General features: G+C 67.8%; 52 protein-coding genes, 1 tRNA gene and 2 pseudogenes. 38 read left to right on the top strand and 17 right to left on the bottom strand.

The features are described from left to right. Window positions 1–130: 130 nt before the first annotated feature. Window positions 131–367, bottom strand: a pseudogene (locus OC159_RS14880) (major capsid protein); the annotation flags it as partial. Between OC159_RS14880 and OC159_RS14875 the strand changes: the two are divergent. The 6 genes and pseudogenes from OC159_RS14875 (at window position 302) to OC159_RS14850 (ending at window position 3,121) form a co-directional block, all read left to right on the top strand. Then, window positions 302–700, top strand: a complete 399-nt coding sequence (locus OC159_RS14875) for an alpha/beta hydrolase (protein ID WP_265501965.1) — start codon at window positions 302–304, stop codon at window positions 698–700. The pseudogene OC159_RS14880 and the gene OC159_RS14875 overlap by 66 nt on opposite strands. Next, a complete protein-coding gene (locus OC159_RS14870) occupies window positions 697–978 on the top strand; it encodes an alpha/beta fold hydrolase (protein ID WP_265501959.1) in 282 nt (93 codons plus the stop codon). Before OC159_RS14875 ends, OC159_RS14870 begins: the two co-directional genes overlap by 4 nt. Before the next feature lie 3 nt (window positions 979–981). Further along, entirely contained in the window at window positions 982–1,227 is a 246-nt protein-coding gene (locus tag OC159_RS14865) for a hypothetical protein (RefSeq protein WP_265501958.1), read from the top strand. Window positions 1,228–1,362: 135 nt separating this feature from the next. Beyond that, a pseudogene (locus OC159_RS14860) lies at window positions 1,363–1,725 on the top strand (transposase); the annotation flags it as partial. A 79-nt stretch (window positions 1,726–1,804) separates the two neighbouring features. Beyond that, on the top strand, window positions 1,805–1,930 hold the full coding sequence (locus OC159_RS14855; protein WP_265501957.1) for a hypothetical protein: 126 nt from the start codon (window positions 1,805–1,807) through the stop codon (window positions 1,928–1,930). 483 nt (window positions 1,931–2,413) lie between these two features. Further along, window positions 2,414–3,121 carry a tyrosine-type recombinase/integrase gene (locus OC159_RS14850; protein ID WP_265501956.1) on the top strand — a complete coding sequence of 236 codons (708 nt, stop codon included), beginning with the start codon at window positions 2,414–2,416 and terminating at the stop codon, window positions 3,119–3,121. A gap of 82 nt (window positions 3,122–3,203) precedes the next feature. Here the strand turns inward: OC159_RS14850 and OC159_RS14845 are convergent. Beyond that, window positions 3,204–3,279, bottom strand: a tRNA-Lys gene (locus OC159_RS14845). Between the two features lie 95 nt (window positions 3,280–3,374). Here OC159_RS14845 and dapF point away from each other — a divergent pair. The 6 genes from dapF to dxs all read left to right on the top strand — a co-directional run bounded on the left by dapF (window position 3,375) and on the right by dxs (window position 9,526). Then, the gene (gene dapF, locus OC159_RS14840) at window positions 3,375–4,202 is read left to right on the top strand and encodes a diaminopimelate epimerase (RefSeq protein ID WP_265501955.1); all 828 of its coding nucleotides are present in this window, start codon (window positions 3,375–3,377) and stop codon (window positions 4,200–4,202) included. Then, window positions 4,199–5,452, top strand: coding sequence for a tRNA (N(6)-L-threonylcarbamoyladenosine(37)-C(2))-methylthiotransferase MtaB (mtaB, locus tag OC159_RS14835; RefSeq protein ID WP_265501954.1), 1,254 nt, complete (start codon window positions 4,199–4,201; stop codon window positions 5,450–5,452). The genes dapF and mtaB overlap by 4 nt, the downstream gene beginning before the upstream one ends. Before the next feature lie 124 nt (window positions 5,453–5,576). After that, window positions 5,577–6,485, top strand: coding sequence for a histone deacetylase family protein (locus OC159_RS14830; RefSeq protein WP_265501964.1), 909 nt, complete (start codon window positions 5,577–5,579; stop codon window positions 6,483–6,485). Next, window positions 6,482–6,718 carry an exodeoxyribonuclease VII small subunit gene (locus tag OC159_RS14825; protein WP_265501953.1) on the top strand — a complete coding sequence of 79 codons (237 nt, stop codon included), beginning with the start codon at window positions 6,482–6,484 and terminating at the stop codon, window positions 6,716–6,718. Before OC159_RS14830 ends, OC159_RS14825 begins: the two co-directional genes overlap by 4 nt. Next, a complete protein-coding gene (locus OC159_RS14820; protein WP_265501952.1) occupies window positions 6,718–7,581 on the top strand; it encodes a polyprenyl synthetase family protein in 864 nt (287 codons plus the stop codon). The genes OC159_RS14825 and OC159_RS14820 overlap by 1 nt, the downstream gene beginning before the upstream one ends. Window positions 7,582–7,606: 25 nt before the next feature. Then, the gene (gene dxs / locus OC159_RS14815) at window positions 7,607–9,526 is read left to right on the top strand and encodes a 1-deoxy-D-xylulose-5-phosphate synthase (RefSeq protein WP_265501951.1); all 1,920 of its coding nucleotides are present in this window, start codon (window positions 7,607–7,609) and stop codon (window positions 9,524–9,526) included. 62 nt (window positions 9,527–9,588) lie between these two features. Here the strand turns inward: dxs and fliP are convergent, their stop codons facing one another. The 4 genes from fliP to fliF are packed head-to-tail and all read right to left on the bottom strand — an operon-like array spanning window position 9,589 to window position 12,681. Continuing rightward, window positions 9,589–10,290, bottom strand: a complete 702-nt coding sequence (gene fliP / locus OC159_RS14810; protein WP_265501950.1) for a flagellar type III secretion system pore protein FliP — start codon at window positions 10,288–10,290, stop codon at window positions 9,589–9,591. After that, window positions 10,287–10,544 carry a FliM/FliN family flagellar motor C-terminal domain-containing protein gene (locus tag OC159_RS14805; RefSeq protein ID WP_265501949.1) on the bottom strand — a complete coding sequence of 86 codons (258 nt, stop codon included), beginning with the start codon at window positions 10,542–10,544 and terminating at the stop codon, window positions 10,287–10,289. Before OC159_RS14805 ends, fliP begins: the two co-directional genes overlap by 4 nt. Next, window positions 10,532–11,107: a hypothetical protein gene (locus OC159_RS14800; RefSeq protein ID WP_265501948.1), complete on the bottom strand. Its 576-nt coding sequence runs from the start codon at window positions 11,105–11,107 to the stop codon at window positions 10,532–10,534. The genes OC159_RS14805 and OC159_RS14800 overlap by 13 nt, the downstream gene beginning before the upstream one ends. Next, window positions 11,104–12,681 carry a flagellar basal-body MS-ring/collar protein FliF gene (fliF, locus tag OC159_RS14795; protein ID WP_265501947.1) on the bottom strand — a complete coding sequence of 526 codons (1,578 nt, stop codon included), beginning with the start codon at window positions 12,679–12,681 and terminating at the stop codon, window positions 11,104–11,106. The genes OC159_RS14800 and fliF overlap by 4 nt, the downstream gene beginning before the upstream one ends. A gap of 118 nt (window positions 12,682–12,799) precedes the next feature. On the opposite strand from fliF, the gene OC159_RS14790 reads away from it, so the two are divergent. From OC159_RS14790 to OC159_RS14730, 13 genes are all read left to right on the top strand, one after another. Continuing rightward, on the top strand, window positions 12,800–13,276 hold the full coding sequence (locus tag OC159_RS14790; RefSeq protein WP_265501946.1) for a flagellar basal body-associated FliL family protein: 477 nt from the start codon (window positions 12,800–12,802) through the stop codon (window positions 13,274–13,276). Window positions 13,277–13,290: 14 nt separating this feature from the next. After that, window positions 13,291–13,620: a hypothetical protein gene (locus OC159_RS14785; protein ID WP_265501945.1), complete on the top strand. Its 330-nt coding sequence runs from the start codon at window positions 13,291–13,293 to the stop codon at window positions 13,618–13,620. Then, complete coding sequence (locus OC159_RS14780) at window positions 13,613–14,158, top strand: MotE family protein (protein WP_265501944.1); 546 nt, start codon at window positions 13,613–13,615, stop codon at window positions 14,156–14,158. Before OC159_RS14785 ends, OC159_RS14780 begins: the two co-directional genes overlap by 8 nt. Before the next feature lie 10 nt (window positions 14,159–14,168). Then, a complete protein-coding gene (gene motA, locus OC159_RS14775; protein WP_265501943.1) occupies window positions 14,169–15,035 on the top strand; it encodes a flagellar motor stator protein MotA in 867 nt (288 codons plus the stop codon). After that, the gene (locus OC159_RS14770; RefSeq protein ID WP_265501942.1) at window positions 15,035–15,310 is read left to right on the top strand and encodes a hypothetical protein; all 276 of its coding nucleotides are present in this window, start codon (window positions 15,035–15,037) and stop codon (window positions 15,308–15,310) included. The genes motA and OC159_RS14770 overlap by 1 nt, the downstream gene beginning before the upstream one ends. Next, window positions 15,307–17,400 (top strand): flagellar biosynthesis protein FlhA, encoded by a 2,094-nt coding sequence (locus OC159_RS14765; protein ID WP_265501941.1) that lies wholly within the window; start codon window positions 15,307–15,309, stop codon window positions 17,398–17,400. Before OC159_RS14770 ends, OC159_RS14765 begins: the two co-directional genes overlap by 4 nt. Beyond that, window positions 17,397–18,155, top strand: a complete 759-nt coding sequence (locus OC159_RS14760; protein ID WP_265501940.1) for a flagellar biosynthetic protein FliR — start codon at window positions 17,397–17,399, stop codon at window positions 18,153–18,155. Before OC159_RS14765 ends, OC159_RS14760 begins: the two co-directional genes overlap by 4 nt. A 9-nt stretch (window positions 18,156–18,164) precedes the next feature. Next, on the top strand, window positions 18,165–19,226 hold the full coding sequence (gene flhB / locus OC159_RS14755; protein ID WP_265501939.1) for a flagellar type III secretion system protein FlhB: 1,062 nt from the start codon (window positions 18,165–18,167) through the stop codon (window positions 19,224–19,226). Next, entirely contained in the window at window positions 19,220–19,591 is a 372-nt protein-coding gene (locus OC159_RS14750) for a hypothetical protein (protein WP_265501938.1), read from the top strand. Before flhB ends, OC159_RS14750 begins: the two co-directional genes overlap by 7 nt. 95 nt (window positions 19,592–19,686) lie before the next feature. Next, window positions 19,687–20,715, top strand: coding sequence for a biotin synthase BioB (gene bioB, locus OC159_RS14745; protein ID WP_265501963.1), 1,029 nt, complete (start codon window positions 19,687–19,689; stop codon window positions 20,713–20,715). An 8-nt stretch (window positions 20,716–20,723) separates the two neighbouring features. Continuing rightward, window positions 20,724–21,857, top strand: a complete 1,134-nt coding sequence (locus OC159_RS14740; protein WP_407674138.1) for an 8-amino-7-oxononanoate synthase — start codon at window positions 20,724–20,726, stop codon at window positions 21,855–21,857. Further along, entirely contained in the window at window positions 21,854–22,498 is a 645-nt protein-coding gene (bioD, locus tag OC159_RS14735; RefSeq protein WP_322626732.1) for a dethiobiotin synthase, read from the top strand. Before OC159_RS14740 ends, bioD begins: the two co-directional genes overlap by 4 nt. Then, window positions 22,495–23,739 (top strand): adenosylmethionine--8-amino-7-oxononanoate transaminase, encoded by a 1,245-nt coding sequence (locus OC159_RS14730; protein WP_265501935.1) that lies wholly within the window; start codon window positions 22,495–22,497, stop codon window positions 23,737–23,739. Before bioD ends, OC159_RS14730 begins: the two co-directional genes overlap by 4 nt. Here OC159_RS14730 and OC159_RS14725 read toward each other — a convergent pair. After that, window positions 23,725–24,735 carry an endonuclease/exonuclease/phosphatase family protein gene (locus OC159_RS14725; protein WP_265501934.1) on the bottom strand — a complete coding sequence of 337 codons (1,011 nt, stop codon included), beginning with the start codon at window positions 24,733–24,735 and terminating at the stop codon, window positions 23,725–23,727. The genes OC159_RS14730 and OC159_RS14725 overlap by 15 nt on opposite strands. Further along, window positions 24,726–25,331 (bottom strand): 3-isopropylmalate dehydratase small subunit, encoded by a 606-nt coding sequence (leuD, locus tag OC159_RS14720; protein WP_265501933.1) that lies wholly within the window; start codon window positions 25,329–25,331, stop codon window positions 24,726–24,728. Before leuD ends, OC159_RS14725 begins: the two co-directional genes overlap by 10 nt. Window positions 25,332–25,391: 60 nt before the next feature. On the opposite strand from leuD, the gene OC159_RS14715 reads away from it, so the two are divergent. Next, complete coding sequence (locus tag OC159_RS14715; protein WP_265501932.1) at window positions 25,392–25,970, top strand: hypothetical protein; 579 nt, start codon at window positions 25,392–25,394, stop codon at window positions 25,968–25,970. A gap of 32 nt (window positions 25,971–26,002) precedes the next feature. Here the strand turns inward: OC159_RS14715 and leuC are convergent, their stop codons facing one another. Further along, window positions 26,003–27,436, bottom strand: a complete 1,434-nt coding sequence (gene leuC / locus OC159_RS14710; protein WP_265501931.1) for a 3-isopropylmalate dehydratase large subunit — start codon at window positions 27,434–27,436, stop codon at window positions 26,003–26,005. A 250-nt stretch (window positions 27,437–27,686) separates the two neighbouring features. On the opposite strand from leuC, the gene rsfS reads away from it, so the two are divergent. The 6 genes from rsfS to OC159_RS14680 all read left to right on the top strand — a co-directional run bounded on the left by rsfS (window position 27,687) and on the right by OC159_RS14680 (window position 33,410). Next, window positions 27,687–28,172: a ribosome silencing factor gene (gene rsfS, locus OC159_RS14705; protein WP_265501929.1), complete on the top strand. Its 486-nt coding sequence runs from the start codon at window positions 27,687–27,689 to the stop codon at window positions 28,170–28,172. A gap of 3 nt (window positions 28,173–28,175) precedes the next feature. After that, window positions 28,176–28,643, top strand: a complete 468-nt coding sequence (rlmH, locus tag OC159_RS14700) for a 23S rRNA (pseudouridine(1915)-N(3))-methyltransferase RlmH (protein WP_265501928.1) — start codon at window positions 28,176–28,178, stop codon at window positions 28,641–28,643. 155 nt (window positions 28,644–28,798) lie between these two features. After that, entirely contained in the window at window positions 28,799–30,313 is a 1,515-nt protein-coding gene (gene gpmI / locus OC159_RS14695) for a 2,3-bisphosphoglycerate-independent phosphoglycerate mutase (protein ID WP_265501927.1), read from the top strand. Beyond that, window positions 30,313–31,488 carry a murein hydrolase activator EnvC family protein gene (locus OC159_RS14690; protein ID WP_407674139.1) on the top strand — a complete coding sequence of 392 codons (1,176 nt, stop codon included), beginning with the start codon at window positions 30,313–30,315 and terminating at the stop codon, window positions 31,486–31,488. Before gpmI ends, OC159_RS14690 begins: the two co-directional genes overlap by 1 nt. Before the next feature lie 16 nt (window positions 31,489–31,504). Further along, on the top strand, window positions 31,505–32,920 hold the full coding sequence (locus tag OC159_RS14685; protein WP_265501925.1) for a S41 family peptidase: 1,416 nt from the start codon (window positions 31,505–31,507) through the stop codon (window positions 32,918–32,920). A gap of 4 nt (window positions 32,921–32,924) precedes the next feature. Then, a complete protein-coding gene (locus OC159_RS14680) occupies window positions 32,925–33,410 on the top strand; it encodes an RNA pyrophosphohydrolase (protein ID WP_265501924.1) in 486 nt (161 codons plus the stop codon). A 782-nt stretch (window positions 33,411–34,192) separates the two neighbouring features. Here OC159_RS14680 and bluB read toward each other — a convergent pair. The 4 genes from bluB to OC159_RS14660 form a co-directional block, all read right to left on the bottom strand. Then, complete coding sequence (bluB, locus tag OC159_RS14675; protein ID WP_407674137.1) at window positions 34,193–34,882, bottom strand: 5,6-dimethylbenzimidazole synthase; 690 nt, start codon at window positions 34,880–34,882, stop codon at window positions 34,193–34,195. After that, window positions 34,879–36,135 (bottom strand): lytic murein transglycosylase, encoded by a 1,257-nt coding sequence (locus OC159_RS14670; protein WP_265501923.1) that lies wholly within the window; start codon window positions 36,133–36,135, stop codon window positions 34,879–34,881. The genes bluB and OC159_RS14670 overlap by 4 nt, the downstream gene beginning before the upstream one ends. A gap of 86 nt (window positions 36,136–36,221) precedes the next feature. Next, window positions 36,222–36,554, bottom strand: coding sequence for a hypothetical protein (locus OC159_RS14665; RefSeq protein WP_265501922.1), 333 nt, complete (start codon window positions 36,552–36,554; stop codon window positions 36,222–36,224). A 36-nt stretch (window positions 36,555–36,590) separates the two neighbouring features. Next, window positions 36,591–37,397 carry an alpha/beta hydrolase gene (locus tag OC159_RS14660; protein WP_407674136.1) on the bottom strand — a complete coding sequence of 269 codons (807 nt, stop codon included), beginning with the start codon at window positions 37,395–37,397 and terminating at the stop codon, window positions 36,591–36,593. A 73-nt stretch (window positions 37,398–37,470) separates the two neighbouring features. On the opposite strand from OC159_RS14660, the gene kynU reads away from it, so the two are divergent. The 4 genes from kynU to OC159_RS14640 all read left to right on the top strand — a co-directional run bounded on the left by kynU (window position 37,471) and on the right by OC159_RS14640 (window position 43,929). Then, a complete protein-coding gene (gene kynU / locus OC159_RS14655; protein ID WP_265501921.1) occupies window positions 37,471–38,658 on the top strand; it encodes a kynureninase in 1,188 nt (395 codons plus the stop codon). 68 nt (window positions 38,659–38,726) lie between these two features. Beyond that, entirely contained in the window at window positions 38,727–39,794 is a 1,068-nt protein-coding gene (locus OC159_RS14650; protein ID WP_265501920.1) for an efflux RND transporter periplasmic adaptor subunit, read from the top strand. Then, on the top strand, window positions 39,791–40,891 hold the full coding sequence (locus OC159_RS14645; RefSeq protein ID WP_265501919.1) for an efflux RND transporter periplasmic adaptor subunit: 1,101 nt from the start codon (window positions 39,791–39,793) through the stop codon (window positions 40,889–40,891). The genes OC159_RS14650 and OC159_RS14645 overlap by 4 nt, the downstream gene beginning before the upstream one ends. Beyond that, on the top strand, window positions 40,888–43,929 hold the full coding sequence (locus OC159_RS14640) for an efflux RND transporter permease subunit (protein WP_265501918.1): 3,042 nt from the start codon (window positions 40,888–40,890) through the stop codon (window positions 43,927–43,929). Before OC159_RS14645 ends, OC159_RS14640 begins: the two co-directional genes overlap by 4 nt. A gap of 100 nt (window positions 43,930–44,029) precedes the next feature. Here the strand turns inward: OC159_RS14640 and msrA are convergent, their stop codons facing one another. From msrA to OC159_RS14625, 3 genes are all read right to left on the bottom strand, one after another. Next, window positions 44,030–44,536 (bottom strand): peptide-methionine (S)-S-oxide reductase MsrA, encoded by a 507-nt coding sequence (gene msrA, locus OC159_RS14635; protein ID WP_265501917.1) that lies wholly within the window; start codon window positions 44,534–44,536, stop codon window positions 44,030–44,032. Further along, complete coding sequence (gene msrB / locus OC159_RS14630; RefSeq protein WP_265501916.1) at window positions 44,529–44,978, bottom strand: peptide-methionine (R)-S-oxide reductase MsrB; 450 nt, start codon at window positions 44,976–44,978, stop codon at window positions 44,529–44,531. The genes msrA and msrB overlap by 8 nt, the downstream gene beginning before the upstream one ends. 67 nt (window positions 44,979–45,045) lie before the next feature. Then, window positions 45,046–46,014 (bottom strand): NAD(P)H-dependent flavin oxidoreductase, encoded by a 969-nt coding sequence (locus OC159_RS14625; RefSeq protein WP_265501915.1) that lies wholly within the window; start codon window positions 46,012–46,014, stop codon window positions 45,046–45,048. Between the two features lie 414 nt (window positions 46,015–46,428). Between OC159_RS14625 and OC159_RS14620 the strand changes: the two genes are divergently transcribed. Further along, on the top strand, window positions 46,429–47,292 hold the full coding sequence (locus tag OC159_RS14620) for an omptin family outer membrane protease (RefSeq protein WP_265501914.1): 864 nt from the start codon (window positions 46,429–46,431) through the stop codon (window positions 47,290–47,292). A 23-nt stretch (window positions 47,293–47,315) separates the two neighbouring features. After that, a complete protein-coding gene (locus OC159_RS14615) occupies window positions 47,316–47,546 on the top strand; it encodes a hypothetical protein (RefSeq protein ID WP_265501913.1) in 231 nt (76 codons plus the stop codon). A 462-nt stretch (window positions 47,547–48,008) separates the two neighbouring features. On the opposite strand, the gene OC159_RS14610 is transcribed toward OC159_RS14615, so the two are convergent. Further along, window positions 48,009–48,269 carry a thiamine pyrophosphate-dependent enzyme gene (locus OC159_RS14610; RefSeq protein WP_265501960.1) on the bottom strand — a complete coding sequence of 87 codons (261 nt, stop codon included), beginning with the start codon at window positions 48,267–48,269 and terminating at the stop codon, window positions 48,009–48,011. Between the last annotated feature and the right edge of the window lie 124 nt (window positions 48,270–48,393).

Raw genomic sequence — 48,393 nt, 5'->3', positions numbered from 1 at the left:
ATTCGCGCCGCCGTGCTTAACGGCTACACGGCGCTCGGCATACCTGTCACAGAGCTCGTGGGATAAGTCCGCCCGGGGAAAGGGGAAGTCCGGCCTTCAAGCTCTTTGCGCAACAAAGCTTCGCCTTCGTGGAAAGAGTCAAGGTGCCCGCATATTCCTCGAAGACGATCCCGGCGAAGGGGAAGTTGCGGCGCATGTCCTGGCGGAGCGGCTGGGCGCCGGTGGCGGCATAGAACTTGTACGCCTCCTCGGTTTTCGGATGGGCGATCAGCTTGTCGAAGAATTCCCGGCTGACGAGGGCGTGCACATCGCTCATGCTCTCGCCGAGCAGATTGTCCTCGACCGCCCGCAATACCTCGCGAAGGCGCATATCGTCGGCCTGTCGATGGGCGGCTTTGCCACTTTGCACTTCGGCCTGACCTATCCCGACCGCGCCCTGTCGCTTCTGGTCGCGGGCGCAGGCTATGGCGCCGAGAAGGCTTTCGAGGAGTATTTCCGCGATGTATCCCTTGAGGTGGCGCAGCAGTTCGAGGCGCAGGGCGCGGAGCAATTCTCCCAAGTCTACGGGATGGCCGCTTCGCGCATCTCCTACCTGACGAAGGACCCGCGCGGCTGGGTCGAATTCCGGCAGCAGCTGGGCGAGCATGACTCGTTGGGCTCCGCCATGACGATGCGCGGAGTGCAGGCGCGGCGCCCTTGATCTATGATCTGGAAGACCGGCTGGCAAAGCTGGAATTGCCGCTCCTGGTCATGGCTGGCGATGAGGACGACCATTGCCTGCAGCCGGGCATCTTCCTTAAGAAGACCGTGCCCGCCTCGGGTCTGGCGATCTTGCCGAAGAGCGGACACACGCTGAACCTCGAGGAGCCGGCGCTGTTCAACCAGTTCATGGCCGATTTTCTGGCCCAGGTGGAAGCCGGCGCGTGGACTGCACGCGATCCGCGCTCGAACCCGGCGCAAATCATGCGGACCAGCTAAGCGATGGCGGGAGCATGGGCGCAAACCATCGATGCAGATCGGCTGTGGTCCAGCCTGATGGATCTGGCGCGCTTCGGCGGCTTTGGTTCGGGCGGGGTCAATCGTCCCGCCCTCTCCGACGCCGAGATCGAGGCGCGGGGCTGGCTTGTCGGCCAAGCGCACCGCGCCGGGCTGAGGCCCTATACCGACGAGATAGCCAATCTCTTCCTGAGGCTGGAGGGCGCCAATCCCGACCTCCCCCCCTCCTGATTGGCTCGCATATCGATAGCCAGCCGACGGGGGGACGCTTCGACGGAACCTATGGGGTGATGGCCGGATTCGAGTTGCTGCGCGCCCTCTCTTTCGCCGGCATCACGCCGGCAAGAAGCATCGAGGTCGTCGCTTGTCGCCGCCGAGGCCGCGCTGGACGTCTTCGTGGAGAAATACGGGGCGAAATACCAGAGGGCCGCGACCTGTCTGACCAAGGACCGCGAGGCGCTACTGGCCTTCTACGATTTTCCGGCGGACCACTGGGACCATCTGCGCACATCGAACCCGATCGAGAGCGTGTTCGCCACGGTCAGACATCGCACCGTCCGCACCAAGGGCGCGCTGTCCCAGAAAACGGCCCGACTGATGGTCTGCAAGCTCGTGCAAGCTGCCGCAAAGGGATGGCGACGCCTGAAGGGCGCGAACCAGTTGCCAATGGTCATCGAGGGCGTCAAATTCACCGACGGCGTCATCGACGCCAAAAACCGCGCCGCCTGATCACAGCGCGTCACCCATTTCCGGGCATAGCTCCGAGGACGAGATCAACCGGCTGCTCGATCTGCTGACGCTGTTGAACATGTCGGCAGGCGCACTGCACAAGGATCAAAGCCGGGCCCTGTCGGCAGGTCTGGACGTCGCGACCACTGTGGTGATCGACATGCAGGTGCGGCTGGCCGACATGCGATCGGCGGAGGCAGTCTGATCATGGCCCGGCCTTCCGCCCCTTCAATGCCGACAGAGCGCCAGATCCAGGACGCATTCAAGGCTGTCTCTGTGGTGCACCCGGCGCGCGCATTGCGCGCGTCGGTCCCGAGGGCGTCACCTTCGAATATCCGGAGGGGCGCAAGCAATCGGGCAACTGGGATCACAAGCCGTTCTCTGCGGAGGGCGCATGAGGACCGTTCCCTATCTGCGGTCGAAGCTGCGCCGGGGCACGTGGTTTCACACCTACCGCCGCGGCGACAAGGAGATCTCACTCGGTGTTCACGGCTTGCACCCGACCGACCCTCGCGTGTTCGCGGCATATTGCGCGGAACATGCGCGGTGAGAGCAAAGCCCGCCCGATACGGCCACGCCAAAAGGCGGCACCTTTGCCTGGGCGTTGGGTATCTACAGGGCCAGCCCGACTTGGGCGAAGCTTGCCCCGTCAACCCGCAGGAGCCGCGAATCGATCTTCCGGCGATATGTGAAAGCACAGGGCAGCCGCCCCTTGTCGAGTATTGCGCCCGAGGACATTGAGGCGGCATTGTACGCCAAAGGCGGCAACGCAGCGGTGAACGAGCTAAAGGCGCTTAAGCCGATTTTCGTTCATGCTCACAAGCTACGCATCATCCCGGCCGACCCGACGCGCGGCTTGAAGATGGACCGGCCGGAAACGGACGGCTTCGCGACGGCCGAGGCCGAGGAGATCGCAGCGTTCCAGAAGCTGTGGTCTGCCGATACGGTCGAGCGCCTGGTGTTCGATCTGGCGCTCTACACCGGCGCCGCACGGGCCGATCTGGCCAAGCTGGGGCGGCGGAACATTACAGACGGCGTTCTGCAGTATCGTCGGCAGAAGACGAAGACGCTGGCCCAGGTGCCGCTGACGCCCGAGCTGCGCGCGGTCATTGCCCGCGCTCCGCACATCGCGCCGGCCTTCATCCTGAACCGCAAGGGCAAGCCCTACACGGCCGAGAGCCTGGGCAACCTCTTCCGGGATGCGGCAACGAAAGCAGGGATGGTCGCGCGCTTGCACGGTCTGCGCAAAGCCTTCTGCGTCTATTGGGCGGAGAAGGGCGCAACGACGCACCAGATTGCGGCAATGGCCGGGCACATGACGCTAGGAGAGGTCGAGCGCTACACGCGCGCGGCCGATCGATTGAAGATGGTCAAAGTTCTGGTCGAGGGATCATGAAACGGGACACGCAAGCCCAAGAACGGGACACACTCGGCCAAGCCGATGTAACTAAACGTGAAATCCACGCGAAAGTTGAAAGTGGTGAGCCCAACAGGATTCGAACCTGTGACCCACTGATTAAAAGTCAGTTGCTCTACCAACTGAGCTATGGGCCCATCACGAGGCGGTTCCTAGGGGGGGTGGCCGGTGAGGTCAAGGCAAAAAATGATCTCTCTGGCGGAATCGTTTCCCGGGCCCTATATCGCGCCCCATGACACAAGCTTTCCCCGCAGGCCTGCCGTTCCTGAAGATGCACGGTCTTGGCAATGATTTCGTGATCCTGGACCTGCGCGGCGGCGTTGCCCGTCCGGCACGGGACCTTGTCGCGCGCATTGCCGACCGGCACCGGGGAATCGGCTTCGACCAGTTGGCGGCCATCGAGGATGCCGATGACGCGGATGCGCGGCTGGTCTTCTGGAATGCCGATGGCTCGATCAGCGCGGCCTGCGGGAACGCGACGCGCTGCATTGCGCGGCTGCTGATGGATCAGACGAGCAGGGACCGGCTGCGTCTGCGGACGGATCACGGGCTGCTGCTGGCCGAGGATGCGGGCGACGGGCTGACCCGCGTGAACATGGGTCCGCCGGTTCTGGACTGGCAGGCCATCCCGCTGGCGCAGGAGGTCGATATCGACCACCTGCCCATCGAAGGTGACCCTGTCGCCACGGGCATGGGTAATCCTCATGCGACGTTCTTTGTCCCGGACGCGGCGGCGGTCGAGCTGGACCGCTTCGGGCCGGCCATGGAGCATCATTCCCTCTATCCCCAGCGCACGAACGTCGAGGTGGCGCAGGTCCTCTCGCGCGATGAGATCCTGCTGCGGATCTGGGAACGGGGAACGGGGGCGACGCTGGCCTCGGGGTCCTGTTCCTGCGCGGCGGTGGTGGCGGCGGCGCGGCGCGGCCTGACGGATCGGCGCGTCACCGTGAACGTGCCGGGCGGGCGGCTGCTGATCGACTGGCGCGAGGATGGCGTCTGGATGGAGGCGCCTACCGCACTGGTCTTCCGCGGCAGCCTGGACCCCGGGTGGCTGGCATGAGCGCGCCGGTCTTCTCGACCCTCGGCTGCCGCCTGAACGCCTACGAATCCGAGGCGATGCGCGAGATGGCCGAGGCGGCCGGCCTGTCGGGCGCGGTCGTCGTGAATACCTGCGCCGTCACGGCCGAGGCGGTCCGCAAGGCGCGCCAGGAAATCCGCCGGCTGGCGCGCGAAAATCCCGGCGCACCGGTGATCGTCACAGGCTGCGCGGCCCAGACCGAACCCGAGACCTTCGCCTCGATGCCCGAGGTCACCAAGGTCATCGGCAACCACGAGAAGATGCAGCCCGAGACCTGGGCCTCCCTGCGCGCACCGGACCTGATCGGAGAGACCGAGAAGGTCGTCGTCGACGACATCATGTCGGTCAGGGAAACCGCCGGCCACCTGATCGACGGATTCGGGCGCCACCGGGCCTATGTGCAGGTCCAGAACGGCTGCGACCACCGCTGCACCTTCTGCATCATTCCCTTTGGCCGCGGCAATTCGCGGTCGGTCCCCGCGGGCGTCGTGGTCGAGCAGATCAAGCGGCTGATCGGGCGCGGCTTCAACGAAGTCGTGCTGACCGGCGTCGATCTGACCAGCTGGGGCGCCGACCTGCCGGGCGCGCCACGGCTTGGCGACCTGATCATGCGAATCATGCGCCTTGTGCCGGACCTGCCGCGGCTGCGGATCAGCTCCATCGACTCGATCGAGGCTGACGAGAACCTGATGCTGGCCATCGCGACCGAGCCTCGCCTGATGCCGCATCTGCACCTGTCGCTGCAGGCGGGCGACGACATGATCCTCAAGCGGATGAAGCGCCGCCACGGGCGCGACGATGCGATCCGCTTCTGCGAGGAGGCGCGGCGGCTGCGTCCCGACATGATCTTCGGCGCCGACATCATCGCGGGTTTCCCGACCGAAACCGACGCGATGTTCGAGAACAGCGTGAGGCTGATCGGTGATTGCGGGCTGACCTTCCTGCACGTCTTTCCGTATTCGGCCCGCAAGGGCACCCCGGCGGCACGGATGCCGGCGGTCAAGGGTCCGGTGATCCGCGACCGGGCCGCGCGGCTGCGGGCGGCGGGGGACGACGCGCTGCGGGCGCATCTCGACGCCCAGGTCGGGCAGTCGCATCGCGTACTGACCGAGGGGCCGCGCCTGGGGCGGACCGAGCAGTTCACCGAGGTCGCCTTCGCCGAGGATCAGCCGGAAGGCACGTTGATCGACCTGCGCATCGGCGGGCATGACGGGCGCCGGCTGCTGGCCTGAGCCGGGACGAGGCAGGGGGCGCTGCCCCGGTCCTTCGGACTCCCCCGGGGTATTTGGGCAACAGAGATGTCGCGGGTTGTCCCTGTTCGCAGGGCGGCCTAGCCTTCCCCTGAGGTGAGGAGGACTGGCTGTGATCTTGTGGACGCATGACAGCGCGACCGGGCATGTGACGCCCGAGGGGCATCCCGAACAGGTGGCGCGTTATGGCGCTGTCATGGCAGCGCTGGAGGGGTTGGCGCTGGATCGGCGCGAGGCGCCTTTGGCCGATGACGGCGACGTGCTGCGCTGCCACCCGGCGCGGTACTTGGAGGGGCTACGGATCGGCGGCTCTCGGATGCTCGATGCGGATACGTACCAGTCGCCGGCCAGCCTGGAGGCCGCGATGCGGGCCGTGGGCGGTGCCTGCGCGGCGGTGGATGCCGTGCTGGCGGGCGCAGACGAACGCGCCTTTGTCGCAATGCGCCCGCCGGGCCATCACGCCGAGCGCGAGACCGCGATGGGGTTCTGCCTGCTGGGCACCGCCGCCATTGCGGCCATGCGGGCGCTGGATCACCACGGGCTGGAACGGGTGGCGGTGCTGGATTTCGACGTCCATCACGGCAACGGCACGCAGGACCTGCTGTGGAACGAGGAACGGGCGTTCTTCGCGTCCAGCCACCAGATGCCGCTCTATCCCGGAACGGGGGCTGCCTCTGAAACGGGGGCGCATGGGCAGGTCCTGAACGTGCCGCTGCCGCCGGGATCGGACGGGATGCTGGCGCGGCGCGCGTGGGATCACATCCTGCCGCAGGTGCGGGCGCATCGGCCGCAGCTGGTGATCGTCTCGGCCGGGTTCGACGCGCATGCGGCCGATCCGCTGGCGCAGCTGGAATGGGACGAGGACGACTTTGCCGCCATCACCCGCGCGATCTGCGACATGGCGGCCGATTGCGGGGCCCCGGTGGTATCCTGCCTGGAAGGTGGTTATGATCTGGCGGCTCTGGGACGCTCGGTGCGGGCCCATGTCGAAGTGCTGATGGAGGCCGCTGAATGAGCGATATCAACACCCTCTCGTTCGAGGAGGCCATGCGCGAGCTGGAGGCCACGGTGGGCAAGCTGGAAACCGGCGAGGCCACGCTGGAGGAGTCGATCAAGCTCTATGAACGCGGCGCGGCGCTGCGGGCGCATTGCGAGGCGCGCCTGCGCGAGGCCGAGGAGCGGGTCGAGAAGATCACCCTCGCCGCCAGCGGGCAGCCGACGGGAACCGAGCCGGCCGAGGGCCTGTGATGCAGGACCGCCTGGCCCGCGTCAGGGTCGACGTGCAGGCCGAACTGGACCGCGCCGTCGATGCCCTGCCGGGCGGAGATCTGTCGGATGCCATGCGCTATGCGCTGCAGGGCGGCAAGCGGTTGCGGGCGTTTTTGGTGATGGAGTCGGCGCGGCTGCACGGTGTCGCCGATGCGGCCGCGCTTCCGGTCGCCGCCGCGATCGAGGCGCTGCACGCCTACAGCCTGGTTCACGACGACCTGCCGGCGATGGACGACGACGACCTGCGCCGCGGCCAGCCCACGGTGCATGTGCGCTGGTCGGAAGCCACCGCGATCCTTGCGGGTGATGCGTTGCAGACGCTGGCCTTCCAGCTGCTGGCGGATGACCGGATCGGATCGCCCGATGCCCGGCTGCGGCTGGTCGACGCCCTGGCGCGCGCGGCCGGGGCCGAGGGGATGGTCTGGGGCCAGGCGCTGGACATCGCGGCCGAAACGGCCGGAACGCCCCTGGACCTGGACGCGATCAAGATGCTGCAGGGCGGAAAGACCGGCGCCCTGATCCGTTTCGCCGCGACCGCAGGGCCGCTGATCGCCGGCGTCGATCCCGCCGCGCTCGACCGCTATGCCGATGCGCTGGGGCTGGCCTTCCAGATCGCCGACGACATCCTTGACCTGACCGGGGACGAGGCCGTGACCGGCAAGCGCGTCGGCAAGGACGCCGACGCCCGCAAGGCGACCTTCGTGTCGTTGCTGGGCCTGCCCGGCGCGCAGGCCGAGGCGCGGCGACTTGTCGCCGTCAGCGAGCGGGCGCTGGCGGGCTATGGTGACGCCGCCCGGAACTTGCACGAGCTTGCGCGCTTCGTTATCGAGCGCGACACCTGAACGCCCGCCCCAAGGAGGGCCAGCCATGACCGACCGACCCAAGACTCCGCTGCTGGACCGCGTGTCCCTGCCATCCGACCTCAAGGCGCTGAGCGACTTCGACCTTGGCCGCCTGGCCGACGAATTGCGGGCCGAGACGATCAGCGCCGTCAGCGTGACGGGCGGTCACCTGGGCGCGGGGCTGGGCGTCGTGGAACTGACCGTGGCGCTGCATGCGGTCTTCGACACTCCGCGCGACAAGCTGATCTGGGACGTGGGCCACCAGTGCTATCCGCACAAGATCCTGACCGGGCGGCGCGACCGCATCCGCACGCTGCGGATGGGCGGCGGCCTGGCCGGCTTCACCAAGCGCACCGAGAGTCCCTTCGACCCGTTCGGGGCGGGACATTCCTCGACCTCGATCTCGGCGGCGCTCGGCTTTGCGACGGCGCGCGACCTGGGCGGCGATCCGGGCGACGCCATCGCCGTCATCGGCGACGGCGCCATGAGCGCGGGCATGGCCTACGAGGCGCTGAACAACGCGGGCCATGAAGGCCGCCGCCTGTTCGTGATCCTGAACGACAACGAGATGTCGATCGCCCCGCCCGTGGGCGCGATGTCGTCATATCTGACGCGCCTTTACGCCGGCGGACCGTTCCAGGAGCTGAAGGCGGTGGCAAAGGGAGCCGTCGGCATGCTGCCCGACGCGTTGCAGGAAGGCGCGCGCCGCGCCAAGGAAATGCTCAAGGGCATGACCATCGGCGGCACCTTGTTCGAGGAACTGGGCTTTTCCTATATCGGCCCGGTCGATGGTCACGACATGGAACAGTTGCTGCCGCTCTTGCGCACCGTCCGGGCGCGGGCGGACGGGCCGGTGCTGATCCACGTGGTCACCAAGAAGGGCAAGGGCTATGCCCCCGCCGAAACCGCCGCCGACAAGGGCCATGCCACCGGCAAGTTCGATGTCATCACCGGCGTTCAGGCCAAGGCCAAGTCGAACGCGCCCAGCTATACCAGCGTCTTCGCTAAGGCGCTGATCGATGAGGCATCGCGCGACGACCGCGTCCTGGGGATCACTGCGGCGATGCCGGATGGGACAGGGCTGAAGCAGTTCGCGCAGCGCTTCCCGCGCCGCTGCTTCGACGTCGGCATTGCGGAACAGCATGCCGTGACCTTTTCGGCCGGGCTGGCTGCAGGGGGGATGAAGCCCTTCTGCGCGATCTATTCGACTTTCCTGCAGCGCGGCTACGACCAGGTGGTGCATGACGTGGCGGTCCAAGGCCTTCCGGTGCGCTTCGCCATCGACCGCGCGGGGCTTGTGGGGCAGGACGGCCCGACCCATTCGGGCGCCTATGACATCGCGTTCCTGGCCAATCTGCCGGGCTTCGTCGTCATGGCGGCGGCGGACGAGGCCGAACTGGTCCACATGGTCGCCACGGCGGCAGCCCATGACAGCAGTCCCATCGCCTTCCGCTTTCCGCGCGGCGAAGGCACGGGCGTCGAGATGCCCGAACGCGGACAGGTCCTGCCCATCGGGAAGGGCCGCATGATTGCGGAGGGGACGGGCATCGCCATCCTATCGTTCGGGACGCGCCTCTCCGAGGTGATGACCGCCCGTGAGGCGCTGATGGCGCGGGGGATCACGCCCACCGTGGCCGACGCGCGGTTCGCCAAGCCGCTGGACCGCGACCTGATCCTGAAGCTTGCCCGCGACCACGACGCGCTGATCACCGTCGAGGAAGGCGCCATCGGCGGCTTTGGCAGCCACGTGGCGCAGCTTCTGGCCGAGGAAGGGGTCTTCGACCACGGGCTGCGCTTCCGGTCGATGGTGCTGCCCGACGCGTTCGTGGACCATGACGCGCCGCGGGCGATGTACGACACGTCCGCGCTGAACGCCCAGCATATCGAGGACAAGGTCCTGTCGGTGCTGGGCGTCGACCGGCTGGAAAACCGCCGCGCCACCTGAGGCGCCCTGGTCAACGACCGTCCGGTCCCCGGTACTGCACGCGGCCACGGCACTGTGCAGCCTCACCCATAGCTTCGCACCAGGGCGTTCGCGATCATGCCCCATCCGTCCACGACGACGAAGAACGCCAGCTTGAAGGGAAGCGAGACGACGACGGGCGGCAGCATCATCATGCCCATCGACATCAGCACCGCCGATACCACCAGGTCGATGATCAGGAACGGCAGGGCGACCAGGAACCCGATCTCGAATGCGCGCTGGATCTCGGACAGCATGAAGGACGGGATCAGCACCGACAGCCGGTCGGCGGCGCCAGCGCCCGGCGCGACCTCCGCCAGGGCGGCCAGCGTGTCGGGGTCGGTGCGCGCGGCCATGAAGCCCTGGAACGGCACGATGCCGCGTTCGAACGCTGCGGCGATGCCGATCTGGCCCTGCTGAAGGGGGACGGCGGCGACCTGCCAGGCCTCGCGCAGGACCGGGTCCATGATGAACCAGGTCAGGAAGATCGACAGGCTGACGATCAGCATGTTCGGCGGCGACTGTTGCAGTCCAATGGCCTGCCGCAGGATCGACAGCACCGTCACGATGAACGGGAAGGCGGTCACCATGATCGCGATGCCGGGCGCCAGCGACAGCGCCGTCAGGCCCACGACCAGCAGGACGGCGTTCTCGCCCAGACCGTCGCCCAAGACCTCGGTCAAGCCCTGTGCCTGGGCCGCGGCCGGAAGCAGCGCCCCGGCCAGGAGGATCGCGATGCGAATCACGATGCCGCCGTCGTGCCTACGATGCGCACGCAGAGGCGATCCTCGGTCGTGCCGTCGCCGGTCAGTTCGCCGCGGGCGATGACCTTGTCGCCGATGCAGATCTCGACTCCGTCCTCGATCGCCTGGTCGAGGACCAGGACATCGTCGGGGCGCAGTGCCGACAGCTGCGCGACCGTCTGGCGCGTTCGGCCAAGGCGGATGGTCACCTCGACCTGGATGTTGTCGGTGTCGATCAGGTGCTTCAGTGCGTCCATTGGTTCTGGTCCTCGTTGATTTCTTCAAGAAGGGCGCGGATGTCGCCCGCGATGGCGTCCGGAGCGATCTCGATCCTGCCGCCCTGCAGCGTCACGAGGATCCTGTCGGTGGGTGCCGCCCCGATCTCGATCCCATCAAGGCCGGCTTGGGCGACGCAGAGTTCCACCAGCGCGCGAAGCCGATCCGAACACGCGATGCGCGCGGTCAAGGGCTGGCTACGCTGCGCAAGGCGCGCCAGTTCCGCCCGCAGCGCCTCTTCCAGCCGACGAGAGGATGCGGGCGGCGCGATCAGGTCGACGATCTGCGTCAGGATCGGGCAGAGCGCGTCCACCGCATCCTGACGCAGTTGTTGGCGGCGGGCCTCGTCGGCGGCAAGGCTTTCGGCAAGCTGCGCCAGCCCCGCGCCAAGCGACCGCAGTTCGGCATCCTCGGCCTGGGCACGGGCATCCGCGACGCCGTCGGCATAGGCCTGGTCCAGCTCCTCTTGCGTGAAAGTGACCACGGCGCCGCGATCCGTCAGGGCGGTCGAGAAGGATTCCAGCTTGAACATGGCCAGGCTCAATTCGCGCTCTCCTTGTTGTCGATCCAGCCCGAGAGGATCTTGACGCTTTCCTCACGACGTTCCTTCATCATCTCCTTCAGGCGGGCGACCGGATCGGCCGACGGCAGCGCCAGCGTTTCCAGGCCGGGGAATTCGATCGGCACGATGCGCGGGTTGTCCGGCGACGGCTCGTCGTCGATGGTGCCCGAAAGGCCGCTCATCATCGGCGGCATGGGCGGAAGGCTGGTGTCCAGCACCGGTGCCTGCGGCGCGGTGCGGGCCTTCAGGATCGGGCGCAGCACCGCGAATATGGCCGCCAGCGCGAAAAGCCCGATCAACGCGATCCGCAGCAGGTCGTTCAGCGCCAGCCGGTCCAGCAGCCCGGGCTGGGCCAGCGTGCCGTCCTCGCCCAATGCGGCGAAGGGCATCGACTTCACGGTGATCAGGTCGCCGCGGGCCTCGTCGTAGCCAACCGCCGATGCGACAAGCTCCCGCAGTGTTTCCAGCTCGGCGTCGGGGCGTGGCATCATGGTCGTCTGCCCCTCGGCATCGACCTGCGGCGTGCCGTTGACCAGAACGGCGACGGTCAGGCGGCGGGTTTCGCCGGGTTGACGCTGCACTTCACGGGTCACGCGGCTGACCTCGTAATTCGCCTGGCTGCGGTTTTCCGACCGGGCGCTCTGGCTGGCGTCGCCGGGCTGATCTTCGGCATCGGGAAGGTTCGATGCCGCGGTCACCGCGCCCGATCCGGTCGAGTTGCTCTCGTCCGTGGTTTCCTCGGTCACGGTCGAGATCAGCGCCCTCTGTTCGGGGTCGTATCGCTGTTCGGTCAGCAGCTCGGTCTCGGTCACCACATCCAGGTTCAGCTCGACGATGGCGTTGCCGATGCCGACATGGGGTTCCAGAATGCGCTCCACGTTGCGCTTCATCTCGGAGGCGCGGTCGGCGCCCGTGTGATCCTCGGACGCGGCGATGATGCCCCGCTGCGTGTCGATCACCGTCACCCGGTCGGGCTGCATCCCCGGCACACCGGAGGAGATCAGGTATTTCAGCGAAGACGCCTGCTCGCGCGAGATCGGTTGCCCGTTCGTGGTCAGCGTCACCGAGGCGCTGCCGTTCTGGTCGCGCCGATAGCCGCGCCCGTTCTCGACGGCCAGGTGCACGCGGGCCGTCTGGACGTTGGGCAGCGCTAGGATGGTGCGCGCCAGCTCGCCTTCTTTTGCGCGCCAATAAGCGGCGTCGAACATCTGCGATGTGGTGCCAAAGCCCGACATGCCGTCCAGCAGCTCGTATCCGGTGCTGCTGGCGGCGGGCAGGCCCTGCGCGGCAAGGTCCATGCGCAGCCGGTCGCGCTGGTCGGCATCGACATAGATCGAATCGCCACGCACCTCGTAGGGGATGCCGGCGCGTTCGATGCCGGCGATCACCTCGCCCGCCTGTGCCGAATCAAGACCGCCATAGATCAGGGCCATGCTGGGGCGGCTGGCCATCCATCCGAACCCGGCGATCACGAGGAACGTGCCCAGGAAGGCGGCCCCCAGGATCATGCGCTGTTGAGAGCTTCGCTCGTTCCAGTAGTCCTGCAGTTTTTGCAAAACGCTCCCCTTTCGATTCGGCGCGTCGTGGTCGTCTGAGCCTGAAATGACATGTCCGATGTTAAGAATTGGTTAGTCGCATCCTGATATTTCCGTCTCGTCAGGACGGAGAATCACGATGACCGACGCTGCTGCAGCGCCAGCCGAAAGGGCGCCTGGAAAGAAGGGCTTGCTGATCCCGCTGGCGGCCACGCTGGTGCTGGGCGGGGTGGGCTTCGCCTCGACCTATCTGGGGATCTGGTCGCCCGCCGGGATGCTGGCCGGCACGCCCGAGCCAGAGGTCTCGACCGAACACCTGTCGGTCGAGTTCATCGACGTGCCCACGATCGAGATCGTCATCCCCGGCGGCCGTGCGCGAAGCCTGGTCCTGTCGGCGACGATCGAGACCGACAGCACTCACAAGGCCGAGGTTTCGCACCTGATGCCGCGCGTCTCGGACGCGTTCACGACCTTCCTGTCAGGTGTCGACCCGGCGGCCTACGACAAGCGCGGCGTTCTCGAGGTGATCCGCGCCGAGCTGGTCACCCGGACCCGCTATGTCTTGGGCGAGGAACCGGTCAAGGACCTTCTGATCACGGAGTTTCGATTCAAATGACGGTGGAAAATCTGATGCAGGCCCTTCTGCTGGCCGCCTGCCTGGGGCTTGGTGGTTTCTGCCTGGCGCTGACGCGCCGGCTGCGCAAGCTGAACGACCTCGAAACCGGGCTGGGCGGAGCGATCGCCATCATGGCCGCCGAAGTCGACCGGCTGGAGCGGGCGATCCGCCAAGCCCGCGACGAGGCAACCGCCGCCAGCCAGGGCCTCGCGGAAGAGATCGAGACTGCGCGTCGCGAACGGGCAATCTGGGATCTGCGCCAGCGCATCGGGGCCGCCGCGGCCGAGGCGCCGCGGACCGAGGGACGGCGGCTGCGCAAGCGGGCGGGGGTCGCAGATGGGTAAGCCGCTGCTTCCTATCCTGACGCTGATGTTCGTCGTTCCCGCCGCCGCCATGCTGTGGAAGGGACAAGAGATCGCGGGTTCGTTCGCCGCAGTCGCCGCAGCGCCCGACGAGCTTCTGGACGGCTGCCGCGACGTCCCCGAGGCCGTCGCCCTGGCGGAAGAACTTCGCGACCGGGCCCTGCGGATCGAGCGCTACATGCAGGACATCGACACCCGCAAGCAGGAGCTTGCCACGGCCGAGGCGACGCTGCGCGAACGCCTGCAGGAACTGCGTGCGCAGAAGGACAGCCTCGGCGCGACAACGGCCGGCGATACCCAGGCCGTTCGTACCGACATCGACCGGCTCATCGCGGTCTATGACCAGATGAAGCCCGCCGAGGCGGCCGCTGTTCTGACTAACCTCCCCGCCGATTTCGCCGCCGAGATCCTGATGAGGGTTCAGCCCGAAACGGGCGCCCGGATCATCGCAGCGGTCGAACCCCGCCAAGCCGCGCTGCTGACCGCCCAGATGGGCGCCCGCAGCGTCCGTACCCCATAAGGACGACAGCATGTTCGGTTTCGTAGGCATTATCCTGACGGTGGTCATGGTGTTCGGCGGCTATATCCTGGCCGGCGGGAAGATGGGCGTGATCATGCACTCGCTGCCCTTCGAGATGATGATGATCATGGGGGCGGCGGTCGGGGCATATATCCTGGGCAACGACAGCCACGTGCTCAAGCATACGCTCAGCGGGCTGGTCAGGGCGTTCAAGGGACCGAAATGGACGGCGCAGGACCACCAGGACGTGCTGTGCCTGATGTTCCAGCTGCTCAAGATCGCGCGCGAGAACCCGGTAGCGCTGGAACAGCACATCGAGACGCCGGGCGAATCGCCCATTTTCGGCGCCTATCCCCGGCTGGCGGCGGACCACAACATCGTCTCGCTGATCGCCGACACGCTGCGGTCGGCCAGCCTCAACTACGACGATCCCTACCAGGTCGAGGACATGCTGTCGCGCCGGATCGCGGTCCTGCGAGAGGAGGAGATGCACGTCCCTCACGCCCTGCAGACCATGGCCGACGCTCTGCCGGCCCTGGGCATCGTCGCGGCCGTCCTGGGCGTGATCAAGACGATGGCCTCGATCGATCAGCCGCCGGCGGTTCTGGGCAAGATGATCGGCGGCGCGCTGGTCGGGACGTTTCTGGGCGTGTTCCTGTCCTATGGCTTCGTTGCGCCCTTGGCGAACCGGCTGGGTGGGGTCGTGAAGCAGGACCTGGGCTTCTATGATGTCGTCAAGTCGGTTCTGGTCGCGGGGCTGCACCAGCATGCGACGACGCTTTGCGTCGAGGTCGGGCGGCAGGCCGTGCCCGAGCATGTCCGTCCCAGCTTCGATGCGCTGGAAGGTGCCCTCCGCGAGCTGAAGAAGGCGGCGTGATGACGGGCATCGGCCTTCTGTTCCTGGTCGGCGCGCTGAATGCCGGCACAGTCGCGCAGACCGACTTCGACCGGTTCGCTGAAACGGCGTCGGGCTGGCTGCTGGCCGGGCAGGGGTTGCCGCGCGACTATCGCGTCACGCTGATGCAGATGGAGGCCGCCGACCGCATCCGCGCCATCGCCTACCTGCGCCGTCTTGGCCTGATGACCGGGCGTCCTTGGCCCATCGACGACATCCTGCGCCCCGCGACCGATGAAACGGAACCACCGGAATGACCCCCATCGCCGCCGTGAACGGAAAGAAAGGCAAGTTCCTGGACGCGCCGCTGCTGGTGACGGGCGGGCTCGTTCTGGTGGTGATCTCGCTGGTCATCCCGCTGCCTGCCAGCATCCTGGACCTTGGCATCGCGATCTCGATCGCCACGGCGACGTTGATCCTGGTGATGGCCTCGCTGGTTGAAAAGCCCACCGATTTCCAGGCTTTCCCGGTGCTACTGCTTGTCAGCCTGGTGATCCGCCTGTCGCTGAACGTGTCGTCGACCCGGCTCATCCTGACCGAAGGACAGAACGGGAAAGAGGCCGCGGGCCACGTCATCAACGGCTTTGCCGATTTCGTCGCCGGGGGGTCGATCCTGGTGGGCATCACGGTCTTCGCGGTGATCTCGGTCGTGAACTTCATGGTGATCACCAAGGGCTCGGGCCGCATGGCCGAGGTTGCGGCGCGGTTCGCGCTGGATTCGCTGCCCGGCAAGCAACTGGCCATCGACGGCGACCTGAACGCCGGTGCCATCGACCACCAGGAAGCCAAGCGGCGACGCATTGCCGAACAGCGCGAGATCAGCTTTTTCGGCTCGCTCGACGGCGCGTCGAAGTTCGTCAAGGGCGATGCCTTGGCGGGCATCGTTATCACGATGATCAACCTCTGCATCGGCCTGGCGGTCGGAATCGTGGTTCACGGCATGCCCCTTGCCGAGGCCGCTTCGACCTATTCGCACCTGACCATCGGCGACGGCCTCGTCAGCCAGATCCCCGCGCTGATCACCTCGATGGCAGCGGCCCTGCTGCTGTCGCGCGGCGGTGCCACGGACACGACGGCCGACCTGCTCTCGCGGGAATTCACCCGCAGGTGGCAGCCCGCCGTCATGGTGGCGGTGGCGATGATCGTCATCTCGTTCGTGCCGGGGATGCCGCGCCTGCTGTTCCTGTCGATTGCGGCAGCGATGGGCGCGCTGGCATGGCGCATCGCCAACAGGCCAGAGATCGATGACAGCGCAGACCGGCCTGCCGCCGAAGCCGCCGTGCAGCCCGCCGCCAGGATCGGCGACGTGCTGGACACCGACGACATCGCGGTGGAGATCGGGTCGGACCTGATCGTAACGGCGCTGGACCAGGCGCGGGGGTTGGGCAGCCGCATCTCGAACCTGCGGATCCACATCGCGCGAAGCTTCGGGATGATCCTGCCCGATGTGCGGATCACCGATACCGACGACCTGCCGCCGGGCGATTACCAGATCCGCATCCAGGGTGTCGTGCGAGGCCGTGGCACCCTGAGGCCGTCCGAGGTTCTGGCGCTCGGCCCTGATACGGTGCTGTCCGACCTGCGCGGCACCCCGGTCCGCGAACCGGTCTATTCCAGCCCCGCCCGCTGGATCCAACCTGCCGATCAGGAGGATGCGGCGACTCTTGGCGCGACCATCGTCACGCCGATGGAGGTGCTCTCCACCCACCTCATGGAGGTGGTGAAGGCCAACCTGCCGGTCTTGCTGACGCTTGGGGCGATGCAGCGTCAGATCGAGGAGCTGAAGACCCTGTCGGACGCCGGCCGGGCCGAGCGGAATCGCAAGTATTTCGACAGCATGATCCCCGAAAAGGTGACGCCCGAGACCCTTCTGGCGATCCTGCGCGCGCTTCTGGAGGAACGCATCTCCATCCGGAACCTGCCGCTGATCGTGGATGCGATCTGCGAATTCCGCGCGGTGGAGCAGCCCGAGACGATCTACGAACTGGTCAGGAAGCGCCTGCGCGGCCAGATTACCCAGCAATATGCCGACGAGGCCGGCCGCATTGCGGCGCTGCAACTGCACCCTGCCTGGGAGGCAGAGTTCGTGCGCGCCGATGCCGAAACAGGCCGCGCCGGCGGTGGCGCGATGACGCCGGCCATGTCCAAGCGCCTGCTGGACGCCGTCAGGAAGGCGCTGTCCCTGGCCGAGCCGGTGGCGCGCACCGTCGTCGTGGCGCCGGATCATCGCCGCCGCATGATCCGCGCGGTCCTGGGCGCGAACGGCGTCGCGATCCCCGTGCTGGGTTTGGAAGAGGTCGATCCCTCGGCCGAACTGCGGCTTCTGGGAACGATCGAGGCGGCATGATGTGGAACCAGCTCCAGTCGATCTTTCCGGGGCTCGACTGGTCGCTGGTGCTTGTCTACGCCCGCATCCAGGCGTGCATTCTGATCCTGCCGGGGCTTGGAGAGCGGGTCTTGAACGCTCGGGTCAAGGTCGCCATCGCCGTCGCGATTGCACCCCTGCTTGCCGGGGCGGTGCAACGGCAGGCCATGCCGGCGCAGCCCGTGGGAATGCTGGCCCAGATCGGAACCGAGGTGCTGCTGGGGTTCGCCACCGGGACGCTTCTGCGGCTTCTGGCCGTCGCGATCGACATCGCCACGACGGCGATCGCCGCGACCGCATCGCTGTCGCAGATTATGGGCATCCAGAACGAGATGGCGCCGCATCCCATCGGCAACCTGCTGCACCTGGGCGGCATCGCCATCCTGATGGCGCTCGGACTGCCGATCATGCTGGTCCAGCTGATGGCCGACAGCCTGAACCTCTGGCCCCCCGGTGCCCTTCCGTCGGCCGAGGGGCTGGCGATGGCCGTCTTGCGTGTCGTCACGGACAGCTTCTGGCTGGCGATGATGCTGGCCGCGCCCTTCACGCTCGGCGGCTTCCTGTTCCAGGCCCTGTCAGGCGTCGTCAACCGGGTGATGTCGGCGCTGCCCGTCGTCTTCATCGGCGCCCCCGCGTCCATCCTTCTGGCACTGGCGGCGCTTGCCATCCTGGCGCCGCTGCTGGTCGGGATCTGGGCCGACGCGGTGCTTGGCTTCATGCTGCCGCAGATCCCCTGAGGTGCCAGGATGAGCGAGGACAGCGACGACAAGCAGTTCGAGGCATCTGAACAGAAGCTTCAGCGCGCACGGGAAAAGGGGGACATCCCCCGCTCGACCGAGCTGAACGCGGCGACGATGTATCTGGGCGCTTTCCTCGCATTCTCGGTTGCGGCCGGCGTGGCGGTGCGTCAGTGGATGTCCATGGCGTCGCGCGCGCTTGGGGCCGAGGGTTGGGAGCCGGGGGCCACGGCGGTCGTGGCGCAGGCGCTGTGGGTGCATGCGGCGGTGGCGACAGTGGGACTGGCGATGCTGCTGGTCGCGGTCATCCTTCTGGGCCTGCTGGCGACGCGCAGCCTGATCTTTTCGCCGCAGAAGCTTGCGCCCGACATCAACCGCATCAACCCGATGAAGAACGCCGCACAGAAATTCGGGACGAACGGGATGGTGACCTTCGCCATCTCGCTGGGGAAGACGGCCCTGGTCTGCACGGGCGGCTGGCTCATGTTCCGCGCGCTGCTGGATCGGATCGCCGCGTCGTCCATGGCCGAGGGGCAATGGGTCGCGGCGCTTGGCACGATCATGGGGCAGGTGCTGCTGTTGGGACTGGTGGTATCGATCGTATTCACGATCCCCGACATCCTGTGGAAGTGGTTCGACCACCGGCGCAAGAACCGGATGAGCCGGAAGGAAATGCAGGACGAATACAAGGACTCGGAGGGCGATCCGCATCTGAAGGCGGCCCGCCGCCAGCGTGCCATCGACATCGCCATGAAGCAGATGCTGACCGACGTGGCAGGCGCCGACGTGGTGATCGTCAATCCGACGCACTATGCAGTCGCGCTGCAGTGGAAGCGCGGCTCGGGCCGCGCGCCGGTCTGCGTGGCCAAGGGCACGGACGAGATCGCGGCCCGGATCCGCTCCAAGGCCACCGAAGCGGGCGTTCCAATCTGGTCCGACCCGCCCTGCGCCCGCGCCATCCACGCGCAGGTCAAGATCGGCGACGAGATCCGCAGGGACCACTTCGCCGCCGTCGCCGCCGCGATACGTTTTGCCGAAAAGATGCGCCAGAAGGCGAGGGCAGGATGGTAGACAAGCTTGGGCAACTGTCACAGCTGGAGAGGATCGCACGGCTTCGCGCGGAGCGGCAGCTGAAGCACTTTGCCGCGTTCAACGCGCATATGACTGCGGCGCGGCAACGGGTCGACGCGTTGCAGGTATCCCTGGCGCAAAGCTATGACAGCACGGCGCCGCTGACCCTGCCCGAGGCGCGGATCGCCAATGCCCAAGCTGGCCGGGCCGCACGCGAACTTCGCCACGCCGACCAGGAGATGAAGCGGCTGGAGCCGCGCTTCGAGGCGGCCCGCCAGGTCGCCGCGCGGGAATTCGGCCGGGCCGAGGTCCTGCTGGGCCTCGGGGCGGCCGAGCAGCAGCGCCGCCTGAAAGAGAGGTACTGACACGCGCGGCGACATTGGACAGGCCCCGGCGGGAATGCTACGGACACTCAGCCAGCCGAGGAGGAGCCATGCTGCACGACAATCCGGGCGCCGACATGCCGCACAGCCGCAAGATCTGGACCGCGCCCGAGGCGCGGGCGCTGTTCGACCAGCCGCTGATGGACCTGCTGTTTCAGGCCCAGACCGTCCATCGGAAGCATTTCGACCCCAACCGCGTGCAGCTGAGCCGCCTTCTGTCGATCAAGACCGGCGGCTGCCCCGAAGATTGCAGCTATTGCAGCCAGTCGGCGCGCCACGATTCGGGCCTGTCCGCATCGAAGCTGATGGAAGTCCAGCGCGTGCTGGCCGAGGCCCGCCGCGCCCGCGATGCCGGTGCGACGCGCTATTGCATGGGGGCCGCCTGGCGCAGCCCCAAGCCCCGCGACATGCCGCAGATTGTCGCGATGATCGAGGGCGTGAAGGCCCTGGGGATGGAGACCTGCATGACCCTGGGCATGCTGGACGCCGACCAGTCGCGCCAGCTGGCCGAGGCGGGGTTGGATTATTACAACCACAACATCGACACGTCCGAAGCCTATTATGCCAACGTGATCACGACGCGCAGCTTCGATGAACGGCTGCAGACGCTGGAGAACGTGCGTCAAAGCGGCATCAAGGTCTGTTCGGGGGGGATCCTCGGGCTGGGCGAGGGGGCGCAGGATCGGGTCGACATGCTGGTGACGCTGGCGAACCTGCCGTCGCCGCCCGACAGCGTGCCGATCAACATGCTGATCCCGGTCGCGGGGACGCCGCTCGAGGATGCGGCCCCCGTCGATCCCATCGACTTCGTGCGCACCATCGCGACGGCGCGGATCATGATGCCGCGCAGCCATGTCCGCCTGTCGGCCGGCCGCACCGCCATGTCGGACGAGATGCAGGCGATGTGCTTCTTTGCCGGCGCGAACTCGATCTTCGTCGGCGACACCCTGCTGACCAAGGACAACCCCGAGGAAGAGAGCGACATGCGCCTCTTCGCCAAGCTGGGGCTGCAGCCGATGGTCGCGCACGAGCATCACCCCGAAGCCGACGAGATCCGCCGCGCGGCCCTGCTGGCGGCCGATCCGGCCATTCCTGTCCTTCGCTGAAGCACTGCATGGACCGATTGGCGGTTTACCGGCGCAATCTCGACGGGCTGGCGGCCGAGGCGCGGCTGCGCGGGCTGGCGCCCCGGCGCGGGATCGACTTCGCCTCGAACGACTATCTTGGGCTGGCGCAGTCTGATCGGCTGCGGCAGGCAGTGATGACGGCGCTGCAGGACGGGCTTCCGGTCGGCGCGGCGGGCTCGCGCCTGCTGCGCGGCAACACCGGCGTTCAGGCGGGGTTCGAGGAGGCCGCCGCGCGGTTCTTCGGGGCCGAGGCCGCGCTTGGGTTCGGCGGCGGCTATGTCGCCAACTTCGCCGTGATCACGACGCTGCCGCAGCGCGATGACCTGCTGCTGATGGACGAGCTGTCCCATGCCAGCACGCATGAAGGCGCCCGGGCCGGGCGCGCCGCTGTGACGACCTTCCGGCACGGCGACGTCGGGCATGCCCAAGAAGTGATCACCAGTTGGCGGCGCGGCGGCGGCAGCGGCGCCGTCTGGATCGCGGTCGAAAGCCTCTACAGCATGGACGGCGACATCGCGCCGCTGGACGACCTGATGGCGCTGGCCGACCGCGAAGGCTTTCTGCTGATCGACGAGGCGCATGCCACGGGCGTCTTCGGCCCCGATGGCCGGGGGCTGGGGCATCACCTGGAAGGCCGCGACAACGTCCTGACGCTGCACACCTTGGGCAAGGCGCTTGGCGGCTCGGGCGCGCTGATCTGCGGGGCGCGCTGCCTGATCGACTTTCTGGTCAACCGCTGCCGCCCCTTCATTTTCGCCACCGCGCCGTCGCCGCTGATGGCCGCGGCCGGGCAAGAGGCGCTGGCGATCCTGCGGGACGAGCCTTGGCGGCGCAAGCAACTGGCGGACCACGTCGCCACCTTCGGCGCTGAAATGGCCCGCCGCCTGCCGCAGGTGCCCGTGAGCGGCAGCCAGATCGTCCCGCTGATCGTCGGGCCGAACGCCGCGACCATGGATCTGGCAGCGGCCGTGCAGGCGCGGGGCTTCGATGTGCGCGGCATCCGCCCGCCGACCGTGCCGGAAGGGACGTCGCGGCTGCGGGTGTCGCTGACGCTGAATTCCAGCCGCGCCGACGTGGTCCGGTTGGCCGAGGCGCTGGAGGAACTATGGCCAGATATGTGATCACGGGCACCGGCACCGACGTCGGCAAGACGGTCTTTGCGGCCGGTCTGTGCGGGCTGATCGGTGCCGACTATTGGAAGCCGATCCAGTCGGGATTAGCGGGCAACGTCCCGAATGTCTCGGCCGCCACATCCTTTCACCCCCAACCTGGCACCGACCGGGCCGAGGTCCTGCGCCTGTCCGGCGCCCGCATCCACCCCGAGGCGCACCTGCTGCAACAGCCCCTGTCACCGCATCGCGCGGCCGAGTTGGACGGAGTCATGCTGGATCCGGACGCCCTGACGCCACCGGATGCGGCGCGGCTGGTGATCGAAGGGGCGGGAGGTGCCTTGGTGCCGATCACGCGGCAGGTGCTCTTTGCCGACCTCTTCGCGCGCTGGCAACTGCCGGTGATACTAGTGGCGCAGACGGGGCTGGGCACCATAAGCCATAGCCTGACGGCGCTCGAAAGCCTGCGGGCGCGCGGCGTGCCGGTGCATGGCGTTGCCTTCACCGGGCAGCCGAACGACGACAACATGACGACCATCGGCCAGATCGGGCGCGCTCGCGTGCTGGGGCGGCTGCCCCTGCTGCCGCACCTGGACCGCGACAGCCTGGCGCAGGCGATGGCCGAGAATTTCCGCGTCGAGGATTTCGCATGACCCGTAGAAGTTCCGTGTGGCACCCGTTCTTCCAGCACGCGACCGAGCCCGCCCCCCCTTGCGCCATCAGCAGCGAGGGCGCCTATATCCACACCGGCCGCGGCCCGCTCCTGGACGCGATCAGCAGCTGGTGGGTGGTCACCCACGGCCATAATCAGCCCGAGATCGTGCAGGCGATCCGCGACACGGCCGGGCAGCTGGACCAGGTGATCTTCGCCAATGTCACCCATGCCCCGGCCGAGGACCTGGCCGAGGCGCTGGTCGCCATGACGCCTAAGGGGCTCGACCACGTATTTTACAGCGACAGCGGGTCGACGGCGGTCGAGGTCGCGCTGAAGATGGCGCTGGGTTACTGGCGACACGAGGGCGATGGCCGCCATCGGATTGCGGTGATCGAGGACAGCTATCACGGCGACACCATCGGCACGATGAGCGTGGGCGAGCGCGGCGTCTTCAACGCTGCCTATGACCCGCTGATGTTCGCGGTCGACCGGCTGCCCTTCCCGCAGGGGGACGGCGCGGCGACCTTGGCCGCCTTTGACGCGCTGGCGGCCAGCGGACAGATGGCCGCGCTGATCCTGGAGCCCCTCGTCCTGGGGGCAGGCGGCATGCGGATGTACGGATCCTCGGTGCTGGCCGGGCTGCGGGGGATCTGCGACCGCCACGACGTGCTGATGATCGCTGACGAGGTCATGACCGGCTGGGGACGCACCGGGCGGCTTTGGGCCTGCGACCACGCCGGGGTGGCACCGGATATCCTCTGCACCTCCAAGGGACTGACGGGGGGCGTGATCCCGTTGGCGGCGACATTGGCCAGCGCGCGGATCTTCGATGCGCACAGGTCCGGGGATCGTCGGCGGACCTTCTATCACTCCAGCAGCTATACCGCGAATCCCATCGCCTGCGCGGCGGCGCTGGCGCAGGTGCGGCTGTGGCAGTCGAGCCCGATGCAGGCGCGACTGGACGAACTTGGCGCGATGCAGGCGCGCCACTTGGCGGCGCTGGCCGGCGATCCGCGGTTCGAGAACCCGCGCCAATGCGGCACCATCGCCGCAATCGACCTGAAAGTCCCCAAGGGTGGTTATCTGTCAGAGGTCGGGCCAAGAATGCGAGCGCATGTCATGGCGGAAGGGGTGCTGCTGCGGCCCTTGGGCAACACGGTCTATGTCCTGCCGCCCTATTGCGTCACGCCTGATGATCTGGACCAGGCCTGGGGCGCGGTCGCCTCATTCCAGGTCTAGGTCGACCCAGACCAGCTTGCGGTGCGAGGCCGTGGCGACAGCCTCGGCCAAGGGATCGCCCGGCGCGGGCCACAGAACGCCCGAGGCGATCACCTCCAACCCCTGCGCCGGCAGGACATAATCCAGCCGCAGGTTGCCCACGCGGTCGTATTCCGCCGTGTCCAGCGCCGGATCGCCCCGATGGTCCGCATTGGCCCCGGTCTGCGGCGGCTGCCAGTCGCCCCGCGGGGCCGGATCCTGCGCCACCTGCAGCAGCGCGTTCAGCGCCGCCGAGTCGCCGTCGCCATCCACTGGGTCGAGGTTCAGGTTGCCGATCACGACGAAGGGCGCCTCGGGCAGGTGGTCCAGCCAGAACGCGGCCTCGTCGTGATTGCGGGCGACATTGCGGTCCTCGAATGCTGGCGGCGTCGCCGAGAATGCCAGCAGGTGCAGCGGCCCGGCCGGTCCCTGCAGCGCGATGTCCCAATGCGCGGCGCTGGACAGGCGCTGCACGTCCGCATGCGGGGACGGCGGCATCCGGTTGCCCGGCATGTCGCGCCACAGCGTCGCGCTGTGATCGGTCACGCCAAGAATCGGCAGCCGCGACAGCAGCGCCATGGCCTGCTGGCCCGTGAATTCGCCATAGCCCTGGGCGTCGCGCGGCTGTCCCGCCCGTCCGTCGGCGTCGAGGTCCAGCCCGGCCTGCAGCCCCCGGTTCGTCCGCCCGGCGAAGCGGTGCGGCATCGGGTGGCCTTCGCGGTCCAGCAGGTCAGCGAAGGCGTCCAGCGCGCGGCCGTCCAGGTCCCAGTCGAAGCCGGTCAGCAGGATCGCGTCGGGCACCATCGCCACCACTGCCTGCGCGGCCGCCAGCACCTGCGGATCGTCGCGGCCGATATCACGCATCAGAAGACCCGGGCCGCCGCGCGACAGGCCGGGATCCCAGGTGGCGATCCTGACCGGTTCGGCCGCTGCCGGCCCGGCCAGAACCGCGAGAAGGGCAAGCGCCCTCAGATCCAAGGGCGGGCCTGGGCCATCTGCGATTCAAAGGCGTCGATGGTCGGCGCCTTTTCCATCGTCAGGCCGATATCGTCCAACCCGTTCAGCAGGCAGTGCTTGCGGAAGGGGTCCACCTCGAAGGCAAAGCTGGTGCCGTCAGACGCGGTAACTGACTGGTTTTCCAGATCGACCGTGATGCGCGCATTGGCGCCGCGGCCCGCATCCTCCATCAGCGCGTCCACGGCCTCTTGCGGCAGGACGACGGGCAGGATGCCGTTCTTGAAGCAGTTGTTGAAGAAGATGTCGGCGAAGCTGGTCGAGATCACGCAGCGGATGCCGAAATCCAGCAGCGCCCAGGGTGCGTGTTCGCGCGACGACCCGCAGCCGAAGTTGTCGCCTGCGACCAGGATCTGCGCGTCGCGATAGGCGGGCTGGTTCAGCACGAAGTCGGGCTGCTCGTTCCCGTCGCGGTCATAGCGCATCTCGTCGAACAGGTTGACGCCCAGCCCCGAACGCTTGATCGTCTTCAGGAACTGTTTCGGGATGATCATGTCGGTATCGATATTGACCAGCGGCATCGGGGCCGCGATTCCGGTCAGAGTGGTAAACTTGTCCATGTGTCCTTCATGCCTTCATGTCTGGCGGGCCGCGTGCGGCAGGTTGGTGGAGACGGGTGTGTGACGATTTTCGAACTTGGAACGTGCATCGGCGGCCAGTGGTCGCCGCAGATCGGCGATCCGGACGTGACCGGTTGGCTGACCGTGCTGTCCTACAGCGTGACGGCATTTCTGGCGCTGGCCGTGTGGCGGGACCTGAAGGGCCGGCGCGGCCGGGCATTCTGGGCGGTGCTGGCGGTGCTGCTGGCGTTCTTGGCCATCAACAAGCAACTGGACCTGCAAAGCGCGGTCACCGCCGCGGGCAAGTGCCTGGCGCGGGCGCAGGGATGGTACGCCAACCGCCGCATCGTCCAGGTGGCCTTCATCGCGGTTCTGCTGGCCGGGGTGCTGGTGACGCTGGCAGGCGCGATGATGGCCTTGCGGGGCAGCCTGTCGCGCAACCTGCTGGCGGTCGTCGGGCTGGCCATCCTTCTGGGCTTCGTGATGGTCCGTGCCGTCAGCTTCCACCATGTCGACCTTCTGATCGGCAGCCGCAGCCTTGGCGTCCCGAACAATTTCCTGTTCGAGAACGCGGGCCTGCTGCTGATCGCGCTGAACGCGGTGGTGCTGTTGCGCCGCCCGGCGTCGCGGCTGGCTTGACCAGCCCGCCGAGACGGGGCGCGGCCCGCGGCTCATGCCGGCTCGGCAACGAACTCGCGGATGTCGACCAGGTGGCCCACCACGCCCGCCGCCGCCGCCATGGCAGGCGACATCAGGTGGGTGCGGCCCTTGTAGCCCTGCCGCCCCTCGAAGTTGCGGTTCGAGGTCGCCGCGCAGCGTTCGCCCGGTGCCAGTTGGTCGGGGTTCATCCCGAGGCACATCGAACACCCCGCCAGCCGCCATTCGAAGCCCGCTTCGGTGAAGATGGCATCCAGCCCCTCTTCCTCGGCCTGGGCGCGCACGAGGCCGGAACCCGGCACGACCATGCCACGCACGCCCGGCGCCAGCTTGCGGCCCCGCAGCACGTCTGCGGCGGCGCGCAGATCCTCGATCCGGCCATTGGTGCAGCTGCCGATGAAGACCGCGTCGATGGCGATGTCGGTCAGCGGCGTGCCCGCCGCCAGGCCCATGTAGTCCAGCGACCGGCGCGCAGCCTCGACCTTGCCGCCGGCGAAATCGGTGGGCGAGGGGACGGTGGCGGTGATCGGCAACGCATCCTCGGGCGAGGTGCCCCAGGTGACGGTGGGCGCGATATCCTCGGCGCGGATGGTCAGCACCTTGTCGAAATGCGCGCCGTCGTCAGAGAACAGCGTCTTCCACCAGGCGACCGCGGCTTCCCACTGCGCGCCCTTGGGCGCATGGGGGCGGCCCTGGACATAGGCGAAGGTGACCTCGTCGGGGGCGATCAGGCCGGCGCGCGCGCCACCCTCGATCGCCATGTTGCAGATGGTCATGCGGCCTTCCATCGACAGGTTGCGGATTGCCTCTCCGCAATATTCGATGACATGGCCGGTGCCGCCCGCCGTGCCGGTTTCGGCGATGATGCGCAGGACGATGTCCTTGGCGGTCACGCCCGGCGCCAGGCGGCCGGTGATTTCCACCTTCATGTTCTTCGATTTCGACTGGATCAGTGTCTGGGTTGCCAGCACATGCTCGACCTCGGACGTGCCGATGCCGTGGGCCAGCGCGCCGAAGGCGCCGTGCGTCGCGGTGTGGCTGTCGCCGCAGACGACGGTCATGCCGGGCAGGGTCCAGCCCTGTTCGGGTCCGACGATATGCACGATGCCCTGGCGGATGTCGTTGACGGGGTAATAGACCACGCCGAAGTCGCGGGCGTTGCGGTCCAGCGCGTCGACCTGCACGCGGCTCTCCTCGTTGTCGATGCCGGTCTGGCGGTCCAGCGTGGTCGGCACGTTGTGGTCGGGAACCGCGATGGTCCGTTCCGGCGCGCGGACCTTGCGGCCGGTCATGCGCAGCCCCTCGAAGGCCTGCGGGCTGGTCACTTCGTGGACCAGGTGGCGATCGATATACAGAAGGCATGTCCCGTCGTCCTGGCGGTCGACGACGTGGGCGTCCCAGATCTTGTCGTAGAGCGTGCGCGGCGCGGAAGCTGCGGGAATGGTCATGGCTGAGGTCTTTCGGCTGTGATGCAGGGTGCGGGCAGGCAAAAGCGGGCGGTGACCCGCAGACGCTCAGCCCCGCGCGGTCACGCAGAGCGTTTCGCCATAGAAGCGCTGCGGCAGGCGCGCGCGGTCATGGATATCGAAATAACGCATCATCCCCGCAGATTAGGCCAGTGCAGTCAATGTGGCAAGGGCCAGCCGCGGGGGCTGCCTGCAAGGAATCTGCCTGCGGTGATTGAGATGGGTCGAAAAGATGCTATGTTGGGGGGACCCCTGCGCCGGGGGCTTATCGGCGCGCCGACCGGAGGATACAACCCTGTCACAAGACGTCCCGTCGGCCCAAGGGCCGGCCACGACCACCGCGAGAGAGGCGCTGACCAGCGACCAGGTGCTCTCGCTCGTCCTGACTTCGCTGGATGACGACAAGGCCGAGGAGGTCGTCTCGATCGACCTGCGCGGCCGCACGGCCATGGCCGATCACATGGTGATCGCCTCGGGCCGCAGCTCGCGCCAGGTGGGTGCCATCGCCGAAAAGCTGGCCGACCGAGTCAAGCAGGCCACCGGCCGCAGCCCCCGGATCGAGGGCAAGGATGCCGGCGACTGGGTGCTGATCGACACCGATGACGTGATCGTCCACGTCTTCCGCCCCGAGGTCCGCGAATTCTACCAGCTGGAGAAGATGTGGATGCCGGCCGATGCGCTGACGCGCGTGCGCGAAGGCGCCCGTCCGCAGCCGTAAGCCGTGCGCATCGACATCGCTGCCGTGGGGCGGCTGAAGAAAGGCCCCGAGGCGTCACTGGTCGCCGACTACCTCGAACGCTTTGCACGAACCGGCCGGAGCCTCGGGCTGCCGGCCGTTTCGATGACCGAGGTCGATGACCGCCGCGCCGGCACCATGGCCGCCGAGGCCGAGTTGCTGACGCGTGCCATCCCCGCCGGCGCGGCCATCGTCATGATGGACGAACGTGGTGATCAGCCCACCTCGCCCGAATTCGCGGCACGGCTGGCCGGCTGGCGTGACGGGGCGCGCGACGTCTGCTTCGTCATCGGCGGCGCGGACGGGTTGGATCCGGCCCTGCGCGCGCAGGCCGACTGGCAGATCAGTCTCGGCCGGATGGTCTGGCCGCACCTTCTGGTCCGCGTCATGCTGGCCGAGCAGCTTTATCGCGCGGCCACCATCCTGGCCGGGTCGCCCTACCACCGGGTCTGAACGTTTTGCGGGCAGGGCAGGTGGTTGCCCCTGACGCGTGACCGATGTTTTTTGCCGCAGCCCATCAACATCCCGGGGGTCCGGGGCCAGTGCCCGGACGCTCGGTTGCCGCCGCCGCGCCGCTTGCGTAGAAGGGGGAAAACCGCGAGGCACCGATGACCAAACCCGTGATCCTGTGCATTCTTGATGGCTGGGGCATCTCTGACCGTCCCGAGCAGAGCGCGCCGGACCTGGCCGACACGCCGAACTTCGACCGCCTCATGCGCGATTGTCCGCATGCGACGCTGGTCACACATGGTCCCGATGCGGGCCTGCCGCGCGGCCAGATGGGCAATTCCGAGGTCGGGCACACGAATATCGGGGCTGGCCGCGTCGTCGCGATGGACCTGGGGCAGATCGACCTGGCGATCGAGGACGGCAGCTTCGGGCAGAACATTGCGCTTCTGGACTTCATCGCCCAGTTGAAGGCCAGCGGCGGGACGGCGCACCTGATGGGCGTCATCTCGGACGGCGGGGTGCACGGGCATGTCGACCATGTGCTGGCCGCGGCTTGTGTCGTAGCCGGGGCGGGCGTGCCCGTCGTCATCCACGCGATCACCGACGGCCGCGACGTCGCCCCCGATTCGGCGCCCGGCTTTATCGCCACCCTGCAGCAGGGCCTGCCCGAAGGCGCACGGATCGGCACCGTCATCGGCCGCTATTACGCAATGGATCGCGACAACCGGTGGGACCGTATCCAGCGTGCCTACGACGCGATGATCCATGGCCGGGGCGAGGAGGCGCGCGACGCGGGAACTGCCGTCGCCGTCGCCCATGCGCGCAACGAGACGGACGAGTTCATCCAGCCCTTCGTCATCGACGGCTATAACGGCGCGACGGACGGTGACGGGTTCTTCTGCCTGAACTTCCGCGCCGACCGGGCGCGAGAGATCCTGCTGGCCGTCGGCGCCCCCGACTTCGACGCCTTCGACCCGGAGGAGCGTCCGCATTGGGCTGGGCTGCTGGGCATGGTCGACTATGGCACGCGCCACGACGGTTTCGTGACGGCGGCCTATCCCAAGCAGCAGGTGGTCAACACGCTTGGCGCGTGGGTGGCCTCTCATGGGTTGCGGCAGTTCCGCCTGGCCGAGACCGAGAAATATCCGCACGTGACCTTCTTCCTCAATGGCGGCAAGGAAACGCCCGAACCGGGCGAGGACCGCCACATGCCGCAAAGCCCCAGGGTCGCGACCTATGACTTGGCGCCCGAGATGGCCTCGGCCGAGGTGGCCGACAGCCTCGTCGGCGCCATCGACGCGGGATACGACCTGATCGTCGTGAACTTCGCGAACCCGGACATGGTCGGTCACACCGGTGACCTGGCCGCCGCGATCCGCGCCTGCGAGGCGGTCGACCGCAGCCTGGGTCGGATGCTGGACGCGCTGGAGCGTGCGGGCGGTGCGGCGGTGATCTGCGCCGACCACGGCAACTGCGAACAGATGATCGACCCGGTGACCGGCGGCCCGCACACGGCGCATACGCTGAACCCGGTGCCCGTCATCGTCTTCGGCGGTCCCGTCGGCGCGACGCTGCGCGATGGACGGCTGGCCGACCTGGCACCGACGGTCCTGGACCTGATGGGGCTGGAGCAGCCGGTCGAAATGACCGGCCAGAGCCTGATCCGCCGATGATGCTTCGCCCCCTTGCCCTGGCGCTGGCCACCTGGGCGTTTGTCGGCGGTGCCGCCGCGCAGCCGATGACCCCCGCGAATCAGGCCGTCGCCGATGCCGAGGATGCCGCCGCCCTGCTGCGCGCCGCCCTGGGACAACTGGCCGATGCCGTGGCCGCCGACGACCAGGTCCTGGCGCTGACCGAGGTGATCCGCGGTTATGAGCTGGGGCTGGCCGCCCTGCGCGACGGCCTGCGCCAGGCCAGCGCCCGAGAGGCCGAGCTGCGCGACCGGTTCGAGGCACAGCGCGAACGCCTGGGGCAGGTGCTTGGGGCGATGACCGCCCTGCAGCAGAGCCCCGAATCGACGATGCTGCTGCACCCGGCGGGGGCGTTGGCGAATGCGCGGTCGGCCATGATCCTGTCGGCGGTGACGCCCGGCCTGCGGGCCGAGGCCGAGGCGCTGCAGGCGGACCTGGACGAGATCGCCACGGTGCGCGAGCTTCAGGCCAATGCGGCGGGGATGCTGGGGGCGGGGCTTGCCTCGGTGCAAGAGGCGCGGCGGCTGCTGGTCAGCGCCACCAAGGACCGCAGCTCGATGCCGGTGCGCTATGCCGAAGACCCCGAGGAGCTGCAGGAGCTTCACGCGGCCGCCGACAGCCTCGACGCCTTTGCCGATGGCATCGCGCGCATGGAAAAGGATGTCGGCGCCCCGATGGAGGACTTCGAAAGCGCGCGGGGAAATCTGCCGCTGCCGGTCATCGGCACGATCCTTCGGCCCTATGATGAACCCGACGCCGCCGGCGTGCGGCGACCGGGCTGGGTGATCGCCACGCCCCCCGCCGCGCTTGTGCAGACGCCGTGGCCTGCGACCATCCGCTATCGCGGGCCGTTTCTGGATTACGGCAATGTGATGATCGTTGAGCCCGCGCGTGGCTATCTTGTGATATTTGCAGGCCTCGCGCAGGTGTTCGGCGAGGTGGGCGACGTGCTGAAGGCGGGCGACCCCGTCGGCCTGATGGGCGGAACCGAGGCTCCGGCCCAGGAATTCGGATCGCAATTCGTGACCGACGCCGTCCGCGGCGGAGAGGCCGGGCGCAGCGAGACGCTGTATCTGGAATTGCGCCAAGGCAACGAAACGCTGGACCCGGCGGACTGGTTCGTGCTGAATCCCGTCGTCGAGCCGCAACAGGACTGAGGCAGGAAAGACCGTCATGAGACAATATCTGATCGCAGGCTTGGGGGGCGTTCTGGCCGGTGCGCTGGTCACGACGCAGATCGCCGGCCCCCTGCTGGCGCAGGAAACCGACGGCAACGCCTCGGTCTACCAGCAGCTCGAGCTGTTCGGGAACGTGTTCGAGCGCATCCGCAGCGATTATGTCGAGGCGCCCGAGGACAAGGCCCTGATCGAGGCCGCGATCAACGGCATGCTGACCTCGTTGGACCCGCATTCCAGCTTCCTGTCGTCGGACGCCTACGAGGACATGCAGACCCAGACCCGCGGCAGCTTCGGCGGCCTGGGGATCGAGGTCAGCCAGGAAGAGGGGATGGTCAAGGTCGTCTCGCCCATCGACGACACGCCGGCGGCGCAGGCGGGTGTGCAGTCGGGCGACTTCATCACCCATGTGAACGGCGAGTCGCTGCTCGGCCTGACCCTGGACGAGGCCGTCGAGATGATGCGCGGCCCGATCGGGTCCGAGATCACCATCACCATCCTGCGCGAGGGCGAGAGTGAGCCATTCGATCTGACCATGTCGCGCGACACGATCAAGCTGACGGTGGTACGCAGCCGGGTCGAGGGTCATGCCGTGATCCTGCGCGTGTCGACCTTCAACGACGAGACCTATGACACGCTGAGGGCGGAACTGGACAAGGCGGTCGAGGAGGCCGGCGGAATCGACAGGGTCACGGGTTTCGTGCTGGACATGCGCAACAACCCGGGCGGCTTGCTGAACCAGGCGATCAGCGTCTCCGATGCCTTTCTGGACGCAGGCGAAATCGTCAGCACCCGCGGTCGCCAGCCCGAGGAAAGTGAGCGCTGGAACGCCGAGCCGGGCGACCTGGCGCAGGGCAAGCCGATGGTCGTGCTGATCAACGGCGGCTCGGCCAGCGCATCCGAAATCGTGACCGGGGCCCTGCAGGACCACCGCCGCGCCATCGTCGTGGGCGAGAAGTCGTTCGGCAAGGGCTCGGTCCAGACGGTGATGCCGGTCACGTCCGACAGCGCGATCCGGCTGACGACGGCGCGGTACTATACGCCGTCCGGCCGGTCGATCCAGGCGCTTGGCATCCAGCCCGACATCCTGGTGGCGCAGCCCGCCCCGGCACCCGAGGCCGAGGAGGACGAACCGCGCACCGAGAGCAGCTTCAGCCGGTCCGAGGCCGACCTGCGCGGCGCGCTCGGCAACGATGTCAGCGACGAGATGCGCGACCAGATGGAGACCGAGGCCGCCGAGGTCGAAGCGACCGCGGCGCTTCGCGAGGAGGATTACCAGCTGGCCTACGCGGTCGACATCCTCAAGGGTCTGGCCGCCGTGGCATTCCAGGCGGACCAGGTGCCTGCCGCCGCAACCCCTGCCGTCACGGGCGAGGGGTCGGTCGACGGCGCGGATGCCGGCGACCAGGGCTGAAGGCATGACCGAACGCACCGGCCCCGGCGGGCTGCCCTATCGGCCCTGCGCGGGCGTGGTCCTGATGAACCGCGACGGCTTGGTCTTCGCGGGCAGCCGCATCGACATGCCCGGCGCCTGGCAGATGCCGCAAGGCGGAATCGACGGTGACGAGACCCCACGCGAGGCCGCCCTGCGCGAACTGGTCGAGGAGACCGGCGTCAGCCCCAGCCTTGTCGAGGTCGTGGACGAGACGCCGGGCTGGGTGTTCTACGACCTGCCGCCCGAGCTTCTGGGCCGCGTCTGGAAGGGCCGCTTCGGCGGGCAGCGTCAGAAGTGGCTGCTTCTGCGCTTCCTCGGCCAGGACAGCGACGTCCGCATCCAGACCGAGCATCCCGAGTTCGACCGCTGGCAGTGGATGCAGGCCGACGCGCTGCTGGACAACATCGTCCCCTTCAAGCGCCACGTCTATGCCGAGGTACTGGGCACCTTTCGCGACCGCTTGGCTTGACCTTCGGGTCGAGCCGCACCGCCTGCTTGCGCGGCTCTTGCGGCACTCTCCGTGACCGCCCCGGCACCGTGTTCGGCGTACAGGCGGGGCATCTCTCTGCGCCGACAGAGACGCCACAATATCCTTGCGTGGGAGGCACCACACCTGCGGTGTGCGTTTGGAACCTGCCTTCCCGCGCCTCCTCTGACCGACCACGATCTGCCGCGCTGATGTTGGCGCGCAAGACCTGGACAGTCGCCGTCTTCCGCCGCTCGGAGCCAGATTCGCGCGCTGACCTTCGATCAGGCCCTACGAACGACTCGCATTGCTCACCCTTGGGCAGCCGCTAGCCGATCCGGCTGGGGCGGGTGTAACTGCTTGCGGCGAGACCCCATTCCGGCAGCGTCACAATCCGCCGGTTCCGGTCGAGCACGAGGTCGACCAGCCCTTCACAGGCACAGGCACAGGCACAGGCACAGGCACAGGCACAGGCACAGGCACAGGCAGAGGCACATCGGCTATCGTTACTATATCGCGTTGTAGCGGTGCTGCGTCGCAATGAGCAACGTGATCGCCCGGCATTGACTGCCGACACGTGCTTGTCTTACGTCGGGTAAAGCGTCCCTTGGCGTGCCGGAGAGAAGGAAGCAGCACTTCCACCTGCTGGAATGGCGCCAACCACCGGACGAAAGAGTGCGGCCAGCCGGTGGTCGCATCGGAATCCTTGGACGTCCCGACAGGGAGCGGTGGCAAGTTCCGGTCATTGCCACCTCTCCAGCGCGCGGAGATTCTGGCTGATGTGCTTATGGAGTTTCCGGCGCCCGGCCCCAGGCGTCCTCGAAGATCAGGTCGTCCAAGGGGGCGCGGCGGCCCCAGCCGCGGGCCTGCAGTTCGGGTTCCTCGTAGAGCTCGGTCACGTGGCCGAGGCAGAGATAGGCGACGGGGACGACGTGCGGGGGCAGGTCCAGCGCCGCGCGCAGGGCGTCCTGGCGGAAGATGCTGACCCAGCCGACGCCAATCCCTTCGGCCCGGGCGGCCAGCCACAGGTTCTGGACGGCGCAGACGGTGGAATAGAGATCGGTCGCCGGATCGTGCGTCCGGCCCAGCACATGCGCGCCGCCCCGGTTGCGGTCGCAGGTGATGCAGAGGTTCACGGGGCTTTCCAGAATCCCCTCCAGCTTCAGCGAGGAATAGAGCCCCTTGCGGTCGGGAAAGCGCTCGGCCGCTTCGGCATTTGCGGCGCTGAAGGCGTCGTGAAGGCGGCGCTTGCGCGCCGGGTCGCGGATCAGGATGAAATTCCACGGTTGCGACAGCCCGACCGAGGGCGCGTCATGCGCCGCCTGCAGAAGGCGGCGCAGCGTGTCGGGGTTGATCGGGTCGGGGCGGAACTGGCCCCTGACGTCGCGGCGCAGCCGTATGGCACGATAAACGGCGTCACGCTCGGCTTGGGAAAACGGCCCCGCCGGGGCGGGACCGGGGGCGGACACCGTCACCCGCGCAACTGGCCCAGCAGGATCGAGGTCGGATAGCCATCCGGCGTCGCCCCGATGGACCGCTGGAAGGCCGCCACGGCCTCCATCGTGCCCGATCCGAAGAGGCCGTCGATCTCTCCGTCATAGAAGCCGCGCTGGCGCAGGCGGACCTGGATCTCTTCCCGCTCGGACGTGGACAGCGGGCGGTCGTTGCGCGGCCAGGACCCTTGGATGCCCGACCGCCCGGCGATGCGCTCGCCCAGGAAGGCCACGCCAAGCGCGTAATTGTCCGAATTGTTGTAGCGCAGCAGTGACCGGAAGTTGTCGCCGATGAAGAAGGCGGGGCCACGCGCCCCCGCCGGCATGATGATCGAGCCGCTGCCCCCCGGCATCGCGCCGCCACCGATGCGGCGCACGCCGAGCGACGACCAGTCGCTGCGCCGCGTGCCTTTGCCGATCAGGCTCATGTTGAAGTTCGCGGGCAGCTGCACCTCGGCCCCCCAGGGCTGACCGGCCTGCCAGCCGTTCCGCGCAAGGTAGGCGGCGGTCGACGCCAGGGCGTCGGTCGGGTCCTCGGACCAGATGTCGCGGCGGCCGTCGCCGGTGAAGTCCACCGCATATTCCAGATAGGAGGTCGGCATGAACTGCGTGTGGCCCATCGCGCCGGCCCAGCTGCCCAGCATGTGTTCCGGGTCGGTGTCGCCGGCCTGCAGGATGCGCAGCGCGGCGATCAGCTGGCTCTGGAACATCTCTCCCCGGCGGCCGTCATAGGCCAGCGTCGCGAGGGACGGGATGATCTGCATCTTGCCGCGGTTGGCGCCGAAGTTCGATTCCATCCCCCAGACGGCCAGCACGATTTCGCGCGGGACGCCATAGCGGGCCTCGATTGCCGACAGGGTGCGCGCCAACTGCGCATTCTTCTGGCGGCCGGTCTCGATCCGGCTGTCGGACACGGCGCTGTCCAGATACAGCCAGACCGGGCGCGAAAATTCGGCCTGCTTGCGGTCCAGCCGGATCACGTCGGGGTTGTAGCGCGCCAACCGCATGGCGTTGTCATAGGTCCCCGCCGACACGCCCGAGGACAGGGCGCGGCTGCGGAAGGACTGCACGAAGCGCTGCAGCCCGGCCTCGTCGCCGGGGGATGCGGCGGGAATGGCCGCCGGGGTGACCGGTGCCGCAGCGGGACCCGACATGGGCATGCGCGACATCGGCGCGCCGCAGGCCGCAAGGGCGCCGATCAGCGCGGTGGACATCAGGATACGGGGGAAGCTCATGTAGATCGCCTGTCTTTGTTCGCTCGATTGGTGTTTTTTACATCAGTCTAGCCATTCCCGCGCCGGTTGGGTAGGGCGCAGTCTCGCTAATGGCGCGGGTCCTGCTGGGCGGCCTCGTCGCTGAAATAGGGCGTCATCTGGGCGATGATCACCGAGTTCTCGGCCAGCGCGCGCTCCATCAGCGCCCGTTCCTGGGGGTCGATCTCGTGGCCTTCCTCCAGCCGTTCCTCCAGCGTGCCATAGCCGGTGACGTCCAGGGGCGCCATGTCGGCCTGTTTCAGGATCGCGACGGTCTCGCGGACCGCCTCGGCCTCGTCCTGGCCGGGGGCATAGCAGACAAGGCCCGCGCCGGTTGCACGGTCCGGCAGGCCGTCGCCGGACTTGCGGCCCAGTTCGACGACAAGGGTGAAGACCTTCATGCGTTCCTCCGTTGGTTCCGCCGCAGGCACATCACGTCAAGCGGTCTGCCGCAACCCCTGGTCCAGCAGCCGGCGCATCAGGGGGCTGTCGGGACGGCCAAGCGCATCGATGACATCGAAGTGGTGCAGGCCGGGGTCGATCACGCAGTCGGTCGCCGCGCCGAGACCCGCCCAGATGTCGGCCAGAAGCCGCGCCTGACGGATGAACTCGGGCCGCTCCATCCCGCCGACCCAGGTGGTGACGGGAATGCCGGGGCGGGGTTCCTGCAGGGCCGGGCTTTCGGCCCAAGCCTCGGTCGGGTCCAGCCGAAGCGTGTCGTTCATTGCGGTTCGCATCAGCGGCCGGAGGTCCGTCAACGGAGAGATCGGCACGCAGGCCGTCACCCGCGCGGCCACCCTGTCCGGCAGGACGCCCACGCAGACCATGCGCGCCGCAAGATGCCCGCCGGCGGAATGGCCCGTCAGCGCGATCGGACCGTCGACGCGGGCGGCGGCATCCGCCACGGCCTCTGCGACTTCGGCCGTCATGGCGGCGATCCGCGCCTGGGGCGCCAGCGTATAGGCGGGCATGGCGCAGGCCCAACCCGCTGCCAGCGCGCCCGCGGCCAGGTGCGACCAGACGGACGGATCGAAGCGCATCCAGTAGCCGCCGTGGACGAACACCATCAGGCCCCGGGGCTGCCCCTCGGGCAGGAACAGGTGTCCGCGACCCAAGGGCCGCGGCGGATGGCTGGTGTGGAAGGCCCGGGCGGCGTCGGTCCAGCGCGGGGCATAGCCGTCCGCGTCGGGAATATGCGCGCCATTGGCATAGGCGTCGTTCCAGTCGGTGATCCGGTACAGCAATTCGCCCCTCGTTCGGCCCCCTCTTCCGGGCAGGTGACCCGGCTGATAGCGTGCCGTCAAGAGGGAGCCAATTATGACCGACTTTGCCAGGACGCGCGCCGCATTCCACCTGCCGCAGGGGGTGACCTACCTTGACGGCAATTCGCTGGGGGCGATGCCCATCGCCGCTGCCGACCGGGTGGCGCGGATGATGCGGGACGAATGGTCCGAGATGCTGATCACCGGCTGGAACAAGGCCGGCTGGTACGTCCAGCCGCGCAAGGTCGGCGACCGGATCGCGCGCCTGATCGGCGCCGGCGCCGGCGAGGTCGTGATGGGCGACACGCTGTCGATCAAGGTGTTCCAGGCGCTCAGCGCCGCGCTGGCGCTGCGGCCCGACCGGAAGGTGATCCTGTCCGACAGCGGCAACTTCCCCTCGGACCTCTATGTGGCCGAGGGAATCGCCCGCGCGATGGGCGCAACGCTGCGGGTCGTCTCCCCCGAAGAGGTCGAGGCCGCCATCGGCCCCGATCTGGCGGTGCTGATGCTGACCGAGGTCGACTATCGCACCGGGCGCCGCCACGACATGGCGGCGCTGACGGCCCGCGCGCATGACGCTGGCGCGCTGGCACTGTGGGACCTGGCGCATTCGGCGGGCGCGGTGGACGTGGACCTGCACGGGGCGGATGCGGATTTCGCTGTCGGCTGCACCTACAAGTATCTCAATGGCGGGCCGGGGGCGCCGGCCTTCATCTGGACCCATCCGCGTCATGCCGATGCCGCGCAGCCGGTCCTGCAGGGCTGGATGGGTCATGCCGCGCCCTTCGCCTTCGACAGGGACTATCGCCCCGCCCAAGGGATCGAGCGGATGCGGGTCGGCACGCCCCCCGTCATCGCCATGGCCGCGCTGGATGCGGCGCTGGACGTCTGGGACGGCGTCACGATGACCGACCTTCGCGCGCGGTCCATCCAGCTGACCGAGGCCTTCATCGCCGGGGTCGAGAGGGAATGTCCGGACCTTGTCCTGAACTCGCCCCGCGACCCGCAGCGGCGCGGATCGCAGGTGGGGTTCCGGCATCCGCAGGGCTATGCGGTGATGCAGGCGCTGATCGGCCAAGGCGTCATTGGCGACTTCCGCGCCCCCGACGTGCTGCGTTTCGGTTTCGCGCCGCTTTACAACGATGAAGGCGATGTTTCGCGGGCGGTTGCCGTGCTGGCTCGAATCCTGCGCGACAAAAGTTGGGACGACATTAAATTTCGCGAAAAGGCCGCAGTGACCTGAGGGAACGGGGCTTCCCAAATCACCGGAATCGGCAGACAGAAGGCAGCATTGATATCGAGGCTGTCCTCATGTTGAAACACACTGTCGCGGCGATTTATGTCGCGTGTGCAATGCCTGTCTTGGCGCAGCAGGCCACGCCGGCCGATCTGCGCGTCGGTGTGGTCACGGCCGAAACGCAACCCTTGTCGATCGATCTGCAGCTGTCGGGTCAGATCGAGGCGATCGACACGGTCGAACTTGGCTTCCGGCAGGGCGGCCGCGTCACTCAGGTCCTGGTTGAGGAAGGCAATCACGTCAGCGTCGGACAGCCGCTGGCGCGGCTGGATGCGGTCCAGCAGGATCAGGCGCTGAACGTCGCCGAGGCGGGGTTGGGCGCGGCACGGGCGGGGGCCGAGCAGGCGCGGCAGGCCCGCGACCGGGCGATCGCGCTGCTGGACCGGGGCGTGGGCACGCGCGCGGCCGCCGACCAGGCCGAACAGGCGCTGTCACAGGCAGAAGGCGCGCTGGAGCGGGCGGAATCGGCCGTCGATCAGGCCCGTCGCGCGGTCGACGACACCGTGCTGCGTGCCCCGGACGATGCGGTCGTCACAGGAAAGTCGCTGGCGCCGGGCCAGGTGGTCGCGCCCGCGCAACCGGTGCTGACCCTGGCCGAGACGAACGGCCTCGAGGCCGTGTTCAACGCCCCCGACGATCCCGTGCTGCGTGAGATCCTGGGTCGCAAGGTGCGGCTGACCACGCTGGACATCCAGCGTCCCGACATGACCGGCACCGTGACCGAAGTGTCGCCGCTGGTCGACCCAGAGAGCGGCACCGTCACCGTGCGGGCGCAGTTCGACGCATTGCAGCCGATGGCGGGGCTGCTGGGCGCGTCGATTCGCGGGCATTTGCGGCTTGCGTTGGACGAGGGCGTGGTCGTCCCGTGGAATGCGCTGATGCGACAGGGTGACGAGGCGGCGGTCTGGACCGTCGATTCCGACCGCCGGGTGTCGCTGACGCCGATCCGCATCGCCCATTTCGTCGACGGCGCGATCTACGTGGCCGAGGGGCTTTCGGATGGGCAGCAGGTCGTGGGCGAGGGTTCGCAGCTTCTCTACCCCGGCCGCCGCGTGATCCCCGTGCAGGAGGAGCAGCCATGAACCGCCTTCTGCTGGCGCTCGCCTGCGCCTTGGCCGCGAGTCCGGCTGCCGCGCTTGGTCTGCCCGACTGGCTGACCGGCGAGGCCGAGGCTGAGGCGGCGGCCGGTCCGCCGCGCCCCGTGGTCAGCGTCATCCTTGAGGACCGAAGCGCCGGCGAACGCTGGATTCCGGGCGTCGTGCAGGCGCGCACGCAGGTCCAGCTGGGCTTCGAGACCCTTGGCCGGATGATCGACCGGCCGGTCGATCTTGGCGACGAGGTTGCCGAAGGGCAGCTGCTGGCGCAGCTGTCGACCGAGGATCTGTCCGCGACCACCCGCGCCGCCCGCGCGGCGCTGGCCGCGGCCGAGGTGCAGGCGCGCACCGCCCGCGCCACCCTGGAGCGGACCGAGGCGCTGGCCGCACGCAACGTCGCGTCCGATGCCCAGCTGGAACAGGCACAGCAGGCCGGCAGCGCAGCCCTTGCCGAGGTCGAGCAGGCCCGGTCCGAACTTGTGCGCGCCGAGAATGCCGAAGGACTGGCCCGCATGACGGCCCCGTTCGCGGGCGTGATCAGCGCCGTCTCCGAGTCGCCGGGCGCCGTCGTCGGCGCGGGCGCCCCGGTCGTGCAACTCTCGGCCAAGGATACGCCCGAGGTCGTGCTCGACCTGCCGGCGCAGTCGCTGGTCGGGCTGGAGCCCGGTGCCACCTTCGCGGTCTGGCACAGAAACGAGCCGGACGCCGAGGTGACGGCGGTCCTGGACCGGATCGACCCGGTCGCCGACAGCGCCACGCGGACGCGCCGCCTTTACCTGGACCTGCCGCCTGACGCGCCGTTCCGGCTTGGGGCGCTGGTCCGCGCCCGGCTTGGCATGGCCGATGCGCCCTCGCTGTCGCTGCCGTCCGAGGCGGTGGTGAGCGGCGACGATGGCAGCGCCGTCTGGCGGGTCCGCCGCAAAGGCGAGACCGCGCAGGTCGAACGCGTCCCGGTCGAGGCGGCGGCGCCCTTCCGCGGCCGCGTCTCGATCATGTCCGGGCTGCAGGCGGGCGACGAGATCGTCATCCGCGGAGTGAGATCCCTGACCCCTGGTCAGGCCGTCGGCCGGAGGCTGGACCCTTGAAACGCTTCAACCTGTCGGACTGGGCGCTGCATCACCGCAGCTTCGTGTGGTTCCTGCTGATCGTCTCGATGGTTGCGGGCACCGTCAGCTATGGGAACCTCGGTCGCGAGGAAGACCCCGACTTCACCATCAAGACGATGATCATCGCCGCCGCCATGCCGGGCGCGACCATCCACGAGACGCTGACGCAGGTCACCACCCGGATCGAGACCAAGCTGGAGGAACTGGACGAGCTGGACTTCACGCGCTCGGTCACCATGCCGGGGCAGGCCGTCGTCTATGTCGAGCTGGACCCGACCATCCGCGGGCCGGCGGTCCCCGAGGTCTGGAAGCGCGTGCGTCAGATGATGTCCGACATCCGTCCGGACTTTCCGCGCGAGTTTCAGGGCTTCCAGTTCAACGACAATTTCGGCGACGTCTTCGGCAACATCTATGCCTTCAACGCGGACGGCTTCACCATGCGAGAGCTGTGCGACCGGGTCGAGGCGATCCGCCGACAGGTCTCGGCGCTGGACGCGGCCGGCAAGACGGAGCTTCTGGGAGAGCAGGACGAGGAGATCTTCCTCGAATTCTCGGCCGCGCGGCTGGCGGCACTGGGGCTGAACCAGTCGCAGGTCGTGGCCACGCTGGCGCAGCAGAACGCCATCGCGCCCTCGGGCGTCATTCATGCGGGACCCGAACGCATCCTGGTCCGCATCGGCGGCCAATTCGACGACGCGGGAGAGATCGAGGCCGTGAACCTCCGCGTGGGCGAACGGTTCTTCAACCTGGCCGACGTGGCGACGGTTACCCGCGACTATCAGGACCCGCCGACGTCGCTCTTCCGTTATAACGGTCAGCAGGCCATCGGCCTTCAGGTCGGCATGCGCGACGGCGGCAACATTCTCGAATTCGGCAAGGAGCTGGACGCGCTGATGGCCAAGGTCGCCGCCGACCTTCCCATCGGGATCGAGATGGCGAAGTTTGCCGACCAGCCCCACGTGGTCGAGGACGCCGTGGGCCATTTCGTCAAGGCCCTGGCCGAGGCCGTGGGCATCGTCCTGATCGTCAGCTTCATCAGCCTTGGGCTGCGCGCAGGCCTGGTCGTCACGCTGACGATCCCGCTTTGCCTGGCAATCACCTTCGTGATCCTGGACATCTATGGCATCACCCTGCAGCGGATTTCGCTTGGCGCGCTGATCATCGCGCTGGGTCTTCTGGTCGACGACGCGATGATCGCCATCGAAACGATGATCTCTCGGCTGGAGGTCGGCGAGTCGTTGGAAAACGCCGCCAGCTACGCCTGGACCTCCATCGCCTTTCCCATGCTGACGGGGACGCTGGTGACCGTCGCGGGCTTCATCCCAATCGGGCTGAACAGTTCGGCCGCGGGGGAATTCACCTTCTCGCTGTTCGTGGTGATCGCGGTGTCGCTGGTGGTGTCCTGGGTCGTGGCGGTGCTGTTCGCGCCGCTTCTGGGGGTGACCTTCCTGTCGTCGAAGATGGCGCAGCACCACAGCGGGCCCGGTCGCCTGCGCCGTGCATTCCACCGCCTGCTGCGCGTCGCGATGCGGATGAAATGGCTGACCATCGCCATCACCGTCGCAATCTTCGCTACCTCGGTCTGGGGAATGCGCTTCGTCGAGCAGCAGTTCTTCCCGACCTCGGACCGGACCGAGGTGCTGGTCGACATCACCGAACGCCAGAACGTGTCCATCGCCCGCACCCGCGCCGACATGGACCGGCTGGAGGCGACGCTGGCGGAAGATGAGGACGTGCTGTTCTGGACATCCTATGTCGGGCAGGGGGCGCCGCGGTTCGTGCTGTCGATGGACGTGCCGACGGCAGGTCCGCACATGGGCCAGATCGTGATCCAGACGCCCGACCTTGCCGCGCGCGACCGCGTCAAGGCGCGCCTGAACCGGCTAGCCGTCGAGGAGTTTCCGGGCGTCGACATCTACGTCAAGAACCTGGAGATCGGCCCGCCCGTCGGCAAGCCCGTCCAGTACCGCGTGACGGCGCCCGATGCGGACGCCGCGCGCGACGCGGCGCGCGGGCTGGCGACGCTGATGGCAGAGGAGCCGCGCCTGCGCGACATCGCGCTGGACTGGAACGAGCCTGCGCGGATGGTCCGCCTGGTCGTCGACCAGGACCAGGCGCGCCAGCTGGGCGTGACCAGCGCCGATATCGCGCAGGCGCTCTCCAGCCTCTTCAACGGAACGCAGGTGACGCAGCTTCTGGACGACATCTTCCTGATCGATGTGGTGGCGCGGGGGCAGGCGACCGACCGGCAGTCGCTGGCATCGATCCGCAACCTGCAGCTGAACCTGGCCGACGGCCGCAGCGTGCCCCTGTCGGCGCTGGTGACGCTGGAATACGGGTCAGAGCAGCCGCTGATCATGCAGCGGAACGGCCTGCCGACGGTAACGGTCAAGGCCGCCATTGCCACCGCCGACCAGCCCGCGACCTTGGTCGCCGCTTTGGCCGACAGGGTCGCCGACTATCAGGCCACCCTTCCATCGACGGTCCAGGTCGAGGTCGGCGGCTCGGTCGAAAGCTCGGCCGAAAGCCAGGCGCCCATCGCGGCAGTGGTGCCGGTGATGCTGCTGATCATGGCGGTGCTCGTCATGGCGCAGATGCAAAGCTTCCGGCTGTCGATGATCGTGCTGGCCGCCGCGCCCCTTGGCCTCATCGGCGTCGTCGCGGTCCTCGTGCCCTTCGGCGTGCCGATGGGCTTCGTGGCGATCCTGGGCATCCTGGCGCTGATCGGTATCCTGATCCGCAACTCGGTGATCCTGGTCCACGAGATCCGGGAACTGCTCCACAAGGGCCGCAGCCAGTGGGACGCCGTGTTCGAAGCTTCGGATAGCCGTGCCCGACCGATCCTGCTGACCGCGGCTGCGGCCTCGCTGGCGCTGATCCCGATCTCGCGGCAGGTGTTCTGGGGTCCGATGGCCTATGCCATGATGGGCGGCATCATCGCAGGCACGCTGGTCACCTTGGTCTTCGTGCCGGCCCTTTATTGCGCCGTCTTCCGCGTCCGCCCGCCGAGGGCATAATCCGGGCGGTAATCTTCGGGGGGGCCGGGGGGCGAAGCGCCCCCGGCCGTCGCGGGACGCAGAAAGCGCCCCGAGATCCTCTCGGGGCGCCCGTTCTCGGTTATTCGGCCGCGTCGCGCTTGGGCAGGACCCAGTTCGGCCGCGGGAAGTGGCAAGTATAGCCGTTCGGGATCCGCTCCAGGTAATCCTGGTGCTCGGGCTCGGCCTCCCAGAAATCGCCGACCGGCTCCATTTCGGTCACGACCTTGCCCGGCCAGATTCCCGACGCGTCAACATCGGCAATCGTCTCCTCGGCGACGCGCTTCTGGTCGTCATCAACGAAATAGATGGCCGAGCGATAGCTCAGCCCGACGTCGTTGCCCTGCCGGTTCGGCGTCGTGGGGTTGTGGATCTGGAAGAAGAATTCGAGGAGCCGGCGATAGCTGATCGTCTGCGGATCAAAGGTGATCTCGATCCCCTCGGCGTGGGTGCCGTGGTTGCGATAGGTGGCGTTCGCGACGTCGCCACCGGTATAGCCGACGCGGGTCGAGATAACGCCCGGCAGCCGCCGGATCAGGTCCTGCATGCCCCAGAAGCAGCCGCCGGCCAGAACTGCGCGCTCAGCCATGGGGCACCTCCTCGACTTGCGACACATAGTCGCCATAGCCTTCGGCCTCCATGCGGTCCTTGGGCACGAAGCGCAGCGCGGCCGAGTTGATGCAATAGCGCAGGCCCCCCGCCTCGGGCGGGCCGTCGGGGAAGACATGGCCCAAGTGGCTGTCGCCATGCTTCGACCTGACCTCGGTCCGGACCATGCCGAAGCTGACGTCGCGATGTTCGATCACCATGTCGTCCACCGGCTTGGTGAACGCCGGCCAGCCGCAGCCCGAGTTGTATTTCATGCCGCTGACGAACAGCGGCTCGCCCGACACGACGTCGACATAGATGCCGGATTCGAAGTGGTGATCGTATTCGCCGGTGAAGGCACGCTCGGTGCCGTTCTCCTGCGTCACGCGGTACTGCTCCGGCGTCAGCCGGTCGACCGCGTCCTGCGTTTTTCCATAAGCCAAGTGTTCCTCCACGAATGTGGCCCCGTTCGGTCCCTTATATGGGGACCGCGGGCCCATTCCGCAAAGGTCAGAGCCGCGAAAGGGCGTCCTTGGCCGCGGCGTATTCGGCAGCAAGCCGGTCGATCCGCTCTGCCGCCGGCTCGATCCCGCGCACGGCGCCGATCCCCTGGCCCGCGCCCCAGATCTGGCTCCAGGCCTTGGCCTTGGCGGACCCGCCGCCAAAGTTCATCGCGCTGGCATCCGCTTCGGCCAGATTCGCGGGGTCCATCCCTGCGTTGCGGATCGACGGCGCAAGGTAGTTGCCCGACACGCCGGTGAACAGCGACGACGTGACGATGTCCATCGCGCCCGACTCGACGATCATCTGCTTGTAGGCGGGATCGGCGTTCGCTTCCTCGGTCGCGATGAAGGGGCTGCCGATATAGGCCAGGTCGGCCCCCATCGCCTGCGCCGCCAGCACCGCCCGCCCGGTGGCGATGGCGCCCGACAGCAGAAGCGGTCCGTCGAACCATTCGCGGATTTCCTGTACCAGGGCGAAGGGCGACTGCGGGCCGGCATGTCCCCCGGCACCGGCCGCCACGGCGATCAGGCCGTCGGCACCCTTCTCGATCGCCTTCTTCGCGAAGGTGTTGTTGATCACGTCGTGCAGCGCGATGCCGCCGCAGTCATGGGCGGCCTCGTTCACCTCGACCCGCGCGCCAAGCGACGTGATCCAGATCGGCACCTTGTGGCGGTGGCAGATCTCGATGTCGCGTTCCAGCCGGGCGTTGCTGCGATGGACGATCTGGTTCACGGCAAAGGGCGCGGCCGGCCGGTCGGGATTCGCGTGGTTGTGGCGGTCCAGCTCCTCGGCGATGCGGGTCAGCCAGGCGTCCAGCATCGACGGCTCGCCCTCCTTCTCGCGCGCGTTCAGGGCGGGAAAGCTGCCGACGATGCCCGCCTTGCACTGCGCGATCACCAAGTCCGGCCCCGACACGATGAACATGGGCGAGGCGACGACGGGGATGCGCAGGTTCTGCAGGATCGGTGGCAGCATGTTTTCCCTCCAGGTGTGGCGCCACGATGACGCGGCACCCGCCGCGCGACAAGAAGTGACGCGGCGACAGGGGTCGAGATTGACGGCCGCCCGATTTCCACGAATGTGCAGGCTATTCCCGCAGCCTTTTTCCTGAAACGTCATCCGTGTCGTTCATCGCCCGTTCGATCATCCATGCGCTGGCGTTTGCGGCGGGCGTGCAGCCGGCGGCTGCTGACGGCCGCAGCGTCAGACTGTCCATCGGCTATGGCCATGTCGAAGCCGACGAGAGGATCTTCGATCCGCGCGGCTTGCGCAGCCACCCGACCTGGACCGCCGAGGTGCCGATGGGCACGGTCCAGGTCCGCAGCGACCTGCCCGGGGTGTGGGTGCTGACCGGCAGCCTGTCCACCGCACTCGGCGACGGTGGCGTACATGTCCGACTTCGACTGGCTGCAGCTGGGCACCGACGACTGGAGCCACAGGTCGCTGCACCCGGACACGCGGCTGAACTGCTATGTCGATGCCGACCTGGCGGTGGGGCGCGACATGGCGGGCCCGGCGGACATGTCGCTGAACCTGCATGGCAGCTTGCGTACAGCGACATCGAGTGGGAGGCGCGGGGCGGCAGCTTGGTCTGTTCCAGCGACGGGTTCCGCGACGCTGCCCGACGGGCTGACGGTCGTGTCCTATCGCCCGAGGCAGGTCAGCCTGTTTGCCGGCGTCGAGGTCGACCGGCAATTCGGCGACTGGACCGTCAGCGGACGCGTCAGGGGCGGCGTCGGGATCAACCCGTGCGAGACCGATCACCACTGGCTGCGCGACCTGCGCTTCGACCGCAGCTATGACGCGACGCCGTTCGTCGACCTTGCGGCGCGGGTGGACTATCGGCTGACCGATCGCACGATGGCCTTCGTGCAGGCGCGCCACGTCCGGCACGACGACCGGCGCGGCGATTCGCGCTATTCGCAGATCAAGACCGGTCAAGGGGATCGGCAGCGCCGACTGGAACGCCGGAATGGGCCTGTCGGTGACGCAGGTGTCCGTCGGCGCCAGCCACGGGAAGAGGCAGCGGAAGCCCCAAAGGCCCGGCGGGGTCGCCCTCCCAAAGCCGCGGCCGATACGGCAGCCGAGGGATCAGTCGATGCGCCACGGGCGACCAAGGGCCGCAAGCCCAAAGCCGTGACCGAAGAGGGCACGGAAGCGCCGGCTGCTGCCGTTGGAGAGGACGACGCGCCAAAGGCGAAGAGGGGCCGCAAGCCGAAGGTGGCACCCGAAGGCTCCGACACAGCTGAATAAAAGAGCCGGAGGTTGCGCCGCTCATGACGCCGCAGGCGGACATTCTTGCGGAGGTTCTGGCCGGGCTGGTCGAGCGGGTCACGGTCGACAACACCGAAAATGGCCTCTGCGTGCTGCGGCTCAAGGCGCGCGGGTTGTCGGTCATTGTTGTACAACTCGGTCAAAAACGCCTACAGGATCGAGGAGCGGGAGCTACTTTTATCCCTGACATCCTTGGGCAGGCCAACGGGCTTATGTCCACAAGATCATTGTGAAGGCTTACTGCCTAGCATTGCGTTGGAGCCTGCCGACGATTGCGGTCGAACGTTGGCTGGAGATCCCACCGTGGATGTTTGATCAGGCCGCCAGCCAATCCTGGCACCTCCGATGTTCCCCACTGGTGTTGACCGCGACCCTGACCCGCTCGGCGGCAGTGTTTGATGACGCGGGGGCAACTCTCACCAGCTCATCGAGACTGCGGGAGCCAGGCGCGGCACCGAGCTCCCTAGTGGCAACTCCGGGAGAAGATCATGTTATCTACCAGGCATCGCACCGGCATTGATGATGTGACCGCCCTCCGAGGAGGAGGGGGTCGCCGCGCAACGCTGGCCTAGGGAGGAGGAGGGGCCGCTTATGGGGTGCGGTGTCAGCCAGGGAGGAGGGGCTTTCACCGCCTGCGCGGTCCCGGGGACGGAGGAGGAGAGGGTCCGGCGCATGGGGTGCCGCAGATGGGGCGGCTATGTTACGTGCGGCGGCCCTGGGGAGGAGGATCGGAGCCGCAGCGGCCCGCACGAAACCCTGGGAGGAGGAGGGGGTTGCTTCAAGTACTTGGCCACCGTGATCAACTCCGGGATGTTGCTCATCTGGATGGCGCCGTCGCCCACCATCGCGATCACGGGCCGCTCGGGATAGGCGAACTTGGCTGCGATGGCATAGGGCACCGCCGCGCCCATCGACGCCAGGCCGCCGGACAGCGACGCCATTTTTCCGCGCCGCATCTTCAAGGCAGTTTCAACCGGTCGTCGCAACACCTTCGATCATATCCTGTTTGAGAAGCCGGTCGAGAGCCTCTGCCGGTGTTTGCCACGCCAGCGTTTTTCGGGGGCGCGTGTTCAGCGCTTG

The organism is Paracoccus beibuensis (assembly GCF_026162625.1).
GTDB classification, from domain to species: Bacteria; Pseudomonadota; Alphaproteobacteria; order Rhodobacterales; family Rhodobacteraceae; genus Paracoccus; species Paracoccus beibuensis.
Note: the sequence above shows the minus strand (reverse complement) of the source record. Positions and strands in the feature narration are given on the sequence as shown.

Bases quoted from the DNA above. Each gene is read 5' to 3' on its own strand.
- OC159_RS14665 (WP_265501922.1), bottom strand. From the start codon at position 36,554: ATGAAGGTCTTCACCCTTGTCGTCGAACTGGGCCGCAAGTCCGGCGAC.
- OC159_RS14610 (WP_265501960.1), bottom strand. From the start codon at position 48,269: ATGCGGCGCGGAAAAATGGCGTCGCTGTCCGGCGGCCTGGCGTCGATG.
- OC159_RS14855 (WP_265501957.1), top strand. From the start codon at position 1,805: ATGTCGGCAGGCGCACTGCACAAGGATCAAAGCCGGGCCCTGTCGGCA.
- OC159_RS14620 (WP_265501914.1), top strand. From the start codon at position 46,429: ATGTCCGACTTCGACTGGCTGCAGCTGGGCACCGACGACTGGAGCCAC.
- gpmI (WP_265501927.1), top strand. From the start codon at position 28,799: ATGACCAAACCCGTGATCCTGTGCATTCTTGATGGCTGGGGCATCTCT.
- OC159_RS14825 (WP_265501953.1), top strand. From the start codon at position 6,482: ATGAGCGATATCAACACCCTCTCGTTCGAGGAGGCCATGCGCGAGCTG.
- OC159_RS14730 (WP_265501935.1), top strand. From the start codon at position 22,495: ATGACCCGTAGAAGTTCCGTGTGGCACCCGTTCTTCCAGCACGCGACC.
- leuC (WP_265501931.1), bottom strand. From the start codon at position 27,436: ATGACCATTCCCGCAGCTTCCGCGCCGCGCACGCTCTACGACAAGATC.
- mtaB (WP_265501954.1), top strand. From the start codon at position 4,199: ATGAGCGCGCCGGTCTTCTCGACCCTCGGCTGCCGCCTGAACGCCTAC.
- flhB (WP_265501939.1), top strand. From the start codon at position 18,165: ATGAGCGAGGACAGCGACGACAAGCAGTTCGAGGCATCTGAACAGAAG.
- OC159_RS14750 (WP_265501938.1), top strand. From the start codon at position 19,220: ATGGTAGACAAGCTTGGGCAACTGTCACAGCTGGAGAGGATCGCACGG.
- dapF (WP_265501955.1), top strand. From the start codon at position 3,375: ATGACACAAGCTTTCCCCGCAGGCCTGCCGTTCCTGAAGATGCACGGT.
- OC159_RS14780 (WP_265501944.1), top strand. From the start codon at position 13,613: ATGGGTAAGCCGCTGCTTCCTATCCTGACGCTGATGTTCGTCGTTCCC.
- OC159_RS14615 (WP_265501913.1), top strand. From the start codon at position 47,316: ATGACGCCGCAGGCGGACATTCTTGCGGAGGTTCTGGCCGGGCTGGTC.
- OC159_RS14865 (WP_265501958.1), top strand. From the start codon at position 982: ATGGCGGGAGCATGGGCGCAAACCATCGATGCAGATCGGCTGTGGTCC.
- OC159_RS14685 (WP_265501925.1), top strand. From the start codon at position 31,505: ATGAGACAATATCTGATCGCAGGCTTGGGGGGCGTTCTGGCCGGTGCG.
- OC159_RS14820 (WP_265501952.1), top strand. From the start codon at position 6,718: ATGCAGGACCGCCTGGCCCGCGTCAGGGTCGACGTGCAGGCCGAACTG.
- OC159_RS14740 (WP_407674138.1), top strand. From the start codon at position 20,724: ATGGACCGATTGGCGGTTTACCGGCGCAATCTCGACGGGCTGGCGGCC.
- motA (WP_265501943.1), top strand. From the start codon at position 14,169: ATGTTCGGTTTCGTAGGCATTATCCTGACGGTGGTCATGGTGTTCGGC.
- OC159_RS14690 (WP_407674139.1), top strand. From the start codon at position 30,313: ATGCTTCGCCCCCTTGCCCTGGCGCTGGCCACCTGGGCGTTTGTCGGC.
- OC159_RS14770 (WP_265501942.1), top strand. From the start codon at position 15,035: ATGACGGGCATCGGCCTTCTGTTCCTGGTCGGCGCGCTGAATGCCGGC.
- OC159_RS14805 (WP_265501949.1), bottom strand. From the start codon at position 10,544: ATGGACGCACTGAAGCACCTGATCGACACCGACAACATCCAGGTCGAG.
- OC159_RS14645 (WP_265501919.1), top strand. From the start codon at position 39,791: ATGAACCGCCTTCTGCTGGCGCTCGCCTGCGCCTTGGCCGCGAGTCCG.
- OC159_RS14765 (WP_265501941.1), top strand. From the start codon at position 15,307: ATGACCCCCATCGCCGCCGTGAACGGAAAGAAAGGCAAGTTCCTGGAC.
- OC159_RS14760 (WP_265501940.1), top strand. From the start codon at position 17,397: ATGATGTGGAACCAGCTCCAGTCGATCTTTCCGGGGCTCGACTGGTCG.
- kynU (WP_265501921.1), top strand. From the start codon at position 37,471: ATGACCGACTTTGCCAGGACGCGCGCCGCATTCCACCTGCCGCAGGGG.
- OC159_RS14785 (WP_265501945.1), top strand. From the start codon at position 13,291: ATGCAGGCCCTTCTGCTGGCCGCCTGCCTGGGGCTTGGTGGTTTCTGC.
- OC159_RS14650 (WP_265501920.1), top strand. From the start codon at position 38,727: ATGTTGAAACACACTGTCGCGGCGATTTATGTCGCGTGTGCAATGCCT.
- OC159_RS14680 (WP_265501924.1), top strand. From the start codon at position 32,925: ATGACCGAACGCACCGGCCCCGGCGGGCTGCCCTATCGGCCCTGCGCG.
- dxs (WP_265501951.1), top strand. From the start codon at position 7,607: ATGACCGACCGACCCAAGACTCCGCTGCTGGACCGCGTGTCCCTGCCA.
- leuD (WP_265501933.1), bottom strand. From the start codon at position 25,331: ATGGACAAGTTTACCACTCTGACCGGAATCGCGGCCCCGATGCCGCTG.
- rsfS (WP_265501929.1), top strand. From the start codon at position 27,687: ATGCTATGTTGGGGGGACCCCTGCGCCGGGGGCTTATCGGCGCGCCGA.
- OC159_RS14670 (WP_265501923.1), bottom strand. From the start codon at position 36,135: ATGAGCTTCCCCCGTATCCTGATGTCCACCGCGCTGATCGGCGCCCTT.
- msrA (WP_265501917.1), bottom strand. From the start codon at position 44,536: ATGGCTGAGCGCGCAGTTCTGGCCGGCGGCTGCTTCTGGGGCATGCAG.
- OC159_RS14625 (WP_265501915.1), bottom strand. From the start codon at position 46,014: ATGCTGCCACCGATCCTGCAGAACCTGCGCATCCCCGTCGTCGCCTCG.
- bioB (WP_265501963.1), top strand. From the start codon at position 19,687: ATGCCGCACAGCCGCAAGATCTGGACCGCGCCCGAGGCGCGGGCGCTG.
- OC159_RS14790 (WP_265501946.1), top strand. From the start codon at position 12,800: ATGACCGACGCTGCTGCAGCGCCAGCCGAAAGGGCGCCTGGAAAGAAG.